The sequence below is a fragment of the Novosphingobium olei genome, assembly GCF_037076535.1.
In the GTDB taxonomy this organism is placed as follows: domain Bacteria; phylum Pseudomonadota; class Alphaproteobacteria; order Sphingomonadales; family Sphingomonadaceae; genus Novosphingobium; species Novosphingobium olei.
The window spans coordinates 2,149,351-2,206,156 of sequence record NZ_AP029021.1; the positions used below are offsets into that span (position 1 = coordinate 2,149,351).

52 protein-coding genes (2 of these 52 running past the window's edge) are annotated in these 56,806 nt (G+C 66.4%); 14 read left to right on the forward strand and 38 right to left on the reverse strand.

Annotated elements, in window-relative coordinates; genetic code table 11:
• From nuoG to AACH40_RS10195, 12 genes are all read right to left on the reverse strand, one after another.
• A protein-coding gene (gene nuoG, locus AACH40_RS10140; RefSeq protein WP_338642308.1) for an NADH-quinone oxidoreductase subunit NuoG crosses the window boundary here: on the reverse strand, positions 1-1,120 show its 5' portion. 890 nt of this gene lie to the left of the window's left edge; the window shows 1,120 of its 2,010 coding nt (coding positions 1-1,120); the start codon lies at positions 1,118-1,120; its stop codon lies beyond the left edge, outside the window.
• Position 1,121: 1 nt separating this feature from the next.
• Positions 1,122-1,814, reverse strand: coding sequence for a hypothetical protein (locus AACH40_RS10145; RefSeq protein WP_338642309.1), 693 nt, complete (start codon positions 1,812-1,814; stop codon positions 1,122-1,124).
• On the reverse strand, positions 1,811-3,106 hold the full coding sequence (gene nuoF / locus AACH40_RS10150) for an NADH-quinone oxidoreductase subunit NuoF (RefSeq protein WP_338642310.1): 1,296 nt from the start codon (positions 3,104-3,106) through the stop codon (positions 1,811-1,813). The genes AACH40_RS10145 and nuoF overlap by 4 nt, the downstream gene beginning before the upstream one ends.
• A 1-nt stretch (position 3,107) precedes the next feature.
• Complete coding sequence (locus AACH40_RS10155; RefSeq protein WP_338642311.1) at positions 3,108-3,776, reverse strand: NAD(P)H-dependent oxidoreductase subunit E; 669 nt, start codon at positions 3,774-3,776, stop codon at positions 3,108-3,110.
• A 6-nt stretch (positions 3,777-3,782) separates the two neighbouring features.
• Positions 3,783-3,980, reverse strand: a complete 198-nt coding sequence (locus AACH40_RS10160) for a hypothetical protein (RefSeq protein ID WP_338642312.1) — start codon at positions 3,978-3,980, stop codon at positions 3,783-3,785.
• Positions 3,977-4,330, reverse strand: a complete 354-nt coding sequence (locus AACH40_RS10165; RefSeq protein WP_338642313.1) for a nuclear transport factor 2 family protein — start codon at positions 4,328-4,330, stop codon at positions 3,977-3,979. The genes AACH40_RS10160 and AACH40_RS10165 overlap by 4 nt, the downstream gene beginning before the upstream one ends.
• A gap of 207 nt (positions 4,331-4,537) precedes the next feature.
• A complete protein-coding gene (locus tag AACH40_RS10170; RefSeq protein WP_338642314.1) occupies positions 4,538-5,749 on the reverse strand; it encodes an NADH-quinone oxidoreductase subunit D in 1,212 nt (403 codons plus the stop codon).
• Positions 5,746-6,585 carry an NADH-quinone oxidoreductase subunit C gene (locus tag AACH40_RS10175; RefSeq protein ID WP_169492939.1) on the reverse strand — a complete coding sequence of 280 codons (840 nt, stop codon included), beginning with the start codon at positions 6,583-6,585 and terminating at the stop codon, positions 5,746-5,748. The genes AACH40_RS10170 and AACH40_RS10175 overlap by 4 nt, the downstream gene beginning before the upstream one ends.
• Before the next feature lie 13 nt (positions 6,586-6,598).
• Complete coding sequence (locus AACH40_RS10180) at positions 6,599-7,159, reverse strand: NuoB/complex I 20 kDa subunit family protein (RefSeq protein WP_169492940.1); 561 nt, start codon at positions 7,157-7,159, stop codon at positions 6,599-6,601.
• The gene (locus AACH40_RS10185) at positions 7,156-7,542 is read right to left on the reverse strand and encodes an NADH-quinone oxidoreductase subunit A (RefSeq protein ID WP_169492941.1); all 387 of its coding nucleotides are present in this window, start codon (positions 7,540-7,542) and stop codon (positions 7,156-7,158) included. Before AACH40_RS10185 ends, AACH40_RS10180 begins: the two co-directional genes overlap by 4 nt.
• Before the next feature lie 279 nt (positions 7,543-7,821).
• Positions 7,822-9,252 carry a coniferyl aldehyde dehydrogenase gene (locus AACH40_RS10190; RefSeq protein WP_240959589.1) on the reverse strand — a complete coding sequence of 477 codons (1,431 nt, stop codon included), beginning with the start codon at positions 9,250-9,252 and terminating at the stop codon, positions 7,822-7,824.
• Between the two features lie 37 nt (positions 9,253-9,289).
• Positions 9,290-10,039, reverse strand: a complete 750-nt coding sequence (locus AACH40_RS10195; protein ID WP_338642315.1) for a prepilin peptidase — start codon at positions 10,037-10,039, stop codon at positions 9,290-9,292.
• Between the two features lie 170 nt (positions 10,040-10,209).
• Between AACH40_RS10195 and AACH40_RS10200 the strand changes: the two genes are divergently transcribed.
• Positions 10,210-11,403 carry an acetyl-CoA C-acyltransferase gene (locus AACH40_RS10200; protein ID WP_338642316.1) on the forward strand — a complete coding sequence of 398 codons (1,194 nt, stop codon included), beginning with the start codon at positions 10,210-10,212 and terminating at the stop codon, positions 11,401-11,403.
• A gap of 270 nt (positions 11,404-11,673) precedes the next feature.
• Here the strand turns inward: AACH40_RS10200 and AACH40_RS10205 are convergent, their stop codons facing one another.
• Positions 11,674-12,174, reverse strand: coding sequence for an SH3 domain-containing protein (locus AACH40_RS10205; protein ID WP_169492943.1), 501 nt, complete (start codon positions 12,172-12,174; stop codon positions 11,674-11,676).
• Positions 12,175-12,316: 142 nt separating this feature from the next.
• On the opposite strand from AACH40_RS10205, the gene AACH40_RS10210 reads away from it, so the two are divergent.
• Positions 12,317-13,345 (forward strand): D-glycerate dehydrogenase, encoded by a 1,029-nt coding sequence (locus AACH40_RS10210; protein ID WP_338642317.1) that lies wholly within the window; start codon positions 12,317-12,319, stop codon positions 13,343-13,345.
• 159 nt (positions 13,346-13,504) lie between these two features.
• Complete coding sequence (locus AACH40_RS10215; protein ID WP_338642318.1) at positions 13,505-14,821, forward strand: ammonium transporter; 1,317 nt, start codon at positions 13,505-13,507, stop codon at positions 14,819-14,821.
• A 253-nt stretch (positions 14,822-15,074) separates the two neighbouring features.
• Here AACH40_RS10215 and AACH40_RS10220 read toward each other — a convergent pair whose 3' ends face one another.
• From AACH40_RS10220 to AACH40_RS10245, 6 genes are all read right to left on the reverse strand, one after another.
• Positions 15,075-16,088: an aromatic ring-hydroxylating dioxygenase subunit alpha gene (locus AACH40_RS10220; RefSeq protein ID WP_338642319.1), complete on the reverse strand. Its 1,014-nt coding sequence runs from the start codon at positions 16,086-16,088 to the stop codon at positions 15,075-15,077.
• Between the two features lie 296 nt (positions 16,089-16,384).
• Positions 16,385-17,794, reverse strand: coding sequence for an NAD(P)H-dependent flavin oxidoreductase (locus AACH40_RS10225; RefSeq protein WP_338642320.1), 1,410 nt, complete (start codon positions 17,792-17,794; stop codon positions 16,385-16,387).
• Between the two features lie 215 nt (positions 17,795-18,009).
• A complete protein-coding gene (gene prfB / locus AACH40_RS10230; RefSeq protein ID WP_169492948.1) occupies positions 18,010-19,137 on the reverse strand; it encodes a peptide chain release factor 2 in 1,128 nt (375 codons plus the stop codon).
• A gap of 165 nt (positions 19,138-19,302) precedes the next feature.
• A complete protein-coding gene (locus AACH40_RS10235; RefSeq protein WP_338642321.1) occupies positions 19,303-19,866 on the reverse strand; it encodes a peroxiredoxin in 564 nt (187 codons plus the stop codon).
• Between the two features lie 70 nt (positions 19,867-19,936).
• Complete coding sequence (locus AACH40_RS10240) at positions 19,937-22,474, reverse strand: penicillin-binding protein 1A (protein WP_169492950.1); 2,538 nt, start codon at positions 22,472-22,474, stop codon at positions 19,937-19,939.
• Positions 22,475-22,546: 72 nt separating this feature from the next.
• Positions 22,547-22,957, reverse strand: coding sequence for a MerR family DNA-binding protein (locus AACH40_RS10245; RefSeq protein ID WP_338642322.1), 411 nt, complete (start codon positions 22,955-22,957; stop codon positions 22,547-22,549).
• A gap of 126 nt (positions 22,958-23,083) precedes the next feature.
• Between AACH40_RS10245 and AACH40_RS10250 the strand changes: the two genes are divergently transcribed.
• Positions 23,084-23,791, forward strand: a complete 708-nt coding sequence (locus AACH40_RS10250; RefSeq protein WP_338646037.1) for a glutaredoxin — start codon at positions 23,084-23,086, stop codon at positions 23,789-23,791.
• A 19-nt stretch (positions 23,792-23,810) separates the two neighbouring features.
• On the opposite strand, the gene AACH40_RS10255 is transcribed toward AACH40_RS10250, so the two are convergent.
• On the reverse strand, positions 23,811-24,695 hold the full coding sequence (locus tag AACH40_RS10255) for an N-acetylmuramoyl-L-alanine amidase (RefSeq protein ID WP_338642324.1): 885 nt from the start codon (positions 24,693-24,695) through the stop codon (positions 23,811-23,813).
• Between the two features lie 671 nt (positions 24,696-25,366).
• On the opposite strand from AACH40_RS10255, the gene AACH40_RS10260 reads away from it, so the two are divergent.
• Complete coding sequence (locus AACH40_RS10260; protein ID WP_338642325.1) at positions 25,367-28,252, forward strand: Rne/Rng family ribonuclease; 2,886 nt, start codon at positions 25,367-25,369, stop codon at positions 28,250-28,252.
• 71 nt (positions 28,253-28,323) lie between these two features.
• Here the strand turns inward: AACH40_RS10260 and AACH40_RS10265 are convergent, their stop codons facing one another.
• A complete protein-coding gene (locus AACH40_RS10265) occupies positions 28,324-28,950 on the reverse strand; it encodes a class I SAM-dependent methyltransferase (protein ID WP_338642327.1) in 627 nt (208 codons plus the stop codon).
• Positions 28,951-29,112: 162 nt separating this feature from the next.
• On the opposite strand from AACH40_RS10265, the gene AACH40_RS10270 reads away from it, so the two are divergent.
• From AACH40_RS10270 to zapE, 4 genes are all read left to right on the forward strand, one after another.
• Positions 29,113-29,283, forward strand: a complete 171-nt coding sequence (locus AACH40_RS10270) for a Flp family type IVb pilin (RefSeq protein ID WP_169492955.1) — start codon at positions 29,113-29,115, stop codon at positions 29,281-29,283.
• A gap of 154 nt (positions 29,284-29,437) precedes the next feature.
• Complete coding sequence (locus AACH40_RS10275) at positions 29,438-30,220, forward strand: succinate dehydrogenase iron-sulfur subunit (RefSeq protein ID WP_169492956.1); 783 nt, start codon at positions 29,438-29,440, stop codon at positions 30,218-30,220.
• Positions 30,221-30,259: 39 nt separating this feature from the next.
• On the forward strand, positions 30,260-30,727 hold the full coding sequence (locus AACH40_RS10280; RefSeq protein WP_338642328.1) for a PaaI family thioesterase: 468 nt from the start codon (positions 30,260-30,262) through the stop codon (positions 30,725-30,727).
• Complete coding sequence (gene zapE, locus AACH40_RS10285) at positions 30,727-31,860, forward strand: cell division protein ZapE (RefSeq protein ID WP_338642329.1); 1,134 nt, start codon at positions 30,727-30,729, stop codon at positions 31,858-31,860. Before AACH40_RS10280 ends, zapE begins: the two co-directional genes overlap by 1 nt.
• Positions 31,861-32,082: 222 nt before the next feature.
• Here zapE and AACH40_RS10290 read toward each other — a convergent pair whose 3' ends face one another.
• The 13 genes from AACH40_RS10290 to AACH40_RS10350 form a co-directional block, all read right to left on the reverse strand.
• Complete coding sequence (locus tag AACH40_RS10290) at positions 32,083-34,332, reverse strand: EAL domain-containing protein (RefSeq protein ID WP_338642330.1); 2,250 nt, start codon at positions 34,330-34,332, stop codon at positions 32,083-32,085.
• 115 nt (positions 34,333-34,447) lie between these two features.
• Complete coding sequence (locus AACH40_RS10295) at positions 34,448-36,337, reverse strand: XrtA/PEP-CTERM system amidotransferase (protein WP_338642331.1); 1,890 nt, start codon at positions 36,335-36,337, stop codon at positions 34,448-34,450.
• 9 nt (positions 36,338-36,346) lie between these two features.
• A complete protein-coding gene (xrtA, locus tag AACH40_RS10300) occupies positions 36,347-37,885 on the reverse strand; it encodes an exosortase A (protein WP_338642332.1) in 1,539 nt (512 codons plus the stop codon).
• The gene (locus AACH40_RS10305) at positions 37,882-39,084 is read right to left on the reverse strand and encodes a TIGR03087 family PEP-CTERM/XrtA system glycosyltransferase (RefSeq protein ID WP_338642333.1); all 1,203 of its coding nucleotides are present in this window, start codon (positions 39,082-39,084) and stop codon (positions 37,882-37,884) included. Before AACH40_RS10305 ends, xrtA begins: the two co-directional genes overlap by 4 nt.
• Complete coding sequence (locus tag AACH40_RS10310) at positions 39,081-40,127, reverse strand: FemAB family XrtA/PEP-CTERM system-associated protein (RefSeq protein WP_338642334.1); 1,047 nt, start codon at positions 40,125-40,127, stop codon at positions 39,081-39,083. The genes AACH40_RS10305 and AACH40_RS10310 overlap by 4 nt, the downstream gene beginning before the upstream one ends.
• Positions 40,128-40,131: 4 nt before the next feature.
• Entirely contained in the window at positions 40,132-40,977 is an 846-nt protein-coding gene (locus AACH40_RS10315) for an XrtA system polysaccharide deacetylase (protein ID WP_338646039.1), read from the reverse strand.
• A 40-nt stretch (positions 40,978-41,017) separates the two neighbouring features.
• Entirely contained in the window at positions 41,018-42,298 is a 1,281-nt protein-coding gene (locus AACH40_RS10320) for an XrtA/PEP-CTERM system-associated ATPase (protein ID WP_338642335.1), read from the reverse strand.
• Positions 42,299-42,314: 16 nt separating this feature from the next.
• Entirely contained in the window at positions 42,315-44,036 is a 1,722-nt protein-coding gene (locus AACH40_RS10325; protein ID WP_338642336.1) for a preprotein translocase subunit YajC, read from the reverse strand.
• A gap of 2 nt (positions 44,037-44,038) precedes the next feature.
• Positions 44,039-45,100, reverse strand: coding sequence for an AAA family ATPase (locus AACH40_RS10330; protein WP_338642337.1), 1,062 nt, complete (start codon positions 45,098-45,100; stop codon positions 44,039-44,041).
• A gap of 13 nt (positions 45,101-45,113) precedes the next feature.
• Positions 45,114-46,631, reverse strand: coding sequence for an XrtA system polysaccharide chain length determinant (locus AACH40_RS10335; protein WP_338642338.1), 1,518 nt, complete (start codon positions 46,629-46,631; stop codon positions 45,114-45,116).
• 22 nt (positions 46,632-46,653) lie between these two features.
• Positions 46,654-47,301, reverse strand: a complete 648-nt coding sequence (locus AACH40_RS10340; RefSeq protein WP_169492967.1) for an XrtA/PEP-CTERM system exopolysaccharide export protein — start codon at positions 47,299-47,301, stop codon at positions 46,654-46,656.
• Between the two features lie 210 nt (positions 47,302-47,511).
• Entirely contained in the window at positions 47,512-48,738 is a 1,227-nt protein-coding gene (locus tag AACH40_RS10345) for a pyridoxal-dependent decarboxylase, exosortase A system-associated (protein WP_338642339.1), read from the reverse strand.
• Positions 48,735-50,261, reverse strand: coding sequence for an acyl-CoA ligase (AMP-forming), exosortase A system-associated (locus AACH40_RS10350; RefSeq protein ID WP_338642340.1), 1,527 nt, complete (start codon positions 50,259-50,261; stop codon positions 48,735-48,737). Before AACH40_RS10350 ends, AACH40_RS10345 begins: the two co-directional genes overlap by 4 nt.
• 54 nt (positions 50,262-50,315) lie before the next feature.
• Between AACH40_RS10350 and AACH40_RS10355 the strand changes: the two genes are divergently transcribed.
• From AACH40_RS10355 to AACH40_RS10370, 4 genes are all read left to right on the forward strand, one after another.
• Positions 50,316-51,329: a GNAT family N-acetyltransferase gene (locus tag AACH40_RS10355; RefSeq protein ID WP_338642341.1), complete on the forward strand. Its 1,014-nt coding sequence runs from the start codon at positions 50,316-50,318 to the stop codon at positions 51,327-51,329.
• A gap of 39 nt (positions 51,330-51,368) precedes the next feature.
• Complete coding sequence (locus AACH40_RS10360; RefSeq protein WP_420874035.1) at positions 51,369-51,638, forward strand: acyl carrier protein; 270 nt, start codon at positions 51,369-51,371, stop codon at positions 51,636-51,638.
• Positions 51,639-51,708: 70 nt separating this feature from the next.
• A complete protein-coding gene (locus AACH40_RS10365) occupies positions 51,709-52,377 on the forward strand; it encodes a hypothetical protein (protein ID WP_338642342.1) in 669 nt (222 codons plus the stop codon).
• Positions 52,374-53,162, forward strand: coding sequence for a hydrolase 1, exosortase A system-associated (locus AACH40_RS10370; protein WP_338642343.1), 789 nt, complete (start codon positions 52,374-52,376; stop codon positions 53,160-53,162). The genes AACH40_RS10365 and AACH40_RS10370 overlap by 4 nt, the downstream gene beginning before the upstream one ends.
• 7 nt (positions 53,163-53,169) lie before the next feature.
• Here AACH40_RS10370 and trxB read toward each other — a convergent pair whose 3' ends face one another.
• Positions 53,170-54,144, reverse strand: coding sequence for a thioredoxin-disulfide reductase (gene trxB / locus AACH40_RS10375; protein WP_338642344.1), 975 nt, complete (start codon positions 54,142-54,144; stop codon positions 53,170-53,172).
• Between the two features lie 167 nt (positions 54,145-54,311).
• Here trxB and AACH40_RS10380 point away from each other — a divergent pair, with 167 nt between their 5' ends.
• Positions 54,312-55,052: a hypothetical protein gene (locus tag AACH40_RS10380; RefSeq protein WP_338642345.1), complete on the forward strand. Its 741-nt coding sequence runs from the start codon at positions 54,312-54,314 to the stop codon at positions 55,050-55,052.
• Between the two features lie 55 nt (positions 55,053-55,107).
• Here the strand turns inward: AACH40_RS10380 and AACH40_RS10385 are convergent, their stop codons facing one another.
• The 3 genes in view from AACH40_RS10385 to AACH40_RS10395 are tightly spaced (at most 15 nt apart) and all read right to left on the reverse strand, a layout consistent with a single transcriptional unit that may run on beyond the window.
• On the reverse strand, positions 55,108-55,542 hold the full coding sequence (locus AACH40_RS10385; protein WP_338642346.1) for a nuclear transport factor 2 family protein: 435 nt from the start codon (positions 55,540-55,542) through the stop codon (positions 55,108-55,110).
• A gap of 15 nt (positions 55,543-55,557) precedes the next feature.
• A complete protein-coding gene (locus tag AACH40_RS10390; protein WP_338642347.1) occupies positions 55,558-56,241 on the reverse strand; it encodes an SDR family oxidoreductase in 684 nt (227 codons plus the stop codon).
• A 3-nt stretch (positions 56,242-56,244) separates the two neighbouring features.
• On the reverse strand, positions 56,245-56,806 hold the 3' end of the coding sequence (locus AACH40_RS10395) for an aromatic ring-hydroxylating dioxygenase subunit alpha (RefSeq protein ID WP_338642348.1). Its footprint extends 779 nt past the window's final position; 562 of the gene's 1,341 nt are visible here — the last part of the coding sequence; the start codon falls outside the window, past its right edge — the gene reads right to left on this strand; its stop codon occupies positions 56,245-56,247.

Here is a 56,806-nt window from a genome sequence, read left to right on the forward strand (position 1 = left end):
CGCGGATCATCGAGCCGACAATCAGCACGGCATCGGCGTCCTCGATCCCGGCCAGGGTCGAATTGAAGTTTACCGCGGCGAGGTTCGACGCGTCGTAGGCCAGACCCGTCTGGCGGCCTTCGAGCAGGGTAGAGCCCAGAGCGCCCGCCAGCTTCTTGGCCGCGAACATCGTCTCGCAATCGACCAGGTCGCCCGCGACCACCGCGACCGACGATCCCGGATTGATCTTCGCCACCGCGTCGAACGCCTCGGCCCAGCTCGCGGCGACGAGCTTGCCGTCACGACGAAGCCACGGCTTGTCGAGCCGGCGGCGGGTCAGGCCATCGACCATGTAGCGGCCACGGTCCGACAGCCATTCCTCGTTCACGTCGTCGTTCACGCGCGGCAGGGCGCGCAGCACTTCGCGGCCGCGGCTGTCGAGCCGGATATTCGAACCAAGCGCGTCCGACACGTCGATGGCGAGCGTCTTCTTGAGCTCCCAAGGGCGCGCCTCGAACGCATAGGGCCGGCTGGTCAGCGCGCCGACCGGGCAAAGGTCGATCACGTTGGCCGACAGCTCGTGCTGCGCAGCCTTTTCGAGGTACGTGCTGATCTGCATGTTCTCGCCGCGATACAGCGCGCCGATTTCGTCCACGCCGGCGATCTCTTCCGAGAAGCGCACGCAGCGGGTGCAGTGGATGCAGCGGGTCATGATCGTCTTGATCAGCGGCCCCATGTACTTCTCGGTCACCGCGCGCTTGTGCTCGTGATAGCGCGAGGCGCCCCGGCCATAGGCGACCGACTGGTCCTGCAGGTCGCACTCGCCGCCCTGGTCGCAGATCGGGCAGTCGAGCGGGTGGTTGATGAGCAGGAACTCCATCACCCCTTCGCGCGCCTTCTTGACCATTTCGGAATCCGTGCGGATTTCCTGGCCCTCGGTCGCCGGAAGCGCGCAGCTTGCCTGCGGCTTGGGCGGCCCGGGCTTCACTTCGACCAGGCACATGCGGCAGTTGCCCGCGATGCTCAGCCGTTCGTGATAGCAGAAGCGGGGGATTTCCTTGCCGGCCAGCTCGCACGCCTGCAGGACCGTAGCGCCCTGCGGGACCTCGAGTTCGACGCCGTCTACTTTGACCTTGGGCATCTTATTTTCCACCTGCTGCAGCTGCTGGCGGCCAGTCGTTCACGCCCCGATAAAGGGCTTGGGCGACGTAGGACCGCACCGCTGCCGCGTCCATGCTGAATGTGTGACCAGACGCAAGACATGGTCCAAGGTTAGGCGCCAGCTTCGCCAGCGCCCGCTGCTCTTCGCTGCTTCTGGGCAATGTCCGGAGCAGCGCGTCGGCGAGCTCGGGCGCATCGGACACTACGCATTGCGCGAAGTCCTGTGCGACAATTTCTGACGCCTGCGACCGGGTCAGCTTCGCCGAAATCCACGCAGCGGGTAACTTCTTGGAGCCATGGTCCAATTGCGCGAAATTCGTCGGTGTCTTGTGATCTGCCAGATACAATTCTTCTGCGAGACTACCTCGCAGCTGCGCGAACCCCACCGACATGGCCGGGCGAAAATCGGTCATGCAGGTTTCGATCACTTTCAGGATTGCCTGTCCCACACGCACCTCGGTGTCGGACTGCGGAATCGAATCCAGCATCGTATGGACGTAGTTTGGACGCTTCTCCGTCGCGCAGGATGCCAAGCGTCGCAGCTCCAGCGCTCCTTGAACATAGGCCTTCGCATCGGGAATGCCGCGGACTTCCGCGCTACTGCTGGGGATTTGCCCAAATGCTGGCGTCGCAAGCGAAACTGCCAGACCAATGGAAACCGCAACGGCCTTCACTCCGCCGCCTCCCGCACGTCGCCCGCACGTTCGGCGATGCGGCGTTCGATTTCGGGGCGGAAGTGGCGGATCAGGCCCTGGATCGGCCAGGCGGCCGCGTCGCCCAGGGCGCAGATCGTGTGGCCTTCGACCTGCTTGGTGACTTCCTGCAGCATGTCGATCTCGGCCACGTCGGCGTCACCGGTGCGCAGGCGCTCCATCACGCGCCACATCCATCCGGTGCCTTCGCGGCAGGGCGTGCACTGGCCGCAGCTTTCATGCTTGTAGAAGTACGACAGGCGGCTGATCGCACGGACGATGTCGGTCGACTTGTCCATGACGATGACGGCGGCGGTGCCAAGGCCCGAGCCGACGGCCTTCAACCCATCGAAGTCCATGGCCACGTGGCGGATCTGCTCACCCGGCACCAGCGGCACCGAGGAACCGCCGGGGATCACCGCCAGCAGGTTGTCCCAGCCGCCGCGAATGCCGCCGCAGTGCTTCTCGATCAGCTCCTCGAACGAGATCGACATCGCCTCTTCGACGACGCAGGGCTTTTTCACGTGGCCGCTGATCTGGAAGAGCTTGGTGCCACGGTTGTTCTCGTTCCCGAAGGACGAGAACCAGCCCGCGCCGCGACGCAGGATGGTGGGGGCGACGGCGATCGATTCGACGTTGTTGACCGTGGTGGGGCAGCCATAAAGGCCCGCGCCGGCCGGGAACGGCGGCTTCAGGCGGGGCTGGCCCTTCTTGCCTTCAAGGCTTTCGATCATCGCGGTCTCTTCGCCGCAGATGTAGGCGCCCGCGCCGCGATGGACGAAGACGTCGAAGTCATAGCCCGAACCGCAGGCGTTCTTGCCCAGCAGGCCCGCCGCATAAGCCTCGTCACGCGCCGCGAACAGCGTCTCGGCTTCGCGGATATATTCGCCACGAATGTAGATGTAGGCCGCCCGCGCGCGCATCGCGAACCCGGCGACCAGCGCGCCTTCCAGCAGCTTGTGCGGATCATGCCGGATGATCTCGCGGTCCTTGCACGAACCGGGCTCGGATTCGTCGGCGTTGATCACCAGGAAGCTCGGACGCCCGTCCTTGCTTTCCTTGGGCATGAACGACCACTTCATGCCGGTGGGGAAGCCCGCACCGCCACGGCCGCGAAGGCCAGAATCCTTCACTTCCTGGATGATCGCGTCCTGCCCGCGTTCCAGCAGCGCCTTGGTATTGTCCCAATCGCCGCGCGCCTGCGCAGCCTTCAGGTTCCACGGCTGATAGCCGTAGACGTTGGTGAAGATGCGGTCCTTGTCCTGCAGGGACATCTTACCACTCCCCTCGGTAATCGTGGTTCTCGCTCACCATCGCGGTCAGGCTCGACAGTGCGCCGGCGGGCTCCACCGTGTGGCGGCCCGGCTCTTGCGTGCCCGTCTTCGGCTGGCGGCCGGCGGCAAGCTCGTCGAGGATGTGCGTCACCCGCTCGGCGGTGAGGTCCTCGTAATTGTCGTCATTGATCTGCACCATCGGGGCCGAGGCGCAGTTGCCCATGCATTCCACCTCGGTCAGCGTGAACAGGCCGTCGGGGGTGGTATGCCCCTTCTTCATGCCCTTCGCCTTGCATGCGGCCATGATGTCGTCGCTGCCGCGCAGCATGCACGGCGTGGTGCCGCAGACCTGCACGTGGAAGCGGCCGACAGGCTGGATGTTGTACATGGTGTAGAAGGTCGCGACTTCGAGCACGCGGATGATCGGCATGTCGAGCTGCGCGGCGACGTATTCCATCACCGGCAGCGGCAGCCACCCTTGCGTGTTCTCCTCCGCGCCGACCTGGCGCTGGGCCAGATCGAGCAGCGGCATCACCGCCGAGCGCTGGCGCCCTTCGGGATAGCGCGCGATGATCTCCTTGGCCTTGGCCGCATTGGCATCGGTCCAGGCAAAGTTGCCCCAGCGCGCGCGCAGCTCGGGGCTGTCGGGTTCGGGATGACGATCAGCCATAAGTCCTCAGCGCTCCCCTGCCCGCTTCATCCAGAAGTCCTGGCCGAACAGGAACAGCTCGAAACCGCCGATGGCAGCGATCATCATCGGCATCCAGTCGGGCGTATCGGCCTGGTTGGCGAGGGCCAGGAACCACACGGCGGCGAGCAGAAGCCCGGACACGCAGGCGAGGATCGAAAGCTGGCGGGTGGGATCTTGCTTCACCGGATGAACTCCACGCGAGAGCACTTGTCGCCCTCGAAAGAATAGACGGAGACGACCTCGAATGGCTCGATCAGCGGGGAACCGTCCGACGCCGGGCCGCGCGACACATGCTCGCGCAGCAGCACGATGTCCCCGACCTGCCAGGCATCGACGATCTCGGCATGGTTCTGCGGCCAGCGCGCGAACGCGGCAGCAAGGCCGGAACGCGTGCCTTCCTTGCCCTCACGCACCACATCCCCGCGATAGTTCGCCTCGCAGGCGTCGTCGGTCATGTAGGAGACGTAGGTGTCCACGTCCTGCGCATTGTAGGCGGCAATCATGGCCTTGGCGGTTTCGAGGTTACCGGACATTGGTAGGCCTCCGATACATGAAGAGTACCCATTGAAGCGTGCAAACGGCGGCAAAAACCGCGAATGCAGCCATGCCCCAGAGTGGCATGGGCTTCCGCAAAACAGAGGCCCCAAATGTAAGCCATGCCGGTACTCCGACCATCCAAAGCAGCCGTTTTGACCAGCCTGGTTGAGCGCTTTGGAAAGCCTGCCCGAAGCTAGTGAGCCTCAACGGTCGCACTCCCCGAACACCACGTCGATTGCGCCGAGGATTGCGGTCGCGTCGGGCAGCATGTGGCCCTTGGACATGAAGTCCATAGCCTGCAGGTGCGAAAACGCGGTCGGGCGGATCTTGCAGCGATACGGCTTGTTGCTGCCGTCGCTGACAAGATAGACGCCGAATTCGCCCTTGGGGCTTTCGGTGGCGACATAGACTTCGCCCGCCGGAACGTGGAAGCCTTCGGTGTAGAGCTTGAAGTGATGGATCAGCGATTCCATCGACTGCTTCATCTCAGCGCGCTTGGGCGGCACCACCTTGCGGTCGGTGCTGGCGATGGGCCCTTGCGGCATCTGCGCCAGGCACTGCTTCATGATCCGGGCCGACTGGCGCACTTCTTCCACGCGCACCATGAACCGGTCATAGCAGTCAGAGTTGGTCCCGACGGGAATGTCGAACTCCATCCGGTCATAGACGTCGTAGGGCTGACTCTTGCGCAGGTCCCACGGGATGCCGGCGGCGCGGATCATCGGGCCGGAGAAGCCCCAGGCCAGCGCGTCTTCCTTGCTCACGATCGCGATGTCGACGTTGCGCTGCTTGAAGATGCGGTTGTCGACGACAAGGCTCATCGCGTCTTCGAACAGCGGGAACAGGCGCGTGTCGATCCACTCGCCGATATCGACCAGCAGCTTTTCGGGCACGTCCTGGTGGACGCCGCCGGGGCGGAACCAGGCAGAGTGCATGCGCGCGCCGCTCGCGCGTTCGAAGAAGTTGAGGCAGTCCTCGCGGATTTCGAACAGCCACAGGTTCGGCGTCATCGCGCCGACGTCCATCACGTGCGACCCCATGTTGAGCATGTGGTTGCAGATGCGGGTCAGCTCGGCGAACAGCACGCGAAGGTACTGCGCGCGCAGCGGAACTTCGAGGTTGAGCAGCTTTTCGACCGCGAGGACGTAGCTGTGCTCCATCCCCAGCGGCGAGCAGTAGTCCAGCCGGTCGAAGTACGGCAGCGCCTGCAGGTAGGTCTTGTGCTCGATCAGCTTTTCGGTGCCGCGATGCAGCAGGCCGACGTGCGGATCGATGCGCTCGATGATCTCGCCATCAAGCTCCATCACCATGCGCAGCACGCCGTGCGCCGCCGGGTGCTGGGGCCCGAAGTTGATCGTGTAGTTGGTGATGACCTCGTCGCCGGTGGTGGGCGACTGTTCGAGCGAGAAGCTCATGCCTTGCCTCCCTTGTCGGCGTCGGGACGGCTCTCGGTCGGCGCGGGCGCTTCGGGAGCCTTGCCCCCGTCCTTGCCTTCCCCGTCCTTGGCCGCTTCGGCGTTCGCCTTGTCGCCAGCGCCGGTCTGGGCGGGCGTGTCGGTCGTCTTCGGCTTGTCCGCCTCGGCCGGCCCGCGCGTTACCGGCGCAGTTGCAACCGGCGCAGGCGCGGGCGGCGGCGGCACGGCCTTCTCATCGCCCGGCAGCACGTAGTCGGCGCCTTCCCACGGGCTCATGAAATCGAACTGGCGCAGGTCCTGCGCAAGCTCGACCGGCTCATAGACCACGCGCTTGTCTTCCTCGGAATAGCGCAGCTCGACATAGCCGGTCAGCGGGAAGTCCTTGCGGAAAGGGTGCCCTTCGAAACCGTAGTCGGTCAGGATGCGGCGCAGGTCGGTGTTGCCGGCGAACAGCACGCCGTACATGTCGTAGACTTCGCGCTCGTACCAGCCGGCGTTGGGCCACAGCGTGGTCACGGTCGGCACCGGGGTCGCCTCGTCGGTCGTCGTCTTGACGATCAAGCGCAGGTTGCGCGTCACCGAAAGCAGGCAATAGACCACGTCGAAGCGATCGAGCCGCGTCGGATAGTCGGCGCCGGCAATGTCCATCAGCTGCTGGAACTGGTGTTCGTCGCGAAGCTTGCGAAGCGCGTCCTCGACGCGTTCGCGCACCACGTTGATGACGATCTCGCCATATTCCTCGCGCGATGCGACGACCATGTCGCCCAGCGCACCGGTCAGTTCGTCGAGCACGCCTTCGAACGAGGCATAGCGCGGGGCGGAGTGAAGAACGGCCATGGCTCCCCTTCCCTCAGCGTTCCAGCGTGCCGGCGCGGCGGATCTTCCGCTGCAGCTGCATCACGCCATAGAGCAGCGCCTCGGCGGTCGGCGGGCAGCCGGGGACGTAGATGTCCACGGGCACGATGCGGTCGCAGCCGCGCACCACCGAATAGCTGTAGTGATAATAGCCGCCGCCATTGGCGCAGCTGCCCATCGAGATCACGTACTTGGGGTCCGACATCTGGTCGTAGACCTTGCGCAGCGCCGGAGCCATCTTGTTGCACAGCGTGCCGGCCACGATCATCACGTCCGACTGGCGCGGGGAAGCGCGCGGGGCAACGCCGAAGCGCTCCATGTCATAGCGCGGCATGTTCACGTGGATCATCTCGACCGCGCAGCAGGCAAGGCCGAAGGTCATCCACCACAGCGAGCCGGTGCGGGCCCACTGGAACAGCTCCTCGGTCGAGGTGACGAGGAAGCCCTTGTCGTTGACCTCGGCGTTGAGGCTGTCGAAGAACGACTGGTCGGGCGCCGTGACCGCACCCTGCGGCGTGGTGATCAGCGAAGAAGAAGTGGTGGCCATGTTGCTCATTCCCAGTCCAGCGCGCCCTTCTTCCAGGCGTAGATGAAGCCGATCACCAGTTCGCCCAGGAACACCATCATCGTCGTCCAGCCGGCCCAGCCGGTTTCCTTCAGGCTTACCGCCCAGGGAAACAGGAACGCCGCTTCAAGATCGAAGATGATGAACAGGATCGCGACGAGGTAGAACCGCACGTCGAACTGGCTGCGCGGATCCTCGAACGCGGGGAAGCCGCACTCGTATTCCGACAGCTTTTCGGCATTCGGATTGTGCGTGCCGGTCAACCGGGCAACGCCCATCGGCAGGAACACGAATGCCGTCGAAAGTGCGAGCGCGATCCCGAGGAAGATCAGGATCGGAAGGTATTCTGCCAGAAGGGCGGTTTGATCGACCAAGGGCCTGACTCGCGTTGCTGGTGTTCAGGGCAATTGTTTGGACCGCGCCCTAGTCCCGCCGTGCCTCACGCGCAAGTGGGGTGCGCCGCAATATGCGCTCAAACCCCTGCCCTTTTAACCATTGGTCCACATGATTACGGCCGCTGCCCGCGTGGGCAACGGCCGCAATCATGCCTCCTTCCGTGCACTGCCAACCGCCCCCTGGAGCCAGCCGCCCGCCCTGTGCCTGTCCAAGGGCCGCCCTTCTGCCGCCCGGAAAGCCCCCGTGCCCCGGCGCGCCTACTTCAGCTGCATCTTCAGCGTGCGCTGCGTTGCCGCGCCATAGGGCGGCTTCAGCCCGGCCATCTTGGCAAGGTCGAACTTCGGCTGGCGATAGACCGAACGCGCGTGGCTGAACGTCTTGAAGCCTTCCGGCCCGTGGTAGCTGCCCATGCCCGAAGGCCCCACACCGCCGAACGGCAGGTCGTCGGCCGATACGTGGAAGATCACGTCGTTGACGGTGACCCCGCCCGAAATCGTCCTGGTCAGCACCCGCTCGCGCTCGCCCTCGTCCTCGCCGAAGTAGTACAGGCCCAGCGGGCGGTCGTGCGCGTTGATGTAGTCGATCGCCTCGTCGATGCCGCGATAGGTCTTCACCGGCAGCACCGGGCCGAAGATCTCCTCCTGCATCACCTTCATGCCGTCGTTCACGCCGCGCAGGATGGTCAGCGGCATCTTGTTGCCGTTGGTCGTCTCGAAGTTCTCGTTGCCGGGGTTCACCACCACCGCCTCTGCCCCCTTGTCGAGCGCATCGTCGATCAGGCCCTGCAGCCGCTGGCGGTGCCGCGCATTGACGACCGAAGTATAGTCGTCGTTGTCGAGCAGCGTGGGATACATCGCGCTCACGCCTTCGCGCACCGCGTCGATCGCCTGGCCCTCCAGCTCCTCGGGCACCAGCATGTAGTCGGGCGCAAGGCAGATCTGCCCAGCGTTCATCATCTTGCCCAGGCCGATGCGCTCCGCGCTGCGCTTGATGTCGGCGCTGCGCGACAGGATCGTCGGGCTCTTGCCGCCCAGTTCCAGCGTCACCGGCACCAGGTTGTCGGCCGCCGCGTGCAGCACGTGCTTGCCGATGCCGGTCGCTCCGGTGAACAGCAGGTGGTCGAACGGCAGCGAACAGAACGCCTGCGCTACGTCCGCCCCGCCCAGCACGACCGCGACTTCCTCTTCCGCGAAGTACTTCGGGAACAGCTCGGCCATCAGGTCCGACGTGCGTTCGGTAAACTCGGACGGCTTGATCATCACCCGGTTGCCCGCGGCAAAGCTCTGGATCAGCGGCCCCATGGTCAGCTGCACCGGGAAGTTCCACGGCGCAACGACGCCGATCACGCCCTTGGGTTCGTAGCGGACCTCGGCCTTGGCACCCAGCAGACCCAGCGGGAAGTTGACGTGCCGCTTCTCGGGCTTCGACCACTTCTTCAGGTTCTTCTGGCAATAGCGCAGCAGGCTGACCGAAGGCATGATGTCGGTCATCATCGACTGTTCGTGGCTGCGGTGCCCGAAATCGGCGCTCATCGCCCGGGCAAAGTCCTCGCCGTGTTCCTTCATCAGCGTGAAGCAGCGCTCCAGCCGGTCGTTGCGCACCGAAAGCGCCTCGGGCCGGGCCGCGGTGAACGCCTTGCGCTGCCGGTCGAGAATGCCCTGCATCGCGTCCTTGCCCATCACGTCCATCGCTCGCTCCCCGTTTGTCTCTCAGACCGTTTTCGTTTCACACCCAGCCGCCCCACACGAACAGCGGCCAGGCCACAATGGCAAGGCAGGTTCCGAGCGGCAGGACGCTATCAGCAGATAGTTTACGCCCGGCCACAAAAAGCGCAAGGACCGCAACAAGGCCGATCAGGGTCCCGCCCAGAATTGTCAGGATCACCCCTTGCGGCCCCAGCCACACCCCGATCGCGCCCATCAGCGGCGGATCGCCCCCGCCCATCCCCTCGCGCCCGCGCACTCGGCGATAGGCAAAGGCCACCAGCCACAGCGCCGCAAAGCCCAGCGCGCCGCCCAGCAGCGCCAGCTCCAGCGGCAGCAGGTCGCCGATCGCATAGGCATGGGTGGCCGCCACGGTGACTCCGCTGGCGACAAGCAAGGCGGTCAGCATACGTGGTAACCACATGTGCCGGGCATCGAGCAGCGCCAGAAGCAGCAGTTGCCAGCCCAGCAGCATGGCCGCCAGCACCGTACCCTGCATCGCAAACGCCACCGCGCCCATCGCCACCAGCGCCGCGCCGATTTCGGCCCCCAGCTGCCACGCCCCGATCGGCGCACCGCAGCCACGGCACTTGCCGCGTTGCGCCAGCCACGAAAGCACGGGCACCAGTTCCCTTGCGCTCAATGTCTTGCCACAGCCGTCGCACGCCGATCGCCCGGTCACGACCGACCGTCCCGCGGGCAGCCGCACCAGCGTGGCGCCAAGGAACGAACCGACGATTGCGCCCAGCACCCCGGCCCCCGCGATCAGCACGGCCGTCCCTTGTGCCGAGGTAGCATCCACTCCCGCGATCACCCTGCCCGCCCCTTCACGACATCCGCCTGATCGCTCGCCCTGTCATTTGCAATTGTTGCGCCGCACCATTAGATCGCCAGACGATCGGCCACTCGGCCGTCGTTCTACCACACCAAGGAACCCGCGCCATGGCCCAGTTCTCCGCCGCCGATCCCGTCGTCATCCTCTCGTATGCGCGCACCCCGATGGGCGGCATGCAGGGTGTTTTCGCCGATGTCGCGGCGACCGATCTCGGCGCCACGGCGGTGAAGGCCGCGGTTGAACGCGCGGGCGTTGCCGGCGAAGACATCGAACGCATCTACATGGGCTGCGTGCTGCCCGCCGGCCTTGGCCAGGCACCGGCCCGCCAGGCCGCGATCAAGGCGGGCCTGCCCAAGTCGGTCGAAGCGACCACCGTCAACAAGGTCTGCGGTTCGGGCATGATGACCGTGATGATGGCTGCCGAAGCCATCGCCGCGGGCAGCGCCGACCTGATCGTGGCAGGCGGCATGGAATCGATGACCAACGCCCCCTACCTGCTCAAGAAGCACCGCTCGGGCGCACGCATCGGCCATGACACGGCCTATGACCACATGTTCCTCGATGGTCTGGAAGATGCCTACCAGGGCGGCGCCATGGGCACCTTCGCGCAGGCCACCGCCGACGAATACCAGCTTACCCGCACCCAGCAGGACGAATACGCCATCGCGTCGCTGTCGCGCGCGCAGGCAGCCATCGCCAATGGCGGCTTTGCCAGCGAAGTCGTGCCCGTCACGGTCAAGACGCGCAGCGGCGAAGTCGTGGTCGATACCGACGAACAGCCCGGCAAGGGCCGCCCCGACAAGATCCCTACGCTGAAGCCCGCCTTCGGCAAGGACGGCACGATCACCGCCGCCTCGTCCTCGTCGATCTCGGACGGCGCAGCCGCGCTGGTCCTGACGCGCGAAAGCACCGCCAAGGCCAAGGGCCTGACCCCGGTTGCCAAGGTCGTCGCGATCGATGCGCACGCGCAGGAACCGGCCAAGTTCACCACCGCGCCGGTCAGCGCCATCCAGAAGGTCCTCGCCAAGGCCGGCTGGAGCGTCGGCGATGTCGACCTGTTCGAAGTCAACGAAGCCTTCGCCTGCGTTGCCATGTTTGCGATGCACGATCTCGGCATCCCGCATGACAAGATCAACGTCCACGGCGGCGCCACCGCGCTCGGCCACCCGCTCGGCGCGTCGGGCGCACGCATCGTCACCACGCTGATCGGCGCGCTCAAGCACAAGGGCCTCAAGAAGGGCGTTGCCAGCCTGTGCATCGGCGGCGGCGAAGCCACCGCGATCGCGGTCGAACTGGTCTGATCCGGATGGCCGGCAATCGCTCGCAAGGGCGGTTGCCGGCACCTCGCCCGAAGCCGCTTGCCACGGGCCCGTCGCTGACGAAGAAATGCAGTGCTTCGACAAGCTCAGCACGGACGGTCAAGGGATGCGTGCGGTTTAGGAATGCAAACGATTAGCGCAATCCGCCTGCCCTGAGCAGTCTGTCAAAGGGCCGCCTCACAACTCCGCCCGCCCTGAGCCTGTCGAAGGGCTGACCTTCCCCCTTCCAGCACCCTGTGCGCGGATCGCGGCTCAGGGGTTGCCTGCGCCCCACACCTTGTCCGCTTCGATATAGCCCTTGCGGCCATCGATGTCGGCCTTGCACCAGCCGCTGTCGCAATCGTCCAGCTTGGCGACGACCCCGGGCGCGGCGCGCCACATCAGCTTGCCGGACCCATCCTTGTTTTCGCGGATCGCGGCTTCCCCGCCCTTGACGATGCCGGTGCGGGTGCGCGTCAGGAACTGCGCCAGCATCCAGCCGCGCGCGCCGTCCGGGTCCTGGATCAGGCGCCAGCCGCCCATCACGCGCAGCACCTTTAACGGCACGCCCGGCCGCACGTAGACCCAGCTGATCCGGTATTCGCGACCCGGACCCACGCGCAGGTTGGCCGGCTGCTTGCGCAGCGACACCCAGTAGGGAACGCCGCTGTCGTCCTCGGCACGGGCCGGAGCGCCCGCGGCAAGCGCCAGCGAAAGACCTGCGAAAAGAGGAAGCAGCGCACGGCGCTTGGACACGATCGAGAAGGCTTGCATGCGATTCCATCCGATACACCGCTGATCGATCATGACAATGCCCTGCGGCGGACTTGTTCCACGGTCTTCGCGATCGGGCACTTCGCAACACGCAGGTCGCGGCTTGACCGGGACTCGCCAAGCGGCTTAGCGAAGGTCCACGATGAGCCAGTCCGCCGCCCCCGCCGATTATCGCCCTGCCCGCCGCGTGGACAGCAAGCCGCGCGTCGTGGTGACCCGCCGTCTGCTGCCGGAAACGGAGGCGCGGATGGCCGAGCTGTTCGACGTGACGCTCAACACCACCGACAGCCCGATGGACCGCGCCGCGCTGGCCGCGGCGCTGGCCAGCGCCCACGTGCTGGTGCCCACCGTTACCGATACCATCGACGCCGAACTGATCGCCGCCGCCGGCCCGCAGTTCGGCCTGATCGCGAACTTCGGCGCCGGGACCGAACACATCGACCTTGCCGCCGCCCGTGCCCGGCGCATTCCCGTGACCAACACCCCTGGCGTGTTCACCGACGATACCGCCGACATGACGCTGGCGCTGATCATCTCGGTGATGCGCCGGCTCAACCACGGCGGCCGCGTACTGCGCGCGGGCAACTGGGAAGGCTGGGCGCCCTCCACGCTGCTGGGCCACCGCCTTGGGGGCAAGGTGCTCGGCATTGTCGGCATGGGCCGGATCGGTCAGGCGGTGGCCCACCGCGCCCGCGCCTTCGGGCTTGCCGTGGTCTACCACAACCGCCACCGCCTGCCCGAAGGGCTGGAGAACATGCTCGGCGCACGGTTCGAACCCGATCTCGACGCGTTGGTGGCAGAAGCCGATGTGCTGAGCCTGCACTGCCCGGCCAGCCCCGAAACCCACCACATGATCGATGCGCGGCGGATCGCGCTGATGAAGCCGCACGCCTACATCGTCAACACCGCGCGGGGCCGCCTGATCGAGGAAGAGGCGCTGATCGCCGCGCTGGTCGAAGGGCGCATCGGCGGCGCGGGGCTCGATGTGTTCGAGCATGAACCCTCGGTCGATCCGCGCCTGCTGTCGCACCACAATGTGGCGATCCTGCCGCACATGGGCAGCGCGACCTTCGAAGGGCGCATCGCCTCGGGCGAAAAGGTCATCGCCAACATCCGCTTCTGGGCCGATGGTCACCGCCCACCCGACCAGGTGCTCGAAGGCTGGGCCTGACGCGCCCAGAGACCGGCGGCGACCTGTCCCGATCACACACAACAATCGTGCGCGTAATACTTGCGGCACGCCAGATCGTTGCCTAGACCGCGCGACCAGAGAGGGTCGGCTGTCCGGTGTGCCTTGCCGCCACCGGGCAAGAGGGAGAACGTCATCACCATGCGCAAGGTTCTGGGCGCGGCACTGGCTGCCGCTTTGGTCGCGTTTCCGTTGCTGGCCCATGCGCAGACCGCCGGCCTGACCAGCGACGTCGACATCGCCGACAGCGGCGATACCGCCTGGATCCTCGTTTCGGCCGCGCTGGTGCTGATGATGGCGGCGCCCGGCCTCACCCTGTTCTACGGCGGGCTGGTGCGCGCCAAGGGCTTCCTGGCGGTGATGGTCCAGACCGGCGCGATCGCGGCGGTGGCCTCGATCATCTGGGTCGTCTGCGGATACACCCTGGCGTTCGGCGACGTCAGCAACGGCTGGCTGGGCGGCGGCAACGCCTGGATGCTGCTGAATCTGGGCAATGTGCGCAATGCGACAGACGTGCCCGAAAGCGCCTTCGCGCTGTTCCAGATGGCTTTCGCGCTGATCACGCCGGCGCTGATGGTCGGCGCCTGGGTCGATCGCGCCCGCTTCGGCTGGGTGGTCGGCTTTGCCGCGCTGTGGAGCCTGATCGTCTACGCCCCGGTGGCGCACTGGGTGTGGGGCGGCGGCTGGCTTGCCAGCAAGTTCGGCACGCTCGATTTCGCGGGCGGCATCGTGGTCCACACCACGGCGGGCGTTTCGGCGCTGGTCGTGGCGCTGCTGCTGGGCAAGCGCAACGGATTTCCCAAGACGCTGATGCTGCCGCACAGCCCGGCGCTGACCATGGCGGGCGCGGCGCTGCTGTGGGTCGGCTGGTTCGGCTTCAACGGCGGATCGGCGCTGGCCGCCAACGACGATGCGGCCGCCGCGATCATCAACACCCATCTGGCCGCCTGCACCGCCGCGCTGGCGTGGATCCTGGTCGAGCGGATCGCGGTGGGCAAGCCGACCTCGATCGGCTTTGCCACCGGCGCCATCGCGGGCCTGGCCACGGTGACCCCGGCCGCCGGGTTCATCGCGCCGGGCGCGGCCATCCTGCTGGGGCTGGCGTCGGTGGCGGTGTGCTACCCGATGATCCTGCTGGTGAAGTTCAAGCTGGAAATCGACGATTCGCTCGACGTCTTCGCCGTGCACGGCATGGGAGGGATCACCGGTTCGATCCTGCTGGCGGTCTTCATTTCGCCCAAGCTGGGCGGCACGGGCTATGCCGAAGGCATGTGGATGAGCCGGCAGCTGGTGGCCCAGCTGGTGGGCGTGGGCGTTGTCGCGCTGTGGAGCGCGGTGGCGACGGTGATCGCTTCGCTGATGGTGGCCATGGTGATCCCGATGCGGGTGACTGAGGACGAGGAACGCGAGGGGCTCGACATCATCAGCCACGGCGAGCGGGCCTGGGAATTCGACTGAGTCGCGGCCGGCCGAGCGAGGGCGAAGGACACCGAAGGGCGCCCTTCCAAATCCGCCAAGTTGACAAAGTTGACAGACTTCAAAGAGGAAAATCGCGATTTCGCCCGCCGACACAAAGCGCGACGGGCAAGCCGCTGATTAGACGGCATCTTTCCGGTGGCGGGCGCGATTTTAGGGCCGTGCCCGCCTGTAGGAAAGGGGTTGGAGGAGGTTGCGGATGCACCTTGCATACGCAACCCATGCCTGCGTACGGTTAAGCCGCGTCCGGGGCAGCCTCTTCACGGCGCATCTGCATCAGCTTGCGCCGCGCGCGGATCGCGGCGGCATCCGACGGCAGGATCACCGGACGCAGCGCCCAGAAATCCTCTCCCGCCATGGCTGCCTGCTGCGCGCGGATCATGGGTTCATCCTCTTCCAGGAAGACCTTGCGCGCCATCGCTTCGGCTTCGGCACCATGGCCGCGGGTGAAGAAGTAGTGCGTTTCCGTCTCGTTCTTCGGCGTCAGGATGTGCGGGTTGGCCATCGGCGGCACGACCGGCTGCGTGCGTCCGGTGCCTTCGTGCGCAAGGCCGATGAACAGCGCGAGCGAGGCCGGCGCGTGCCAGCGGATGTGGAGCCACTGATCGACCCGTGCGCCTTCCCCCAGCATCGGCACGGTCCAGGCGGGTGCGCGGCTGGAGTCCATGTCCCACTTGTTCCAGATCGCCCCGGTCTCGTCGGTTTCGACCGTCTGCTTGCCGCATTCGAACAGCGACCCGTTCACGCCGAAGGTTTCGACGTGGAGGAATTCGGCATGGCTGAGATCGAGCAGATTGTCGGAGATCAGTTCGTAGCCGACATCCATCACCAGCCAATCGCGCGCATCGTGTTCATCGTCGATGAACGCAAAGTCGGGGATCGTGGCGGGATCGGCCTTTTCGGCATCACCGGGCCAGAACCACAGGCCGCCGTGGCGTTCGATCAGAGGCAGCGTGCGCACCCGGGCTTCGGGCGGGACTTCGCGACCGAACGGATTGAACACGCAGGCGCCATCGGTGCCGAAGGTCAACCCGTGGTAGCCGCAGGCAACGGCATCGCCGACGCGCCTGCCCCGGCTCAAGGGCACGAAGCGGTGCGGGCATCGGTCGGCCATCATCACGTAGGCGCCATCGCTGGCCTTCAGGATCAACCAGGGTTCGCCCAGCAGCGTGCGCGGCAGGAAGCCGTCGTTCGGCACTTCCTGGCTCCAGGCGGCCATGTACCATGCGTTGCGGACAAATGCGGACATGCGATCACTCTCCTCCGATCACGGGGAGCGGGCGCGCAACTGTGCTTGTCGTATCAATCCTGCATGCCCGCACCCACCACGCGGGACCATCCCGCCTAAACGCTGTGGGGCCTGCAGCTGGCGCGCATCGTGCGGCGCCATCCCAGACCGGCCAGCCGCAGAAGCGCGGGTGCCGATCACCAGGCTGTGTCCGCCGAAGCGAACGGCACGACTTTTAAATTAGAATGGTGATTCCTGTCAATCGCCCGAAGGGCGCCGCCCCCTTCCCCGTACGGGAAGAGGGGGCAGCCGCACGCTCAATCGCCGGTCAGGATGCGGTCGACGAGCTGCTTCACCGTGGGGGTGAAGCCGTTGGAATAGAACGGATCCTGCTTGAAGCGGTAGGCGGCGTGGCCCGCGAACATCAGGTTTTCGTCGATGGGGCCACCGTGGGCGATGTCCTGCAAGGTCTTCTGAATGCAGAAGCTGCGCGGATCGGCGAGGCGTCCGGTGGTGTAATCGTCGTGGTCCTTCCACGACGAGAATCCGCAGTGCGACAGGCAGCCCATGCAATCGGCCTGATCCTTGCGGATTTCCTCGCGCTCGGCCGGGGTCACGAAGACGATCGTGTCGTCGGGCGTGCGCAGCGCATCGGTGAAGCCAGCGCCGTGCCAGGCGCGCGCGCGGCCGAGATCGGTGGGGGTGACCCAGAAGTTCTTGCCCTTCACCCCGACGTCGAGCTGGACGGTGTGTTCGCCCGCGCTGACCTTGGAATAGGGGATCTGGCGCTCCGAACGCGCTTCGAGGCTGCGCAGGAAGGGATTGCGCACCGCCGAGGAATAGAAGCCGGTCGGCGAGAAGCGATGGAGCAGGACGTCGCCCGGCTCCAGCGTGCGCAGGTGGTCCTTCCACGCCTGCGGGATCGGGCTTTCCTCGGTCAACAAGGGCCGCGTGCCGAACTGGAAGGCGATCTTGCCGAGTTCGGGATTGTCGATCCAGTCGTTCCATTCGCGCAGGAACCACACGCCGCCCGCCATCACGATCGGCACCTCGTCCGACACGCCTTCGGCGCGCATTACGTCGCGCAGCGCCTTGACGCGGGGATAGGGATCTTCGGGCTTCTTCGGGTCTTCGGCGTTCGACAGGCCGTTGTGCCCGCCGGCGAGCCACGGATCTTCATAGACCACGGCGGCAAGAAGCTCAGGCACCTTGCTGTAGGCGCGCTTCCAGAGCGCCCGGAACGCGCGTCCGGACGAGACGATCGGCAGGTAATGCACGTTGAAGCGCTGCGCGATTTCCGACAGCTTGTAGGGCATGCCCGCGCCGCAGGTGACGCCGGTGACGAGGCCGCGGGTCTTTTCCAGCACGCCTTCGAGCACGGCTTGCGCCCCGCCCATTTCCCACAGCACGTTGATGTTGATCGCGCCCTTGCCCGACGAAATGTCGTAGGCGCGCTTCACCTGTTCGACCGCGCCATCGATGGCATAGCGGATCAGCTGTTCGTGGCGTTCCTTGCGGGTGAGCTGGGCATAGACCTGCGGCACGATCTTGCCTTCGGCGTCGTAGCTATCGGCATTGACCGCGCTGACCGTGCCGATGCCGCCAGCGGCCGCCCAGGCGCCCGAGCTCATGTGGTTGGTCGCCGCGACGCCCTTGCCGCCTTCGACCAGCGGCCACACTTCGCGGCCACCATAGAGAATCGGACTCAAACCCTTGAAACCAGACATAGCCTTCTTTCAACCCTGCCCCGCTGTGCCCGATCCGAGCCACCGGGCACCGTAAACTTGCCAGCCAGCGGTCCCCGCCAGCAAGTCCGCTGATTGCCTGCCGCTTAGGAGCAATTGCGCGCAAACGAAAGAGGATGCCGCGCCCTTTGCCAAAAACTCGCCACATTTCGGCACGGCCCGGAAGGGCATGTCCGCCCTGCCGCGCCTGACAACCATCAATCGTCGTCCGAAACGTCGACCTTTTCGCCGGTGACCTTCTGCGAAAGCGCCGCGGCCATGAACGGATCGAGCGCGCCGTCGAGCACGTCGGTCGGGTTGGTCGAGACGACGCCGGTGCGCAGGTCCTTCACCTGCTGATAGGGCTGCAGCACGTAGGAGCGGATCTGGTGGCCCCAGCCGATCTCGGTCTTGGCCTGGTATTCCCCGCTGGCCGCCGCCTCGCGCTTGGCAAGCTCGGCTTCGTACAGCCGCGCCTTCAGCATGCCCATCGCGGTGGCGCGGTTCTTGTGCTGCGAACGGTCGATCTGGCTCGCCACGATGATGCCCGAAGGCACGTGGGTGATGCGCACCGCCGAATCGGTGGTGTTCACGTGCTGACCACCTGCACCCGATGCGCGGTAGGTGTCGATCTTCAGGTCGGCGGGGTTGATCTCGATTTCGATGTTGTCGTCGATTTCGGGATAGACCCAGACCGAGCTGAACGAGGTGTGGCGGCGGGCCGAGCTGTCATACGGGCTGATCCGCACGAGGCGGTGCACGCCGCTTTCGGTCTTGGCGTAGCCATAGGCGTTCTCGCCCTTGATCAGCAGCGTGGCGCTCTTGATCCCGGCCGCTTCGCCCGCGTGGTAATCGAGCAGTTCGACCTTGTAGCCGTGGCGTTCGGCCCAGCGCGTGTACATGCGCTGGAGCATTTCGGCCCAGTCCTGGCTTTCGGTGCCGCCCGCGCCCGCGTGGACTTCGAGGAAGGCGTTGTTGGCATCCGCCTCGCCCGCCAGCAGCGCCTGGATCTTGTCGTTGTCGGCCCGTTCGGCCAGCGCGGCGAGCGTGGAGAGACCTTCGGCGATGGTATCGTCATCGCCTTCCATCTCGCCCAGTTCGACGAACTCGATCGCATCGGCCATTTCCTGGCCGATCTGGTTGACCGCGCCGATCGCGGCTTCGAGGCGGCGACGCTCGCGCATCACTTCCTCGGCCTTCTTCGGATCGTCCCACAGCTTGGGATCCTCGACGCGCGCGTTCAGCTCGTCGAGACGGCGCACGGCGCGGTCCCAGTCGAGGAACTTGCGCACCAGCGCCAATGCGGCGTTGATGCGGTCGATGTGGGCCTGCCCTTCGGCACGCATGTCGTTGCACTCCGGCTCGAAAATTCGAAGGACGCCGCTTAGCGGAGCGGCGCGCCTTGTAAAGGGGGGTGGGTATACAGTGGGTCGGCTGGAAGCCGCCGGTGCCGCGTTATCTGCGTGACCCCGGACTTGATCCGGGGTCACGGGTGTCTGGCGGCGATCGGTTTAGCGCGCGGTCTTGAGCTTCTGGACGGCGGCGAGCGTCAGCTTGACGTGATCGCGATAGTCCATGTCGGAGTGCACCAGCACGACCTTGCCCTTGCGATCGATGACATAGCTGGTGCGCTTGGTGAGGCCGGTCGAGACGCCGCCCTGCTTGAGATCGACATCGTAGGCCGAGACGATCTGCGGCGTGGCGGCGGCGACGGCGAACTTGTCGCGGCAGGCTTCGGTCGAGAACTTCTGCAGGGTGGGCACGTCGTCGTTCGACATGCCGATGACCTGCGCGCCGGCCTTGGCGAACTGGGCGCTGGCTTCGGCGAAGGCATGGGCTTCGAGCGTGCAGCCTTGCGTGAACGCCTTGGGGTAGAAGTAGAGCACGACCGGGCCCTTCTTCAGCGCCTGGCGCAAGTGGAAGGCGAAGGGCTTGCCCTTGAGCGCGCCTTGCGCGGTGAAATCGGGCGCGGGCGCGCCCTGCGCCAGTTCGGCATTGGCAGTGGCGGGCGCGAGAAGCGCGAGCGCGGCTGCGGCGGGAGCGGCGAGCAAGGCCTTGGCAATGAAGCGGTTCATGGGCGCGACGCTATCACAGCGCGGGCGGCCGACAACACAATTCCAGCGGCCCCGCTCCAAGGGGCAGCAATCAGTAGATGCCGCCCTGCTCTTCCAGGAAATCGCCTTCGTCGGCCGGCGCTGCATCCTGCTGCACCGGCAGGCCGCGCGCGGCGCGGGCGCGCTTGATCGCTTCGATCACCGCTTCCTTGGCGGTGAGTTCTTCGGCGCGGACGGTGCGCTTGGGCTCGGTATCGGGCTTGAACGCTTCCCAGATCACGCTGGCCTTGCGCTCATCGTCCTGCGGCACGCCGGCAAAGACGCGCTTGCCCGAAACGCGGTCGATCTTGACCATGCGCACGCCGGCCGGAACGGTGAAGGGGGTATCGGACCAGCGCTTGCGCGTATCGAGCACGAACTGCTTGAAGATCGGCGCGGCCGTGCGACCGCCCTGGGCATAGCCGCCCAGGCTGCGCGGGGAATCGTAGCCCATGTAGAGGCCGGCGATGATGTCGGGCGAGCCGCCACAGAACCACACGTTCGTGGGACCCGTGGTGGTGCCGGTCTTGCCGAACAGCGGCAGCTTCAGGTCGGCCAGCACTTCGGCGGTGCCGCGCACGACCACGCCTTCGAGCATGTGGACGACCTGGTAAGCGGTGCGCGGGTCCATCACCTGCTTGCCCAGCGGCTTGAAGCGCGGCATCGGCCGCCCGTCCCAGCGGGGCATGTTGCAGCCCGAACATTCGCGGTTGTCCGCCTTCCACACGACCTTGCCGTTGCGGTCCTGCACGTAGTCCACCAGCGTCTGTTCGTGCTGGCGGCCATGGTTGGCGAGCGCGGCATAGGCGTTGACCATGCGCGCGACGGTGGTGTCGCCCGCACCCAGCGCCATCGACAGGAACGGCTGGTAATCGCCGATGCCCACGTTCTTGATGGTGCGCACGACCTTGTCCATGCCGGTATCGTTGGCGATGCGCACGGTCATCAGGTTGCGCGATTGTTCGAGGCCCCAGCGCATGGTGTGGGTGCCCCCTGCCCCGCGCATGTCGAAGTTGCGGAAGCACTTCTGGCCGAGCGCGGCGCCCTGGTAGACGCAGAAGGTGCCGTCGAGCACCGGCGAGGCCGGGGTCATGCCGTTGTCGAGCGCGGTGGCATAGACGAAGGGCTTGATCGTGGAGCCCGGCTGGCGCTGGGCCTGCGTGGCGCGGTTGAACGAGCCGAGGCGCGCATCGAACCCGCCCTGCATGGCGAGCACGCGGCCGCTCTGCGGATCTTCGACAACCATGCCGCCCGACACTTCGGGCACGGTGCGCACGGTCCAGCCCCCGCCCGACGGCGCGACGGCGATCACGTCGCCCGCCTTCATCGCATCGGGCATGCCATAGAGCGGCGCGGTCTTGCCGTCGCTGAAGCCGATCGTGCCCGACCCGCCACTGCGCGACAGCACGACGCCGACGCGCCAGTCCTGATAGTTGATCGAGATGTTGCTGGTGATCAGCTCGGTCTGCCACCTGTCACCCGCATCGATGGTGGCGATCGGGCCGTGCCAGGCGCGACCGGCGGAATAGCGCAACAGGCCGGTGCGCAGCGCGCTTTGCGCCGCGGTCTGGAGCTGGGTGTCGAGCGAAGTGCGCACCCAAAGACCGCCCGCATAGACCGAATTGGGGCCCTCTTCGGCATTTTCGCCGAACTTGTCGATCAGCTGGCGGCGCACTTCTTCGAGGAAGTAGCCGGCGTCGGCCGTGTAGTTTTCGCTGCGACGGGGGACGAGGCCGAGCGGCTGCGCCTTGGCCTCTTCGGCCTGCGCCGCGGTGGCCCAGCCGTTCTTGACCATCTGGTCGAGCACCCAGTTGCGGCGGGTGATCGCCTGTTCCTCGTACTTCTTGCGGCCATAGCGTTCGGGCGCCTTGGGCAGGATGGCGAGGAAGGCCGCTTCGTTGAGCTTGAGATCGCCAACGTCCTTGTCGAAATAGGCGCGCGCGGCGGCCTGCACGCCGAAGCTCTGGCGGCCGAGCGGTATTTCGTTGAGGTAGAGTTCGAGGATCTGCTGCTTGTTCAGCACGCCTTCGATGCGGCGGGCGAGCAGGATTTCCTTGAGCTTGCGGCTGACCGAGTATTCATCACCGACGAGGATGTTCTTGGCGACCTGCTGGGTGATCGTCGAACCGCCGCGCGCGCGCTGGCCCGAGCCGTACTTGGTGACATAATCGACCACCGCGCCGGCAAAGCCGAACACATCGACGCCGCCATGGGTCCAGAACGTCTTGTCCTCGGCCGAGAGGAAGGCGTTGATCAGCGGTTCGGGAAAATCGACGAAGCGCAATTGGACGCGGCGTTCGCGGGCATAGCTCGAGACGATCTCGCCGTCGTTTCCGCGCACCATGGTGGGCAGGGGCGGCTGGTAGGTGAGCAGCTTGTCGGCCGAGGGCAGCGTGCGGATCACCGTGACCCAGAGCAGCGCATAGGCCAGCACCAGCGCGGCGAGGAGATAGCCTGCGCGGCGCACCCACTTGCTGGAGCGCCAGACATCGGCGACGCGGGCGAGGCCCGGCGAGCGCAGCAGGCCAACGCCACGGCGGATACGGAAGCGCTGCGCGCCGGGCTCGTTCTCGGGCAAATCGTCGGCCATCTTGCGCGCCCCTCTAGCACGCCGCTTTGCGCAAACGCCAGCGGGGCTGCGCAGGTAATGGCCTAGCAGCGGTCAAGCGGCGGAGCGACTTGCCTGATCGAAGGCCGAAAGGATCGGGCAGGCCCCCTGCCCGCCCCGACCGCAATCGTCGGCAAGGCGCTGCAGCGCATCGCGCGCGGCCTGCATTTCCGCGATCCGCGCATCGAGTTCGGCGATGCGCGAGCGTGCCAGCTGGCGGGCGCGGGCGCGGTCGTCGACCGAATCAAGGTCGAGCAGTTCGGCGATCTGTTCGAGCGTGAAGCCCGCCCCTTGCGCCTGGCGGATGAAGCGCAGGCGCCGCACGTCGTCATCGCCATAAGTGCGGAAACCGCCGCCCGCAGGCAGCGGCGGTTCCGCCAGCAATCCGCGCCGCTGGTAATAGCGCACCGTTTCGACGCCGACCGCGCCGGAACGGGCAAGGCCCGCGATCGTCATCTGCTTCATCGGGCCACCCCTTGACTCCGCACCATGGTACGGACCCTAGATAGGGTGGGTCACGATACAAGCAACGAGGAGCGAGGCCCCGTGTCCATCCCTGCCAAGACCGGTTCGACCGCCGAGCTTTACCGCATGGTCATGCCCAGCCACACGTGCCCCTATGGCCTGAAGGCGCTCGCCCTGCTGAAGCGCAAGGGCTTTGCGGTGGAGGACCACCATCTGGCCACCCGCGACCAGACCGACGCATTCAAGGCGGAGCATGGCGTGGCAACGACGCCGCAGGTGTTCATCGATGGCAAGCGGATCGGCGGATACGATGACCTGCGCAGCCATTTCGGCATCGCCGTGCCGGTAGCCGGGGCAACCAGCTATCGTCCGGTCGCGGCGCTGTTCGCGATGACCGCGCTGATCGCGCTGGCGGCGAGCAAGGCGGCGCTGGGCGCAGCGTTCACCGCGCTGGCGCTGCAATGGTTCGGCGGGGTCAGCATGGCGACGCTGGCGCTGCTGAAGCTGCAGGATGTCGAGCGGTTTTCGACGATGTTCCTCAACTACGACCTGCTGGCGAAGCGCTGGGTGCGCTATGGCTATGTCTACCCTTTCGCCGAGGCGCTGGCCGGCGTGCTGATGATCGCGGGCGTGCTGCCATGGCTGTCGATCCCGCTGGCGCTGTTCATCGGCACGGTGGGCGCGGTTTCGGTGTTCAAGGCGGTTTACATCGACCGGCGCGAGTTGAAGTGCGCGTGCGTCGGCGGATCGTCGAACGTGCCGCTGGGGTTCGTTTCACTGGTCGAAAACCTGGGCATGATCGCCATGGCGCTGTGGATGACGACGCACCTGTAAGGGTGCCGCGTTGCGCGGGTCAGGGGGCCGCTTCTCGCCGGGCGAGCGCGATCGTGGCAGCGCGCGCGATGGTTTCGCCGAAGCGCGCGCGCCAGGCGGGATCGGCCATGCGCGCGGCATCGTCGGCATTGCTGATGTAGCCTGCTTCGACGAGCGCGGACGGCAGATCGAGCGACTTCAGCACGACGAAGGCCGCCTGGCGGCGCGGGTCTGCGTGGAAGGCGATGCGGCCCTGCCCTTCGCGCACGACGAGATCGGCGAAAGCGACGCTTCTTTCGCGCATCTCGCGCTGCGACAGATCGACCAGGATCGAGGACACCGCACTGGAAGCACTGGCATCGGCCACAGGTCCGTCGGCGCGGTTCTCCCGCCGGGCCAGCGCATCGGCCAGCGCATCGCTGCCGCGATCGGACAGGGTGTAGACCGTGGCGCCGCCCGCCTGATCGTTGCCCGCGGCATCCGCATGGACCGAAACGAACAGGTCCGCCCCCAGCCTGCGGGCGAGATCGGCGCGTTCATCGAGCACGAGGAAGCGGTCGGCATCGCGGGTGAGCGCCACGCGCAGGCGGCCTTCGCGCAGCAGGGCATCGCGCACCGCGCGGGCGAGCAGCAGCGTGACGTCCTTTTCGCGGGTGCCGTTGGCGCCGCTTGCGCCCGGATCGTGCCCGCCGTGGCCGGCATCGATCACCACCAGCGGACGGCTGCTATCGGCCGGGCCTTCGATCGGCGGCAGGCCGAGCCGCGCGCCGGCATCGGGCAGCGCAAGGTGGATCACATAGGATTGGGCGCGCGCAACCTGACGCACCTTCCACACGCCGACGCCCACGACGACCAGCAGCGACAGCGGCAGGGCAAGCCCCAGCGCCAGTGCCGCCTGCCTGACAAAGATCGCGCGCCCTTCCATCCATCGCCGCTATGCAACGGCACGGCCGAACCGGTCCAGCGTGTTCTTGCTTGGCCGGGTGCGCATCGGGTGTCGATCTGGTGCAGGCAGGACGACACCGCCAAACCTCCGAGGCCCCGCGAAATTGCGTCATCTATCCGCAATGCAATTTAATTGCCGCTTTGCAATTGCAGTGCTAGCACCCCAAGTATCGCAAGCAGGCAGGCACCAGATTGGTGTACCAGGCCCGCCCCAAGGTTCCGCAGGAATGTGCTGGCAAAGCGCAAGGAGCCGCAAGGGGACAGGGCAAAGTGGCACCCGGCCGCCGACTTGCGAGAGAAGAATTGCGGGGGAACTTTCAAGCGCATTCGCGCCAACCCCCGCGCCAGAGGTTGATGCCGTGATGATGAGCCGAGTTGACGTCCAGCGCAAAGGTCCCCTCGCGGGACCGGCCGCTCGGGCGCTGATCGGCAAGCGCGCACTATCGCCGATCGTCATTACCGCAGACACGAACCTGCCGCCGCCGGGCGGCTCGCGCATGGACGATCCGTCCGCGCTTGCATCCGGCACCACCGCATTCGCGAAGCGACAGCGCCGGCCCGAAGCCGGCGCGCACGCCATTCGCGCCACTACAACGATCCGCGCCAAGTTCCCGGGCTTTGTCCCGCGGCGGCGCGGCTGGAGAATCCATAATGACCACGCGCATGCTGATCGATGCGCGCCACCAGGAAGAAACCCGGGTGGCGGTGCTCAAGGGCAACCGTATTGAAGAATTCGACTTTGAATCTGCGGATCACAAGCAGATCAAGGGCAACATCTACCTCGCCAAGGTTACGCGCGTAGAGCCGTCGCTGCAGGCGGCGTTCGTCGATTTCGGCGGCAATCGCCATGGCTTCCTGGCCTTCAGCGAAATCCACCCCGACTACTACCAGATCCCCAAGGAAGACCGCGAGGCGCTGCTGGCCGAAGAAGCCGCGCACGCCGAGGAAGAGGCCGCGCTGCGCGCTGCCGAGGACGCCGAGGACGACGAGTACGAAGGCGAGGATTTTGGGGGCGAGGAAGGCTACGACGCATCGGACGAAGGTGACTTCTCCGGCGGCGTGACCGAAGTCGACACATCCGAGAAGGACCATGTCGCCACGATCGAAGGCGGCGTGGTCGAGAACGGCTTCGACGATGACGGCGATGCCGATCATGCCGACGATGGCGCCGAGGCATCGGACGAAGGCAACGAAGAGGGCGGCCAGCGCCGTCCCCGCCGTGGCCGTCGCCAAGGCCGTGCGCAGGGCAAGGAAGCCGACGAACTGCGCGCCAAGCGCATGGCGCTGCGCCGCCGCTACAAGATTCAGGACGTGATCCAGCGCCGGCAGGTGCTGCTGGTGCAGGTCGTCAAGGAAGAGCGCGGCAACAAGGGCGCGGCGCTGACCACCTACCTCAGCCTCGCCGGCCGCTACTGCGTGCTGATGCCCAACAGCAGTCACGGCGGCGGCATCAGCCGCAAGATCAATTCGGCCGCGGACCGCAAGCGGCTCAAGACGATCATTTCCGAGCTGGAACTGCCCCGTTCGATGAGCTGCATCGTCCGCACCGCCGGGCTGCAGCGCACCAAGCCCGAGATCAAGCGCGACTTCGACTACCTCGCCCGCCTGTGGGACGAGATCCGCGAGCGCACGCTGAAGTCGAGCGCCCCGGCGCTGATCCATTCGGACAGCGATCTCGTTAAGCGCGCGATCCGCGACATCTACAACCGCGAGATCGAGGAAGTCGTAGTCGAAGGCGAGCACGGCTATCGCGCCGCCAAGGACTTCATGAAGCTGCTGATGCCGAGCCACGCCAAGCGGGTGAAGCAGTATGCCGACCCGGTGCCGCTGTTCCAGCGCTATGGCGCCGAGGACCAGCTGACGGCGATGTACGATCCGGTGGTGCAGCTCAAGAGCGGCGGCTACCTCGTGATCAACCCGACCGAGGCGCTGGTCTCGATCGACATCAACTCGGGCCGTTCCACCAAGGAGCACGGCATCGAGCAGACGGCGGTTGCCACCAACCTCGAAGCCGCGCGCGAAATCGCCCGCCAGCTGCGCCTGCGCGACATGGCGGGCCTCGTGGTCATCGACTTCATCGACATGGAATACGGATCGAACATCCGTAAGGTCGAAAAGGCGATGAAGGACGCGCTCAAGAACGACCGCGCCCGCATCCAGGTCGGCCGCATCTCGGGCTTCGGCCTGATGGAGATGAGCCGCCAGCGCCTGCGCACCGGCGTGCTGGAAGCGACGACCCGTGCCTGCCCGCACTGCGATGGTTCGGGCCTGGTCCGCACCGCATCGTCCGCCGGCCTTTCGGCGCTGCGCCTGATCGAGGACGAAGCCGCCAAGGGCAAGGGCACCGTCGTCACGCTCTATGCTTCACAGGAAGCGGCGATCTACGTGCTCAACGCCAAGCGCACCGATCTTGCCGAGATCGAGGACCGCTATGGCGTTTCGGTCGAGGTGATCCCCGAAGGCGAGAACGAAGGCGCGAAGATGCGCGTTGCCTCGCGCGGGCCCCGGAACGAATTCGTGCCGAAGTTCGCGCCGATCGTGGAGCTGGTCGAGGACCAGGACGACGAGATCGAAGACGATTACGACACCGAGGACGAAGCCACCGAAGACCGCAGCGAAGGCCGCCGCGAGCGCGAGCCGCGCGATGGTGGCCGCGAAAGTCGCGATGGCGATGAAGGCGGCCGCCGCAAGCGCCGCAAGCGTCGGCGCGGTCGCGGCCGCGATCGCCGCGAGGACGAAGGCGCCGAAGGTAGCGAGAACGCTGAAGGCGAAGCCGTCGAGACCGAGACCGACGAAGCCGAAGGCGCCGGCGAAGGTCGGGACGCGAGCGAAGGCGAAGCCGGCAATGGCGAGGAGCGCGGCGGTCGCCGCCGTCGCCGTCGCAGCCGTCGCCGCCGTGGCGGTCGCGACAACGAGGGCAACGAGACCGAAGGCAACGAAGCCGAGACCGAAGCCGGTGAAGGCGATGCCGTGACTGCGGACGCGCCCGTCGCCGAAGCGCCGGCGGTCGAGGCGCCTGCCCTCGAGGCCGAGCCGGTCGCCGAAGAAGCCCCGGCCAAGCCCAAACGCACCCGCCGCAAGAAGGCCGACGCTGCCGCCGAAGCAGCTCCGGTCGTGACCGAGGAGGTGCCGGCAGAAGCGGCACCGGTCGCGGCAGCGCCTTCCGAAGTGGCCGCTGCCGAAGCGGCTGTCGAGGAAGCGCCTGCCAAGCCCAAGCGCACCCGTCGCAAGAAGGCCGACGTCGCAGCAGAGGCCGCTCCGGCCGAAGCCGTGACCGAAGTGGTGGCCGAGCCTGCGCCGGTGGCCGAAGAGGCCCCGGCCAAGCCCAAGCGCACGCGCCGCAAGAAGGCCGACGCGGCCGTCGAAGCCGAAGCCGTCCCAGCAGCGGATGTCGCTCCGGTCGAAGCCGAACCGGCCCCGGCAGCGGAGACGGCGCCTTCGACACAGACCGTGGAAGCCAACGGGGGCGAGACCACCGAAGGCGAGGAAGGCGGCACGCCGCGTCGCGGTTGGTGGCAGCGGACGTTCGGCGCCTGATCCAGCGCGCCTGACCGGATGGAAACGGCCCCGCTGGTCTACGGACCGGCGGGGCTTTTTCGTGTCAGCGGTCAGTCCGCGCGGACTGCCTCGCCCCACTCCATCCAGCCGGCAAAGCGCGGGGTCTTGTCGATGTAGCGCCGCCCGCCGGGTGCGACGGTGAATCCCGCCTGCTCGATCCCGGCGATGACGGGACGTGTCAGGTGGCAACCCCCGGCGATGCGCTTCCACACCGGCTCGATCCGCCGCTGCCAGCGAGCGACGCCGGGATCGGGCGCCGCGCCATGTTCGGCAAAGAGCAGACGCCCACCGGGCCGCAACACCCGGCGCAGTTCGCCCAGCACACGGGCCGGGCTGTGCACCGAGCAAAGCGTGTAGGTGCACACCACCGTATCGAAGCTTGCATCGGCAAAGGGAATCGCCTCGCCCTCGCCTTGGCGCAAGTCGGCCTGCCAGCCCTTGCGCGCGGCTTCACCCCGCGCCTGGTCAAGACCCAGTGGCGAGGGATCGAGCCCGGCGAAACTGGTGATCGCCTCGGCGCGATAGAAACGCTGGTTGAGCCCGCCCCCGCAGCCAAGTTCGAACACGGCGCCTTGTGCCTTGGGCACCACCTGTGCGCGCAAATCCATGATGCCGGGCGCCGAACAGGCGCACCGGATCAGCCGCGGCACCACGACCCTGTCCCAGAAACCGCCCATGCCCCTCATCCCCTTTGCTTTCCACACGAGGATGCGCCCCTTGTCGTGAGGCGCAAGCCCTTGTCGAAACGGAGGGTGTAAACAAACCAAAGTTATAAATTATTCATAGTTTAAATCTAGAGAACGCTGCAGGGGTCCAACGATATGGAAGAAGGACGATCCATGCAGACCATTCGCACTCTGATGAGCGATACCCGCGGCGCCACGGCGATCGAGTACGGCCTTATCGCAGCGCTGATCGCGGTGGCGGCGATCACGGCGATGAGCTCGCTGGGCAGCTCGCTTTCTGGCACGTTCAACAAAGTGGCGACGACGGTGAACACCGGCGCCTGACCGCGCCGACGCAGGGCGCGCCGGGGTGATGGTCAGGCCCCCAGCGCCCTGCGCTTGCGCAAGGGCACAGACTTGCCACCTGCCCTCCTGAGCACTTGCCCTGCCCTGCGCATTCGCTAAGGACGATTCGAATAGCGCATCGGGGAAACAGTAGATGGCAACCTTCACGCTTCCGAAGAATTCTAAGATCACCGGCAAGTCGCGCCACCACGCCGCGGCCACCAATGGTCGCATCCGGAAGTTCAAGGTCTATCGCTACGACCCGGACAGCGGCGAAAACCCGCGCTACGACACGTTCGAGATCGATCTTGAGCAGTGCGGGCCAATGGTGCTCGACGCGCTGATCAAGATGAAGGGCGAACAGGACCCGACGCTGACGTTCCGCCGTTCCTGCCGCGAAGGCATCTGCGGTTCGTGCGCGATGAACATGAACGGCCGCAACGGCCTTGCCTGCACCACCGCGATCGAAGACCTGAACGGCGAGATCCGCATCACGCCGCTGCCGCACATGGAAGTGATCAAGGACCTGGTCCCCGATTTCACACACTTCTACGCGCAATACGCCTCGATCCGCCCGTGGCTGCAGACCGTCAGCCCCACGCCTTCGGGCAAGGAGCGCCTGCAGAGCCCCGAACAGCGCGAGAAGCTCGACGGCCTGTACGAATGCATCCTGTGCGCCTGCTGCTCGACCTCTTGCCCGAGCTACTGGTGGAACAGCGACAAGTTCCTCGGCCCGGCGATCCTGCTCCAGGCCTATCGCTGGCTGGCTGACAGCCGCGACGAGATGACCGGCGAGCGGCTCGACGAGCTGGAAGATCCCTTCCGCCTCTATCGCTGCCACACGATCATGAACTGCGCCAACGTCTGCCCCAAGGGCCTGTCGCCGGCGCGCGCGATCGCCGAGATCAAGAAGATGCAGGCCGAACGCGCGATCTGATCGCGTCCGGCCTGACCATCCATACTTGATCGTTTCGCCATGACCGAGATGATGACCGGTTTCCGGGTCGAGCCCAGCCCCGAGCATGAGGGCTGGCTGACCTGGGACCTGGCCGATCCGACCCGCTACAACGCCAACGCCATCGGCAAGCTGGTCGCCCGGCTGGAAGACGGGCCGGATGGCAAGCGCCGGGCGCGGCTGCGGATGTTTCCCGAGCGCAAGCATTCCAACCTGCTGGACGCGGTACACGGTGGTGCGACGCTGTCACTGATCGACATCGCGCTATTCACCGGCATGCGGCTGATCCTCGACGGCAATGCGGCGGGATCGGTAACGCTGGACCTTTCGACCCAGTTCATCGGTGCCGGCAGGCTCGACCAGCCGCTCGACGCGGTGGTCGAAGTGCTGCGCGAAACCAAGCGACTGGTTTTCCTGCGCGGGCTGGTCGAACAGGGCGAGGAAACGATCGCCGCGTTCAACGGCACGATCCGCAAACCATCACGCTGATGGGCAGTGTTGCCGCCCGCTATGCCGCGCTGGTGGCCGCCGGCGAACTGAAGCCCGATCCCGAACAGGCAGCCGCGGCGCAGAAGCTCGACGCGTTGCAGCGCGAGCTTGAGAGCCCGCCCCCCTCGCCCGGCCTGTTGGGCAAGCTGCTCGGTCGCAAGGCGCCCGAAAGCCCCCGCGGAATCTACATGTGGGGCGATGTGGGACGCGGCAAGTCCATGCTGATGGACCTGTTCCACGACAACCTGGAAGTTCCGGCCAAGCGCCGCGCACACTTCCACGAATTCATGCTCGACGTCCACGCCCGGCTGCGCGAGGAGCGCAAGAAGGAAAGCGGCGATCCGATCCTGCCGGTGGCAGCGGGCATCGCGGCGGAGACGCGCGTGCTGTGCTTCGACGAGATGGTCGTGAACAACAGCGCAGATGCCATGATCATGAGCCGGTTGTTCACCGCGCTGATCGTTGACCACGGCGTGGTGGTGGTGACGACATCGAACCGCGTCCCGGCGAACCTTTACAAGGACGGGCTCAACCGCGAGCACTTCCTGCCGTTCATCGCGCTGGTCGAACAGCGGCTCGACGTGCTGACGCTCAACGGGCCGGTGGATTACCGCATGGAGCGGATGCGTGGCGTGGGCACGTGGCATGTACCAATCGGGCCCGAATCGACCGAGGCGGTGCGCGAGGCGTTCTTCCGGCTGACCGACTATCCGCCCGAAGACAGCGCCAACGTGCCCAGCGCGGAGATCGACGTCGGCACAGGCCGGACGATGCACGTTCCCAAGAGCCTGAAGGGCGTTGCGGTGTTCAGCTTCAAGCGGCTGTGCACCGAAGCGCGCGGCGCGGCCGACTACCTTGCGATCGCGCGAAAGTACCACACGGTGATCGTCGTCGCGATCCCGCGCCTGGGCGCCGAACTGCGCAACGAGACGATGCGTTTCATCACGCTGATCGACGCGCTGTACGAACACAAGGTCAAGCTGATCGCCACGGCGGCGGCAGATCCCGTTAACCTTTATGATTCGCGGGGCAAAGGCGATGACGAAGGCCGGTTCGCCTTCGACCGCACCGTCAGCCGGTTGATGGAGATGCAGAGCCAGGAGTACCTGGCGCTGGGCCACGGCGAGGACTGAACGCCCGCCCTGCTGGAAGTTGCCACCAAACGGCGGAAATCCAACAAAAAAAGCCCGGGTTCGACACCCGGGCTTTTTGCTTTTGGTTGCCTGAGGCAAGCAAGAGATCCCGCAGGATCAGCTCACTTGAATGCCCAGGACCAGAAATCGAACTTGCGCATAAATGCCTCCATCCACGGTGACGGAAGCGTAAATATCATTACCCGCTTTGGTTAACAAGACCTAAACGTCGGAAATTGCTCGGCGCCTTCCCTGCTCGTAATCGCTGAGGAAAACCGCGAATGGCTGCGGCCTTCCGAGGTAGTATCCCTGGGCATGGTCACAACCGAGATCGCGGAGCATCGCGAAAGTAGCAGCGTCCTCGATTCCCTCGGCAACGACCGACTGGCGCAGCGCATGGGCAAGGCCGATCGTGCTGGTGATGATCGCCCGGTCGCGTTCGCTGTCGAGCAGGCGCGAGACGAAGCGACGGTCCAGCTTGAGTTCGTCACTTGGCAGGTCGGCGAGATAGGCAAGGCTGGCCTCGCCCGTGCCGAAGTCGTCGATCGACAGCCGGAAGCCCATCTCGCGCAGCTTGGTGAGGTTGTGACACGCCGCCGGCCGATTGCGCACGCTTGAGGTTTCGGTAACCTCGATGGTGAGCAGCGAAGGCTCGATGCGGCGTCGGCGAACGATCTCGGCGAAGTTCGTGACAAGGTCCGCCTTGTCGACCATCTGCGCTGAGAGGTTGATGCTCATCTGGAACCGTGGCCCCAGAGCATTGAGCGCAAGTGCCGCGCTGATGGCTTCCTCGAGCACCCAGTACGTCAATGTGTCGATGCGCCCGGCGCGTTCTGCCTGCAGGATGAAGGCATCGGGCGCGATCGGCCCGCGTGTGGGATGGTTCCAGCGAATCAGCGCCTCGGCACCGCTGACGCGGCCCTCGAGAAAATCCCACTGCGGCTGGAAGGCGAGCCAGATCTCGCCGTTCCGCAGGCCTTCTTCAATCCGGGCGTGAAGCGACAGTTCCCACGGCGCTTCGACCAGGCGCTGCGATTCGAACAGCTCGATCGAGCGGCCATTGGCCAGCGCCTCGTTGGCGCTGGCGAGCGCGGAATTGACGCGGGTGGAGGCATCGACTCCTTCATTCCGGTCGAGGCCGAAGTGGATGTTGGTGTCGAAGGTATGCTCGCCGATCTGTAGCGGCGCCGAGAACAGCGCGCGCAAGCCTTCGAGATGGTTGAGCTGCATTTCGAGCGGGCGCGCTTCCTCGGTCCAGGCGAAGTGGCCACTTTCGCCATGATAGATTTCGTTCGCGCCCGAACCGACCGAAAGGCGGCGGGCGATCTGGCGCGCGACCTCGCCGTGCAGCTCAATGGGCAGCGTCGCCAGGATCTCTTCGTAGCGGGCCACGACGACGACGACGACATCTCGCCCGATCTCGATCGGTTGGGACGACAACGCTGCAAGGTTTGGCAGGCCCGAAAGTGACGTATGCTGGATACGCCGGGTACGTTTCTGCCAACCGCGAATAGCAGCGTAAATGAGCAAGAACGCCATGGATCCATCCGGATCGCATACGATCCCGAAAGTCCGCAACTGCATCGGCAGTACCAGCACAGTACCGACGATCGCCAAATAAAGTAGGATCCTGAACCGCTGCCTTTGAATGCGACGGATGAGGAGAATGGCCAATGCAAGCATCACAACCATCGGCACGAAGCTGAGGTTGAGCGACAGCGGCTTTCGCAGCGCTTCCGCCGCAGTAATGTCGACGGCGATGGGCTGTACCACCTGACTGCCGAAAAATCCGATCATGGCCCCTTGGTCGGAAGTGACGACAACCACGCGGCCTGCCAGGATACCCTGTGGCAGGCGGTTGCTTCTGAGCTCCCGACCCGAAATCTTGGGAATCGTCGCGGGATCGATCGAGAAATCGGGATAATATTCCGATTGTGCCCCTGAATGTCGTCCGGCCATGACCGTGCTGACGGTTGGGTAATCCTGGCCGTTCAACCTGACGCTGTAGGGCGCCGAGATAGCTTTGTACGTGAAATTGGTATTCCAGGCTGACACCGCAATTTGCGAATCCGGCACAAGACGCTTGGGCGGCAAATGGAAACTGTCGGGATCGAATTGGTCCGGCTTCTGCGAACGCACGACATACGTGAAATCTCGGCCATAGGATGCGATCGCCCGACCGAGCATGGCATCATCAGATGCATTGACCCCATAGGAAACTTTCGCGTCGAAAAAGACACTTCGCGGCATTTCCCTGCGGATGCGAGCCAAAAGGGCAGCTGCATCGCCGGTCGTAGGATCGGCCCCTTCGTCCATGGTCACGATTACAACCCGGTCCGACGCGGGCGACGCGAGGATCGGCGCTACCTTGTTCCAGTAGAACGAGCTGAACGGAGCCCAGAACGCCATGCGGCCGAGCGCCAAGCATATCAGCAGGGCTATGCCCAAGGGAGAACGCAGGAACTGGCGCATCGACCGTCGCGAAAAGAGGGCTTACGCGATCGGAATAGTCCGAATTGGTTGATATTGCCTTACCTGGTTACCCTGGGGTCAACCATCGATAGCAAACGATTTCAGCTACCTGGCTTCAGACGAGGCCCGCAAGAGATCGATCGAGCATGACAAATTGCCATAGCAAGCGGCTGTTGTCCGCCGTTCCGGAGATATGCGCATCAGCCAGTCTGCGCAACTGCCCGGCATCGAACCAGCCGGTGCGGGCAAGCGTGGCGCTGTCGGCGATGGCCCTTGCCTGACCGGCGAGCGGGCCCCGCAGCCATTGTGCGATGGGCGTGACGAAGCCCATCTTGGGGCGGAACAGCACCTCGTCGGGCAGGCTGCGGCGCATGACCTGCTTCATCAGGTACTTGCCGGTGCCGCGCCGCACGCGCAACGCTTCGGGCAGGCGGGCGCCGAATTCGACGAGGCGGTGATCGAGCAGCGGCTCGCGCGCTTCGAGGGCGACCGCCATGCTGGTGCGATCGACCTTGGTGAGGATGTCGCCGGGCAGGTAGAACTTGAGATCGGCATATTGCGCGCGATCGAGCCCGCTGCGGGCGGGCGCCCGGCGCATCGTTTCCACAAAGGGCTGCTCGGCCCGGTAATCGCCGCGCAAGCGCAAGAAATCGGCCGAGTAGAGCGCCTGGCGCTGTTCCACCTGCGTGACCGCGAGCGCGCGGGCGTAACCTTCGTCGCCATCGCGGGCGAGGCTGAGCAAGGTGGCCTTGGCCCGCAGCGGGCGCGGGGCGAAGTCCAGCCGGGGATAGAGCGCGCCGAGCGTGCCGAACAGCGGTTGGCGCAAGCCTTGGGGCAGCAGGCGGCGGACCTGTTCCTCGCCATGGTGGAACACCTGGCGGCGGTATCCGGCAAAGGCTTCGTCCGCGCCATCGCCCGACAGCGCGACGGTGACGTGGCGCCGGGCAAGCTCGCAGACGCGGAACGTGGGCAGCGCCGAGGCATCGGCGAAGGGTTCGTCGAACATGCCTGCCAGGCGGTCGATCAGCGCGTAGTCATCTGCGCCCACCGTCGCGGCGTGGTGTTCGGTCGCAAAGCGCTGCGCGATCGTTTCGGCGTAGCTGCTTTCATCGAGTGCGGCGACGTCGAACCCGATTGAGCAGGTCTTGACCGGACTGGTGCTCGCCTCGGCCATCAGCGCGACGACGCTCGAGCTGTCGACACCGCCCGAAAGGAAAGCCCCAAGCGGCACATCGGCGTCCATGCGCGAGCTGACCGCTTCGCGCAGGCGGTGGAGCAGGTGGACGCCAAGGTCCGCCTCGCTGCCACGCTCGCGGTCGGCGAACGAGATGTCCCACCATTGCACCGGCGGCGGGGCCACGCGATCGTGCCACAGCAGGCGGTAATGGCCGGCGGCAAGCTTTTCGACGCCTTTCAGGATCGAGCGATGGTCGGGGACGTAGCCCCAGGCGAGATAGTCCTCGATCGCCAACGGGTCTATCTCACGCCGCAGCGAAGGGTGCGCCAGCAGCGCCTTGAGTTCGGAGCCGAAGATCACGCTGCCATCGGCCAGCGTTGCGGTAAACAGCGGCTTCACGCCGAGCCGGTCGCGGGCAAGGAGCAGCGTACGTTCGCGCAGATCGTAAAGCGCGAAGGCGAACATGCCATGGAGCCTTGGCAGGCAATCGACGCCCCAGCGCTGCCAGGCGGCGAGGATCACCTCGCTGTCGCCATCGGTGTGGAACTGCACGCCTTCGGCGGCGAGTTCGCGGCGCAGCTCGCGGTAGTTGTAGATCTCGCCATTGAACACAAGCATCGCCGCGCCGTCGGCCGAGGCCATAGGCTGGGGCGAGCCGGCAAGGTCGATGATCGCGAGGCGGCGATGGCCGAGTCCGACGCCGGGTGCAGTCCAGACCCCGTCGCCGTCCGGCCCCCGATGCGCGATGGCATCGCACATGGCGCGCACGCGCGTCGGGTCGACGGGCTTGAGGCCCTCGGTGTGGAAGATGCCTGCTATGCCGCACATGCGAGCCGCCTAGCGCGCCTGGCCGATGCGGTCTATCCATGCCGCCGGATCGCCGATCGCGGCTTCGAAAGCGTGGATGGACGCGCCCGATACTTCGCGCTCGCTCGACAGGATCAGCACCGAGGTTGGCCGGGCGCGCAGCAGCAGCCGATCGCGGATGTTGGCGAGCTTGAGCCGGGCGTTGCTGCCGGTCAGGACATCGCCACTGCGATAACGGGTAACGGCAAGGCGGTGGACCGGCCCCGGCGCCTGCAACAGGTCCACCCGCGCATCGGCGAAGGCGGGCCCTTCCCCTTCCCACGCCCAAACGCTGCCGAGCGGCAGGGCGCCCTGCCCGAAGCCGCCAGCCTCGCGCCCTTCGGACTGCGTGGCATAGAGCGCGAAGGAGACATCGACGACATGGCCGGCCCTGTCGGCATAGCGACCGAACAGGCGATGGTCGGCACCGGTATGGAGTGGCTGCCATGGCGCTTCGGGAACGATGGAGACCTGCTTCCAGCCCGGCACCTGAGGCAAGGCGATGCGCTGCGGAAGCTGCGCCTCGATGCGGGTAGCGGCCGCGGCCCATGCGAAGATCGTGACGAGGATGGCGGCTGCGCCCGCGAGCGCCAGCGGGCCGGCGACCCTTGCCCGACCGAGCTTGGTCAGCACGGGTAAAGCTTCGAGCGCGGCGGCATCGATGAAGGGATCGTCGACCGGCCGATCGAAGAAGCGCCAGCCGAGCGCCATGGCACAGGCCATGACCACCGCGAAGAACACCCAACCGTAAAAGATATGATCGAAACCGGCGGCGAACTGGATGCCGAAGATCCCGGCAAGCCAGATCGTGCCCCAGGCGCGCACGCCGTTCGCCAGCACCGGGATGACCAGCGACAGCGCCATGAAAGCGGCGCGTCGCGGCCAGGACCGGAAGCAGACATTGGACACCAGCGTGCCATACGCGATCATCGCGATCAGGAACTTCACCCCCGAGCACGCCTCTGCCACTTCGAAGTAACCGGCTGGCGTGCTGATGAACACGCCATCGAGCACGGCCGGTTCCCCCGCCACGCGCAGCAGCAGCATGGCGAGGCGCGCGGTGATCTGCTGGAGCGTGGGGATCAGTTCGTCGCCGAAGGGCACGAGGAAGAGCAGGTAGCCGAGCGGGAACAGCAGCCCGGCGGTAACGCGCGGTCCCAGCAGCAACGGCACCATGCACTGCGCCATGACGACGACGCCGAGCTGGCGGGCGAGCGAGAAGCCCGAGAAATCGCCCAGCATCCACAAAAGCGCACCGCCGGCAAAGGGCAGCAGGGCCGGCCACCAGCCCTGTGGCGTCAACTCGCGCAACTGCGGCCAGCGCTGGCTCACCAGCCAGGCGAGGATCGCAGGTACGAGCAGGACGTGGTTGTAGGTCGAGGAATCCCACCACTGCCCGGCCATGTCCGCCCAATCGCGGAAGAAAACGGCGACGAGCGCGCACCAGGCGAGCGCGAGCAGGCCGAGCGGGCGCCGCCAGTCCTGCGGCAGGCGCAGGAGAAGACGCGGCAACGGAGCGGTGGCGCTCATACCGCGAGCCCCAGCATCGCTGGCAAAGGCGCAAGCACGCTGTCCCATGCATGGTGTGCGAGGACGAAATCGCGCGCGGCGCATCCCATGGCGCGGCGGGCTTGCGCCTGCCCCAGCAGGGCGAGTGCGCGCGTGCCGAAAGCGTGGGCGCCATCGGCCACGGCAAAGTGTTCGCCATCACGCGCGGCAATGCCGGTGGCAGCGCCGCTGGTCAGCAGCACGGGCCGCGCCATGGCCATGGCTTCGAGCACCTTGTTCTGCACGCCCCGGGCAATGGCCAACGGCGCGACCACCAGATCGGCGCCGGCGAGCCAGGGACGCACATCGGGCACCGCGCCGGTGACCAGCACCCCGGGCAAGGCGCCGAGCGCTTGCACGGCTGCGGTCGGCGCGCGGCCCACGATGGCAAAGCGGGCGCTGGGGTACAGCGCGCGGACGCGGGGAAAGACCTGGCGCGCGAACAGCGTCACCGCCTCGACATTGGGCGGGTAGTCCATCTGCCCGGTGAACACGAGATGCGGACCGCCATCGGCTAGTTCGGGGGTGGAAGCGATGCCCGAGGGATCAAACGCGGCCGCATCGATGCCATTGCCGAGCGCCGCGAGCGCGATCCCGTCGTGTGACCGAAGCCGCGCCGAGAAGAGGTCGCGCTCCTCGGCGCTGACGAACAGCGACAGATCGGCGCGACGGGCGGCGCTTTCCTCCAGCCCGCGCAGCAGGCGGTCCTCGCGAGCATAGAGCCAGCGCCGGGGTTGGCCCGCCGCGGCGGCATAGGCTTCGTACTTGGCGGAATCGACGTCGACGAAGTCCATCACCACGCGCCCCGCGAAGTCGTCCGGCACGTAGGGCGCCATCTGCCCGGAAAAGACGAAGATCGCCGAGATCGGGCGCGTGTTGATCGTATCGCGGACCCAGGCGTGGAGCGAAGGGGCATCGAACGCGGCGACGCTGACCGGCTGGCGACGAGCGAGCGCGACGATCCCCGCCCGACCAATGGGTGGACGGGCGGCGCAGTGGTGGCTGGCACAGAGCGCCTCGATCGCGGGAAGCGCGGCCTTGTCGGCCTCGTCCTCGATCAGGCAGCCGAAGTGGACCGTGGCTGCCTCCGCGATGCGCCGCAGCAGGTGCGAGGAGCGAATGCGATCGCCGCGATCGGGCGGGAACGGCACGCGGTGGGCGAGGAACAGGACTTCGCTCATGCCAGCCCCCGCGCGATCCACGGACCTAGGCGATTGGCAATGCCCAGCGGCAGGCGCTGCCACGCGGCGATGCGGGCACGATAGCGCGGGCTGAGCGGATTGATGTCGCGCGGGGCCATGCCGTCCGCCGTCCAGTGTGCATAGGCGAGCGGTTCGGGCAGGAAGCCCCAGTTGCGCTTGAAGTGGTAGGCGCCGGTATCGACCTTCGATCGGCCGAAATCGAACCGGTCGCACCCGCGCTGGCGGGCATGGTTCATCAGGGCGTAGTACATGACATCGTTGGCGCGCAGGGTCCGCGCCGCGCGCGTGCCACCACCCCAGTAGGGGAGCACCGCCCCGCGATGGTAGAGGCTGAGCACGCTGGCGACGGGCGCGCCGTCATGGAGCACGGTGAGGATGTCGGCGTCGCTGCCAAAGGCATCAAGCACGGCGTCGAACAGCGCGCGCGGGAACACCGGCGTGCCGAGATTGCGCACGGATTCGGCGTAGACGGCATAGTGCATGGCGCGATCCTGCGCCGAGTGGCCAACGCGCACTTCGAGCGGATGGGCGAGCCCTTTGCGCACCTCGGCGCGCTGCTTGCGCGGAATCGCCAGCAGTTGCGCTTCGTCATCGGCGGCGAGCGGGGCGACGAAGCCGGCGTGGCTGTCGGTCTTCACATGCCAGCCACGCGCCTGCGGCATGGGGCCGCCGCGCAGTTCGATGGTCGGGACGTTGCGCCGCACGGCAAGTTCGCAGGCAGCGGCATAGAGAGGCTCGGCAGCAGCGGCGTCGCCGAGCATCCCGCCGCCCACGGCAAACCCGGTCGAAACGAGCGCGCGGCCGAAAAGCGGCGAATGGACGACGTGGAAGGGCAGCATGGCGACGATGCCGCCACCCCGTTCCGCCACGAGCGCAACCGCTTCGTGCCCGCAGGCGCGCATCACGGCGGATTGCCAGGCGGGCGTGTGGAAGGCGCTGGCCTGCGCATCGGCGGCGACGAAGGCGGCAAGCGCCGGTGCGTCCGCATCGCTGGCCAAGCGCACCGTGACGGGCGCGGTCATGCCCTCACCCCAATCGCGCCGCTTCGGCGCGCGCGACCTCGTCCATGCGGCCCCACGCGAAGTCCCCCAGCAGGCGGCGCAGCTTGCCCGCCATGGCATCGAGGTTGGTGTAGTGGCGCAGGCGCGAGCGCAGCGGCGCATCGTTGCGGCGCGGCTGGCCGGGGTCGATCTCCCACGGATGGAAATAGAACGCGGCGGGGCGGTGATCGCGCGAGTTGACCCGCGCCACCGCCCAGCGCGAGACGGCGTAGGGCAACAGGCGGAAGAACCCGCCGCCGCCCGCCGCCATGCGCCGACCGGCAACTTCGGCGGTGGTCACCGGAATTTCGATCAGCGGCGCGCCTTCCACGGGACGAAAGGCGAAGCGTGGGGCTTCGCGCCAGCCGTAGTGATCGTGGACGATCGGCGCGACGCTGGAGGAATAGGCATAGCCGTGTTCGGCCAGCACCTCGTGCGCCCAAGGGGTGCGCGCGTCGATCGAGAAGCTCGGCGCGCGGTAGCCGGTGACGCGCGTGCCGGAGGCATCCTCCAGCACAGCGCGGGCGCGGGCGATGTCCTGGGCGAAGGCGTCGCGCCCCAGCGTGAACACGCGGGCGTGGTCCCAGCCATGGCTGGCGATTTCGTGCCCCTGTCCGGCGATGCGTCGCATCATCGCAGGGTGGCGTTCGGCCACCCAGCCGAGCGTGAAGAAGGTGGCCTTGGCGCCCGCATCGGCAAACAGCTGCAGGATCGCGTCGCAATTGCGCTCTACGCGCCGTTCGAGCCCGTCCCAGTCGCTGCGGGCGATGGTCCTTTCGAACGCGCCGACCTGGAACCAGTCCTCGACGTCGACCGACAGGCCGTTGACCAGACCGGAGGCAGTTGCGGGCACGGGAATGTCTCGCTCGCGATCAGGCGGCAGCGCGGTGGTGGCCGTCGCTTTCGATCCATTCGATCAGCATGGCAAGGACATGGCGCAGCGCCTGTTCCTGTTCGCTGGTGCGGTCTTCCATCGCCTCGATCCGGCTGGCGAGACCGGCGATCCGCTCGGCGATCTGGGCGAGGACGTCGCTGTCCTCCACCGCCTGACGCGCAGCAGCAGTGGCGACCGCCTCGACATCGACCGGATCGGGTTGGGGCGCGGGCTCTGGCACGACGGCGTGGCGCTGGTCGGACAGTTCGATCACGGCCTGCTGCAGCTCGGCGATCTGTTCATCGCGCATGCGCAGTTCGCGCTCGAAAGTTTCGGGATCGATTCCGGCGATGACCGGCGCAGTGGCAACCGGCTCGGGCGCAGCAGCGCGAAGGACCGGCGCGACGCCGGGTTGCGCCGGCGCCGGCGTAGGCTGGACCGGCCGGGCCAGAGCCGAGCCGAAGCCACCGTCCTGATCGAGATCGGCGAGCACGTCCTGCAGCATCGCAGCATCGAGCCGGGTGCGCTGTTCAACCGCGCCCATCAGCAGCAGGCGGTTGACGATCTGGTTGATCCGGCGCGGGATGCCGCCGCTCGCCTTGGCGAGTTCGGCATAAACGCGCTGGTCGAAGGCCGGATTGCCGCGCCAGCCCACGCAGGCGAGCCGGTGTTCGACATACGGGCCGACTTCGGAAGGCTCCATCGCATCAAGGTGGTACGAGGCGATCACGCGCTGGCGCAGCTGCTCCAGTTCCGGCGTGCCCGAAAGCAGCGCGCGGAATTCGGGCTGGCCGAGCAGCAGGATCTGCAGCAGCGGATGCGCGCCCAGCTGGAAGTTCGACAGCATGCGCAGTTCCTCGAGCGCGGTGACCGCGAGGTTCTGCGATTCATCGACCACCAGCAGGCACCGCCGCCCGGCGCGCGCTTCGTCATGCAGGAAGGCTTCGAGGCGGGCGAGCGCGCTCGCCTTGTCATGCCCGGCGACTTCGAGACCGAAGGCGCGCGCGGCCATGTGAACCAGTTCCTCGCCATCAAGCTTGCTGGTGACGATCTGCGCGGCGCTGAGGCGCTGGCGATCGACCGTGGCCATCAGGTGCGCGGCGAGGGTCGACTTGCCCGAACCGACTTCACCGGTGATGACGATGAAGCCCTCCCCCTGCGCCAGGCCGTAGCCGAGGTAGGACAACGCCTTGCGGTGCGTCAGGCTCTCGAAATAGAACTGCGGATCGGGCGTGAGCTGGAACGGCCTTCCCGTCAGCTGGTAGAAGTCGTCGTACATGGCGCCGCTCGCTCCGTCAGAAATTGTAGCGCAGGCCCAATTGGCCCGACAGGATAAGCTGATCCTCAATCACATTATAGTTAACAGCATCCAAACCCAAGGCTGCTGAAGCCACAAGACGATCGGTCAGCTGGCGGTAGTACGACGCCGAAGCGCCGACCGCGTTCGAATCGCCCAGGCGGTTCTGCCGATTGCGGAACCAGGCGCTGTAGACGTTGACCCCGAAGTTGGAGCGCGCGTCGATCGGACCGCCAAGGCCCATGGTCACGTACCAGTTTTCGGACACGGTGCCATTGACGATGCCGAGCACGGTGCCCGGCGCGCCGATGAAGCGGCGGTTGGCGTATCCCGCACCCAAGGTGAACTGCAGGCGCTGCAAGGTCAGCACATAGCTTGCGTTCACGCCGCGACCACGGAAGGCGGCGGACGAAAGCGAGCCGAACGGACCGTTGAGGCAGGTGCCTCCGGTCGCGCCGAAGCCGCAGCCCGTCAGCCCCCCGCCCACCGGATCGAGGCTGCCGTTGAAATCGGTCGGCAGGCTCTGCAACTGGTTGCCAAGGCTCGATCCGAAGCCCGAAATGCCGTCGTAGACCGACACCTGCAGCGCGTGGCGCGGGTTGGGATTGTAGCTGAACGAGCCGTAATAGGTCGTGCTGTCGTACCGCCGGCCGATGAAGGCCGAAAGCGAGGTGCGCCGGCTCGGCCGCCAGATTACGCCCACGTCCCAGGTCAGCCCTTCGCTGTCATAGGCGATCTGGCGGGGTTTCGACTTGTCGACCAGGTAATGCCCGTTGCTGCCTAGCACGGGATTGCCATCGGCATCGCGGACCGCATCGCGCGAGGAGACTTGCGCATGTTCCCAGCCCACATCGCCGACCAGAGCGAGGCTGAGCGTGACCGGCAAGGTGACCTGCACGCCTGCGCGCAACGAACGGATGCGCTGGTCGAGGTTCGAGATATCTTCCTGCGTGAAGCCGCCGCTGGCCGTCACGCCGACCGGCAGGACCTCGCCCGGACGGACGCCGGCCGAAACCTGGGCGTTCTGGGTAAACGAGTGATCGAAGATGTCGGTGCGCGGCCCGTTGGGGACCAGTTGCAGCGCATCCTTGTTGTCCACCTTGGTATACCCGGCAGTGTAGCCTGCATTGACCTTCACATCGCCGATCCGCGCCGAATAGGTCGGCCCGCCGTAGACGGCATAGACCTGCGTCACCGAATCGGTGAAGCGCCCGCCGTTGACCAGCGCACTGCCGGTGGAATCGACACGCGTGCGCGATGCCAGCGCGCCAGCCTCGATCCGCAGCGTGCGCGGGATCAGGTCGCGCCGGATGCGGGCAAGACCCGAGATGGAATCGCCATCGTTGAAGTTGCCCTTCTCGACGAAGCGGCGCTCGTACCGCACCGAAAGCGAGCCCTGCGTATAGCGTCCTCCGAACTGCATGTCGGCACCCGCCGCCAGCGCGGTGTAGGTGACGGTATCGTCTCCCGGGCGCAGCTCCTTGATGAGGTTCTGCCGGACTTCGATGTAGGGCTGGATGCGCGTGCGGGTGATGCCGCCGCCCGCGCGCTTCACCGTCGGCCCGTCGCCGCCGGTGGGAGCCTCGGGATCGTCCTGTCCGGCCGAGGGCATGCTCGAAGCGGAGGTCGAACCGCCGATGCTCTGGCCAAGCGCGGGCGTCGTCGCCAGCGCGGGAAGCGCCGTAAACAGTAGCAGGCCAAGGTTCCGGGCGGCGCGCACGATCAGTCCTTGTAACCGTAATAGGTGCCGAAACGGCGACCGGTGGGAGAAAAGCGCGTGCCGTTGAGCAGCAGCTTGATGTCTTCGCACCCGGCCAGGATGTTGACGGCATCGCGCAGCGCCGCCTCCCCGGTGCGATCGGCGCGAACGACCATCAGCGCCTGGCCGACGTGCATGGCCAGTTCCGAAGCGGGCGACGCGGCGAGCGCGGGCGGGCTGTCGAAGATGACGATGCGGCTGGGCGCCTGCGCCGTCAGCCGGTCAAGCACGCGCTGCGTCCGCGCCGAGGCGAGATATTCGGTGTCCTGCCCGCTGGGATTGCCCGCCGGCAGCACGAACAGCCCCGGCACATCGGTCGCCAGGATGCAATCCTCGACCGCGATGGCCGGATCGACCAGCGCGTCCATCAGGCCCGATCCGCCGGGCAGCCCCAGAGTCGATAGCACGCTCGGCTTGGCGAAATCGGCATCGACGAGCAGGACTTCGTTGTCCTTTTCGGATGCGATCGACAGCGCCAGATTGACCGCGGTGAAGGTCTTGCCCTCGCCCGGATGGGCCGAACAGATAAGGATGCGCTCGCCGTGATCGGGCCCGCGTCCCTTGCGCGATTCCGCCGCGGTCAGCAGCAACTGGCGCTTCACGATGCGAAATTCCTCGAGCAGCGAGGTGACCGGGCCCTCGGGCTCGATCAGGCAGAGATCGCGCAGCCGCTTGCGGTCGACCTGATGGATCACCCGGCGGAACACCTGCTTGGCCGGAATGCCCTCGATCGGCGGGGCGAACGGTGCCCGCTCGGGCTCGGGCTCGGGCTGGGGCCCGGACGCGGGTTCGGGAGCGGCTGCGACCGGCTCCCTGGTCGGTTCGGGCTGGGGCACGGTTTCGGTCAATGTGCCCGTTACCGGCGTGACGAGGGGCGCAACCGGCGGCACCGCTCCGCCAAGCGGCGGTGTTGGCGGCAGCGAAAACGGGTCAAGCCCGAAGCGGCCCGCCGCGCGCTCGATCAGCGAGGGGCGGCCCTTCGATGCGGCCTTGGCGGCGGAGATTTCGTCGCGATCTTCGGTCATGGTGTCCATCCCGTCATGCCACCATGCCGCGTTTCATGTATTCGAGCGCCAGCAGTACCACGAGCACGGCGGCAAGGCCGACCGTCCCCCCGGCAAACCACTTGAGGTGCTTCCAGTATTCGCTGCGCTGTTCGCGCGTCATGCCGAGCGAGATCGACCCGACCACGGGAAGGCCGGTCGCGCGTTCCAGTTGGCCCGTGGTCGAATAGCTCGACTGCAGCTGGGCCATCGCGAAAGCGACGCCGCATCCGGCAGCAAGGCCCACCACCAGCACCAGCATCAGCAGCAACGGCCGATCGGGCGCGGAGGGGCTGCGCGGCGTGGTCGGCGGATCGATCACTTCGAACTTCACCGCATTGCGCTCGCTTTCGACCTGGCCGCGCAGGCGCAGCTGTTCGCGATCGCGCAGCAGTTTGTCATACTGTTCCTTGAGCACGTCATAGTCGCGGTTGATGCGCGCAGCTTCGGCCGCGACGGCCGGTTCGCTGTACTGTTGCGTGGAAAGCTGGGCGATGTCCTGCTGCAGCGATGCCTTGCGCGATTGCAGCGCAACGATGCTCGCCTGCCGGTCGGCCTTGATCGACTGGAGCGAGACATAGGCCGGGTTCGGCGTGCCGGCCGGCCCGCCCTCGCCGGCTGCCAGCTTGGCAAGGCCGGCGATCTGGCTCTTGAGCGCCTGCACATCGGGGTGGCTGTCGGTGAGGCCGCGCGCGCGCATCCCGGCAAGCTCGGACTGCGCCTGCGCCAGCGCGCCCTTCGCCCCGCCGGCCGCACCCGGGACCATGATCGTCGGCGGCGTGCCCGAAAGCTGGCCGTTCACTGCGGCGAGCGCGCTTTGCGCCGCGAGCAGGTCGGAATCGACACCGCGCAGTTCGCTGCGAGCACCTTCGATCCGGGCGGTCACGCCGCCGCTGCCGGGCATCAGGCCGGCGTTCTTGGCCTCGAAGGCCTGGCGGCGCTGTTCGGCGGCTTCGAGATCCTTCTGCCGGTCCTGCAGCTGCTGGTCCATGAAGGCGATGGTATCGGTCATCTCGCCGCGCCCGCCAGCAAGGTTCTCCTCGCGGAAGATGTCGATCATCTTCTGCACGATGTCCTGCGCCAGCTTGGCATTCTCGACATCGGAATAGCCGCGGCTGCCCGACGAGGCGGTGATCTCGAACAGGTTGTCCTGCTGGCTGACCACCTTGATCGCCTTGGCAAGGCCGGCAACCGTCGATTCCATCTGCTTGTCAGAGGTGACCTTGTCGCCCAGCCGCGTCGCGCGGACCACCTTTTCGAGGTTGACCGAGCTGGTCAGCGTCTGGCGCACGCGTTCGATATCGCGCTTGCGATCGCCGCCGATGCCGATCTGGTCGGACAGCACGTCGTCGATCTGGACGAAGATGCGCGCCTTGGATTCATAGCTGTTGGGCACCATGGCGACCGCGAGCCAGCCCACGAGGCACACCACCCACGCGATCCCCAGCGCCAGCCAGCGCCGGTTCCAGATCCCGTAGAGCGCGATGCGCACTTCCTCGTAGATGTTGGTCATGCCGGTGGGGATCCCCGCGCGCTCAGAAGTTGCTTTCCGGGATGATGATGACATCGCCCGGCATCAGCATCACGTTGGCCTTGCTCTCGCCCTTCTTGAGCAGGTCGCCGATGCGCAGGTTGTATTCCTTCTGCTTGCCCGTGGTCTTGTCGAACCGCACCAGCCGGGCGCGGTTGCCGGCGGCATATTCGGACAGGCCGCCCACCGCGATCATCGCATCGAGCAGCGTCATGTTGGCGCGATAGGGAATCGAGGACGGCTTCTCGGTCGCGCCGACGATCCGCACCTGCTGGCTGAACGTGCCGGCGAACTTGTTGACGATGACCGAGACGATCGGCTCCTGGATGTACTGCGACAGCTGGAGCTTGATATCCTCGGCCAGCATAGACGGGGTCTTGCCCACCGCCGGCATGTCGTTGATCAGCGGCGTGGTGATGCGCCCGTCTGGCCGCACCTGCACGCTGGCGCCCAGTTCGGGGTTGCGCCAGACGAAGATGGTCAGCTCGTCGAGCGGGCCGATCACGTATTCCTCGCCCGGGCCTTCCTGCAACGCCACGAACGAGGCGGGCGGCAACTGCTGCGCAGGCTTCGCGGCAGCGCATCCGGAGAGCGCCATGCCGGCCAGCGCAGTGCCGGCAAGGAGGAAACTGGGGCGCAACACGGTCCGCATGCAAGATCCTTCGGAACTTCCGCACGGCCAGTTCCACGACTGTCCCATGACCCGGGACCATCTGCGGAATTGCGACCGTGCTCCCCCGGGGAATTACCGCCGAGTGGTGAAGATTGCGTTAGCCTTGTTCGCAAACCCCCAAGTGACAAGGGGTTTGCAGGGGCAGTCCCGATTTGGCACGTCGCACACGGTAATGGTTAATCATTTGTTTCAGATGAGAACTTCCGCCGCTGGCCCTTGCCCCAGGAAATGGACCGGACTGGCACTGGCGCCATAAGCTCCGGCACAGAACACGGCGACCAGATCACCCTCCTCGGCCCGCGGAAAACCGCCCTTCTCGGCAAGTCGGTCAAGCGGTGTGCACAGGCATCCGACCACGCTCGCCTCTTCTTCCACCGGCGCATCGAAGCGCGTGGCGATGGCGCTGGGATAGTTGCGCCTGACGACGGTGCCGAAGTTGCCGCTGGCCGCCAGCTGGTGATGCAGGCCGCCATCGGTGACGAGAAATATTTCGCCGTGGCTTTGCTTCCGATCGATCACCCGGGTCAGGTAAACCCCTGATTCGCCGACGAGAAACCGGCCCAGCTCGATGCAGAAAGCGGTATCGCGCAAAACCGCGGGCATATCGGCGAAGCGCTCGGCCAGGGCATTGCCGACGGCGGCAAGGTCCAGGGGCTTGTCGCCGGGGAAATAGGGGATGCCGAAGCCGCCGCCGAGATTGCATTTCGGCACGGTCACGCCCGCCTCTTCGGCAAGCCGTGCAGCGAGGGCAAGGGTCTGCGCCTGCGTCTCGATGATCGCGGCGGCGTCCAGCGCCTGGCTTCCGGCGAAGATGTGGAACCCGCGCCAGTCGGCCCCGGCATCGACCAGCCGACGCGCCAGCGCGGGCACCTTGTCCGCATCGATGCCGAACGGCTTGGCCCCGCCGCCCATCTTCATGCCCGATCCCTTGAGATCGAAATCGGGATTGACGCGAATGGCAAGGCGCGGCGTCACGCCGATCTTCCCGGCAATCTCCAGCGCGCGCTCGGCCTCGCGCACCGATTCAAGATTAAGCGTCACGCCCTTGGCAATGGCCAGTTCCAGCTCGGCATCGCGCTTGCCGGGGCCGGCGAAGCTGACCTTGGCAGGATCGATCCCGGCCGCCTCGACCAAAGCGAGCTCCCCGCCAGAGGCGACGTCGAAGCCGTCGACCAGCCCGGCCATGTGCGCCAGCAGCGGGGCGAAAGGGTTGGCCTTGACCGCATAGTGGATCGCCAGCCGGTCGGGCATCGCCGCGCGCAGGGCGGCGACGCGCGCATCGAGCCGTTCGCGGGCATAGACGAACAGGGGGGTGCGGCCCGCCTCGGCGACCAGATCGCTCGCCTTGCGACCGGCAATGGCGAGTTCGCCGTCGATCGCGACAAATCCTTCGGGGATGGGACCGAGCGGTTTCATGCCTCGAGCCCTTGCGCGAGTTCGGCGGCGAGCGCAACGCGATCGAGCTTGCCGTTGGGGCTGACCGGCATGACATCGCGCCAGTGGACGTGGCGCGGCACCATGAAATTGGGCAGCGAACGCGCCAGCGCCGTGGTGAGCGCCGGCGTATCGGCCTCGCCCGTGGCCCGCGCGACGAGGTGGATCGCTTGGCCCAGCTGCGGATCGGGCAGGCCCAGCGCCACCGCCTCTGCCACCAGCCCGGTCGCGACGGCGGCTTCCTCCACCTCCTGCGGGCTGACCCGGTTGCCACTGGTCTTGATCATCGCGTCGCGTCGACCGACGAAGTGCAGCAGCCCCTGCACATCGCGCCGCACACGGTCGCCCGACCACACCGCCATGCCGCCCATTACCGAGAACGCGGGCGCAGGCCTGAAACGCTCGGCAGTGCGCTCCGCATCCTGCCAGTAGCCCCGGGCAACGAGCGGCCCGGCATGGACCAGTTCGCCCTCCTCGTCCGGGCCCGCCGCGCGTCCGTCGTCGGTCACGACCAGGATTTCCGCAAAGGGAATGGCCGTGCCGATCGAGGTCGGGTGCGCATCGACCAGCGCGGGATCGAGGAAGGTCGACCGGAAGGCTTCGGTCAGGCCGTACATCGGGTAGAGATCGGCCTGCGGGAACGTGCGGCGCAAGGCCGCGACCAGCAAGGGAGTCAGCGCGCCGCCGCTGTTGGTCAGCCGCCGCAGCTTCGCCGCGATCTCGAGGGGCCACGGGAGTTCGACCAGGTGCAGCCACAGCGGCGGGACCGCGGCGATGGTCGTGATGCCGTGCCGATCCACCGCCTTCATCACGTCGCGCGGCATCAGGTAGTCGAGCGGGACCACACTGCCGCCGGCATGCCAGGTCGAAAGCAGCTGGTTCTGGCCGTAGTCGAAGGCGAACGGCAGGACCGCGAGCACGCGATCCGACGGCGCGATCTTGAGATAATGGGCAACGCTGGCCGCCCCCAGCCATAGATTGGCGTTGGACAGCATCACCCCCTTGGGGCGCCCGGTCGATCCGCTGGTATAGAGGATAGCGGCCAGCGCATCATCCTCAGCATCTGACGGAGGAAGCGGGGTCAGGTCCCTGATTTCAGACCAGATCGCCGCTTCATCGCAAAGCGACGTATGGTTCGCGTCGCCCGGCTCCAGGCTGGTCAGGCGGCCTGCATTTGCAATGAGCAGGCGCGCACCGCTATCGGCCAGAATGTGCGCGACTTGCGCGCGCTTGAGCAGCGGATTGATCGGCACGTGCACCAGCCCGGCACGGACGGCGGCGAGCGGCACGAGGCACGTGAGCTCGCCCTTGCCCGCCCAGGTTGCAATGCGTTCACCCTTCGCTGATACCTTGCCGCGCAGCCAGGCGGCGAGCTGTCCGACGCGGGCATCGAGCTCTGCGTAAGTGAGCGTGCCCGAACGAAGCACCAGCGCGGGCGCGCCAGCCTCGCCGCGCAGGGGCAGATGGTCGAGCGGGCGAACGATGGCGTCGGGTTCAGCGGTCACGCGGGGATTACCTTGGTGGCTCTGGTCAGTCGCAGGCAAAGGCGGAAGGGCAATTTGGCGATCCGGGTCTATCACGTCGATCTGCGCGAAGCGCAAGCCGATCCGGCGCTCGCCGCGCTGTTCGCGAGATCGGACACGAGCGCGCCGTTCGACCGGCTGGACTGGCTTCGCCTGCTGGCCGAGACGTGCTTTGCGCAAGGCCGGTGCTTCCTCGCCGTGGCGCGCGAAGGCGATCGGATCGTGGCCCTGCCCTTGCGCGAAACGGCGTTCGGGTTCGCGCAACTGGGCAACTGGTACAGCTTCTTCATCCGCCCGCTCGGGCGCGATGTGGACTTGCTGTCCGCACTCGCCGCCAGCTTGCACCGGCCGCTGCGGCTTTACCCTATGCTGCAGGAGGACGCCGAAGCGATGGCCGGGGCGCTGCGATCGCAGGGCTGGCTCGGCAACATCGAAGTGTGTGATTTCAACTATTATTGCGACATAACCTCATCCTGTTTCGAGGATTGGTGGCGCGCACGCCCCGGTGCGTTGCGTGCCACGGTGCGCCGAAAGGGGCGCGACGGTGCGGTCGATCTTCAGGTGCTTTCGCAATTCAGCGATGACGCGTGGGACGCGTACGAAACAGTCTATCAGCGCAGCTGGAAGCCCGCCGAAGGCAACCCCGCGTTCCTGCGCCGCTTTGCCGAAGCGGAAGGCGCTGCTGGTGCACTCCGGCTGGGCATCGCGCGGATCGATGGCGAACCCGTCGCCGCGCAGTTCTGGACGATCGAGGGCGGCACTGCATGGATCCACAAGCTGGCCCACGACGAACGGCACAAGGCCCGCTCCCCGGGCACGTTACTTGCTCAAGCAATGTTTTCCCATGCGATCGACGTCGACAAGGTATCGCGGATCGACTTCGGAACCGGCGCGGATGCCTACAAGCGGGACTGGATGGATGCGGTCCGCCCACTATACAGGATTGAATTTCATAGACTATCTTCGCCATCCAGCTGGCCCCGCCTCGCACGGCTGGCTCTGCGCGGATGGATCAAGCGCCCCCTTGTTTTGCCGGGTTCCACTGGTTAGAGGCCGGAAAAACAGCGATTTCGTGCGGGAGCAGTGAGGGTGAGCGCTTTGGCCAGTGACGATACCGACGACCGGCTGCGTGCCATCCTGCGCGACGTGCTTGGGCTGAATGCCGATACCGTCGCCAGCTTCGACGCCGATACCGCGCTGTTCGGCGCCATCCCCGAACTCGATTCGATGGCGGTGGCCGGCCTGCTGACCGAGATCGAGGATCGCTTCGGCATCGTCATCGACGACGACGACATCGATGGCGAGGTGCTGGAAACCTACGGCAACCTTCTCGCCTTCACTGCGGCGCGCCTCGGCTAGAAGCGTCCCGAAACCGGACCATTGCGCTGACGACACTGCGGGCGCTTTGCGCTATCGCAGGTGCCTCGTCATGGAATTCTGCGCGACCTGGACCTGCCCCGGCCCCGACGGCCCCATCCATGAGCATGCGGCCGCCTTCGATCGGGGCCGCGAACGCCGCGTGCTGATCGTGCCTGCGCTGTTCGAGGAGCAGAACCGCACCCGTCGGCTGCTGGTCGAAACCATGCGGCGGCTCGATGCGGCGGGGCTCGACAGCTTCCTGCCAGACCTGCCCGGCTGCAACGAAAGTCCGCAGGATTTCGCGCACCAGAGCCTTCATGCCTGGCGCCGGGCGATGGCCGATGCGACCGCACAGTTCGCCGCCACGCAAGTCCTCGCCGTGCGCGGCGGGGCGCTGGTCTTCCCCGCGCACCTGCCCGGCCACGTGCTCGAACCGGTCAAGGGCGCATCACTGCTCCGCCACCTGCTGCGCGCGCGCGTGATCTCAGGGCGCGAGGCGGGCGAGCAGCTTACGATTGAGGGCCTGCTCGATCAGGGCCGCGAGCAGGGCCTGATCCTTGCCGGCTATCGCTTCAACCCGGCGATGATCGCCGGGCTGGAAGGCGCCCTTCCCGCGCATGAAGGCCAGCGCACGATCCTGCTGTCCGAGCTGGGCGGCGGCGCGGCGCTATGGACACGCGCCGAACCCGGCGAGGATGCTGCGCAGGCTGCTGCACTTGCCCGGATCGTTGCGGCATGATGCGCCGGCATCTGGGCTTTGCCTGCGAAGGGGCACAGCTTGTCGGCACGCTCGACACGCCGAGCGCAGCCGGGACAACGGGGCTGCTGGTGGTTTCGGGCGGCAATGAAATCCGCAGCGGCGCCTTTGCCGGCATGGCGCGGCTGACCGCGCAGCTGGCGCGCGAGGAAGGCGTGCCCTGCTTCCGCTTCGACCGGCGCGGCGTGGGCGAAAGCGAGGGCGAGAACCACGGCTACCGCTCGAGCGCGCCCGACATCGCCGCAGCGCTCGCCGCGTTCCGGCAGGCAGCGCCGCATCTCAGGCGGGTGGTCGGCTTCGGCATCTGCGACGCCGCCAGCGCGCTGGCACTGTTTGGCGGCGATGCCGGACTGGACGGGCTGATCCTCGCCAACCCGTGGACGCGCGACGATGCCGAAGAGGCTGCTGGCGCGCTGCCGGCAGGCGCACTGTGGCGGCGTTATCTTAGCAAGCTGGCCCGCCCGAGCGAATGGCGGCGGCTGCTGAGCGGGGGCGTCAGCATTGCCAGCATGGCGCGCGACGTGGGCGGCGCCGCAAGGGCACCGCGCGCCTCAGCGCTGGTGCGCGAGATGGACGAAGCCTTGTCGCGCTTTGCCGGGCCGGTCTCGATCCTGCTGGCCGAAGGCGACCGAACCGCCCAGCTGTTCGAGGCGGCTTGGCCACGCACGGACCAACGCATCGCCCGGCACGCCAGCGCCGGACACGCCTTTGACAGCGAACCGGCGCGCGATTGGCTGATCGCGCGCCTGCGGGAAGCCCTGGCCTAGGGGCCAGTTATTCGGCCGCTTCGGCCTGGTGCGCGGCGAAGTCGAGCTCGGCCAGGAAACGCTCGGCATCGAGCGCGGCCATACAGCCCGTGCCGGCGGCGGTCACCGCCTGGCGATAGGTGTGGTCCATCACGTCGCCACAGGCGAACACGCCGGGGATCGCGGTCGTTGGCGTGCCCGGCTGGACGACGATATAGCCGCTCTCGTCCAGCTCGAGCTTGCCCTTGAACAGTTCGGTCGCCGGCGCATGGCCGATGGCGACGAACGCACCGTCGGTCGCGAGCGACGACTTTTCGCCGGTTACGGTGTCGACTAGCTCGACTGCCTGCAGGCCGCCACCGCCAAGGTCGCCCGAAAAGCTCTCGACCGCCTTGTTCCACAGCACCTTGACGTTGGGATGCGCGAACAGGCGATCCTGCAGGATCTTCTCGGCGCGCAGGCTGTCGCGGCGATGGATCAGCGTGACGTCGGGTGAGTGGTTGGTGAGGTAGAGCGCCTCTTCCACCGCGGTGTTGCCGCCGCCGATGACCACGACCTTCTTGCCGCGATAGAAGAAGCCGTCGCACGTGGCGCAGGCCGAAACGCCCTTGCCCGAAAATTCGACTTCGCCCGGAACGCCAAGCCACTTGGCCTGTGCGCCGGTGGCGATGACCAGGACATCACCTTCGTACACATCGCCGCTGTCGCCGATGGCGCGGAAGGGCGAACCATCCAGGCTGACTTCCAGGATCGTGTCCCACATCATCCGCGTGCCGACGTGCTCCGCCTGGGCTTGCATTTCCTGCATGAGCCACGGGCCCTGGATCACGTCGCGGAAGCCCGGGTAATTCTCGACATCGGTGGTGATGGTCAGCTGGCCACCGGGCTGCAGACCCTGCACCACGATCGGCTGCATGCCCGCGCGCGCGCCATAGATCGCGGCGGAAAGGCCGGCGGGGCCGGAACCGATGATGAGCATGCGGGTCTTGTGCGTCGTCGCCATGAAGGGTCCTCCAGTCGAGGGCCGAGATAGAATCTGCGCGGGCAGATTACGAGTCCGGCGCCGCAGTTTTCCCTTGTTTGATCCCAAGCAATGTTTGTGTCGGAATCTTTCTGCATTGCTAATGCGAGTTTATCGCATTAGCCGGCGTGCGGGGCGATGGGGGGAACATGAACATTTTGAATTCGATCGTGCGCGGTGCGCTCACCCTGTCGCTGGCGCTGCCTTCGGCGGTGGCCTTCGCCGCGCCGGGAACGGGTGATGAGGTCTATGGCGCGACGACCGAGGCCGGGAAGGTAGAGCTGGAAACGCGCTATGGCCGGCTTCTGGGCGGCGCCGATGCCGGCGAAGACGCGCTCAAGCTCGAAGCCGCCTACTCGCCCTCCTCGCGCCTGCGCCTGGGTGCGCAAGTCGAGCTCGAACGCGAACCTTCGGGCCCGCGCAAGGCCGAAGCGATGAGCTTCGAGGCGATCTACGGCCTCGGCCGCGTCGCAGGCATCGATGTCGCCGTCTATGGCGAATATGAAGTCGGCCTGCTGCACGAAACGCCCGATGCGCTCGAAGGCAAGATCCTGCTGCAGCGCAAGGCCGGCCCGTTCGACGCGCGGCTCAACCTGATCTTCCAGAAGGCGCTGGCCACGGGCGAGCGCGTGCAACTGGGCTATGCCGCGTCGGCCGACTACGCCGTGGCGGGCGACGAAGTCCGGCTGGGCCTGGCCGCGTTCGGCGAACTTGGCGATTTCCGCCGGTTCGCGCCGCATGCCGAACATTTCCTCGGCCCGGTGGTCAAGGGTGAGGTCGAAGGCCTGGGGCCCGAGATCGCGATCGAAGCCGGCTATCTCTTCGCCATCGACAAGGCGCGCGACGATACCCGGGGCCAGCTGCGGCTGCTGCTCGAAGTGGAGTTCTGAAAAAGGAACGGGCGGCCGCTTACCGCAGCCGCCCATTCTGATTGGAGAAGAAGCCTTATTCCGCGAACACGATCCTGTAGGCGCGGTAGGTGAACTTCCAGGCGCCGTCGATCCGGCGCAGCCGATCGTCGTAGCGGCCATTGTTGTAGACGCGTTTTCCCGTCTGGGGGTCGTCGTAGATCTCTATGGTATAAGCAACGGCCGTGGCCTCGTCGCCATCCACCTCGATCGATCCGGGCTGCATGAAGTAGATCATTGGCCGGGTCATGTTGTCGAGGCCATAGGCCTTCATCGATTCGACCCAGCCGGCGACGATCGTCTCGCGGCCCGTGAACACCCCCAGATCAGGGTATTCGGGCAGTTCCCATTGCGCGTCCTCGGCCCAGATCGAGCCCCACAGCGCGGCGTCCTTCGTCATCACGCCGTGCGCGTGCGTATCCATCAGTTCGCGGATCGCGGTGCGGTCCTCGATCGGGCCGGTAAACGGCATGGCTTTGCTCCTCCCTTACCAGGCGTGCGGTTCGCCGTTCCACTTGAGGAAATCACCCGAAGTTTCGAGCGTCCAGTCGGCGGCCACCTTGCGAATGCCGGCAGCGGATTCGGCGGGCGTGATGTCGGCGCCGGCGCCGCCCATGTCGGTCTGCACCCAGCCAGGATGCACCAGCCCGACAATGACGCCCCTGTCCTTGAGATCGATCGCCACCGAGCGCATCAGCCGGTTGAGCGCAGCCTTCGACGCGGCATAGGCGTAGAACCCGCCATAGGGCCAGGTCGACGCGCCGAGCTGGCTGGTGATGTTGATCACCTTGGCACCCTTGTCCATGCGCGGCAGGAACGCCTGCAGCACGCGCAAGGGGCCCTGCACCATCACGTTGAACGTATCGTTCCACGCCTGCCAGTCCGCCGTCTCCAGCTCCTTCTCGGACGAAGGCCCGGTCACGCCGGCGACATTGTAGAGCACGTCGATGGGATCGCTGCCGCTGGCGGCGGCGGCGGCCTTCACCGAAGCATCTTCGGCCACGTCCATCGCATGGATCGTCAGCTTGCCGTTCGATGCGGCGGCAAGATCGTTGAGCTGGTCGCTGGCCGAGCGCGCCAGCGCGATCACATTGTCCCCCGCTTCGACGTGCTGGCGCGCGATCTCCAGCCCGATGCCGCGCGCGGCGCCGGTGATTGCTACGGTTGCCATGACTTATCTTCTCCCTTCGAGCCAGTCGTTGAGCACTTCGTGGAAGAAGCGCACACGGGTTTCCTGTGCCGGCAGGTAGGCGTCTTCATAGCCCTTCGAATGCATGCCGGCCTGCATACCTTCGGCCAGCTCCATGTCCTGGTAAACTATCTGTCCTGCGAGTTCGGGGATGCCGCGCCCGCCATCGAAATCGCGATGCTCGCAGGTTTCCACCTCGCGCAGCGGCTTTTCGCCGGCCATGATCGATTGACAGGTCTCTTGCCCTTCCACCGGGAATGCCATGCACCACAGGTCGAAGAAGCACTTCTCCGGGTCCTCGGGGTGCGGTTCGCTGCGGAAGAAGATTAGGTTGTCGGGCAGGAAGCTGATCGTCACGTTCGGGAAGATCACCGTGTGCGGGCTGTCGGTGATCTGTTCATCGTCCATGTCCTTGTAGTGGACATAGCCCCGCTCCTGCCACAGCCGGCGCTTGGCGGCTTTCAGGTCGAGCCAGCCCTGCATCGCCATGTCCTCGTACGAGGCATAGCTCGACGGATCGATATCCCATTGCTGCAGGATCGCCTCG

Bases quoted from the DNA above. Each gene is read 5' to 3' on its own strand.
- nuoF (WP_338642310.1), bottom strand. From the start codon at position 3,106: ATGTCCCTGCAGGACAAGGACCGCATCTTCACCAACGTCTACGGCTAT.
- AACH40_RS10155 (WP_338642311.1), bottom strand. From the start codon at position 3,776: ATGGCTGATCGTCATCCCGAACCCGACAGCCCCGAGCTGCGCGCGCGC.
- AACH40_RS10165 (WP_338642313.1), bottom strand. From the start codon at position 4,330: ATGTCCGGTAACCTCGAAACCGCCAAGGCCATGATTGCCGCCTACAAT.
- AACH40_RS10170 (WP_338642314.1), bottom strand. From the start codon at position 5,749: ATGAGCTTCTCGCTCGAACAGTCGCCCACCACCGGCGACGAGGTCATC.
- AACH40_RS10175 (WP_169492939.1), bottom strand. From the start codon at position 6,585: ATGGCCGTTCTTCACTCCGCCCCGCGCTATGCCTCGTTCGAAGGCGTG.
- AACH40_RS10180 (WP_169492940.1), bottom strand. From the start codon at position 7,159: ATGAGCAACATGGCCACCACTTCTTCTTCGCTGATCACCACGCCGCAG.
- AACH40_RS10190 (WP_240959589.1), bottom strand. From the start codon at position 9,252: ATGGACGTGATGGGCAAGGACGCGATGCAGGGCATTCTCGACCGGCAG.
- AACH40_RS10200 (WP_338642316.1), top strand. From the start codon at position 10,210: ATGGCCCAGTTCTCCGCCGCCGATCCCGTCGTCATCCTCTCGTATGCG.
- AACH40_RS10205 (WP_169492943.1), bottom strand. From the start codon at position 12,174: ATGCAAGCCTTCTCGATCGTGTCCAAGCGCCGTGCGCTGCTTCCTCTT.
- AACH40_RS10210 (WP_338642317.1), top strand. From the start codon at position 12,317: ATGAGCCAGTCCGCCGCCCCCGCCGATTATCGCCCTGCCCGCCGCGTG.
- AACH40_RS10215 (WP_338642318.1), top strand. From the start codon at position 13,505: ATGCGCAAGGTTCTGGGCGCGGCACTGGCTGCCGCTTTGGTCGCGTTT.
- AACH40_RS10220 (WP_338642319.1), bottom strand. From the start codon at position 16,088: ATGTCCGCATTTGTCCGCAACGCATGGTACATGGCCGCCTGGAGCCAG.
- AACH40_RS10225 (WP_338642320.1), bottom strand. From the start codon at position 17,794: ATGTCTGGTTTCAAGGGTTTGAGTCCGATTCTCTATGGTGGCCGCGAA.
- prfB (WP_169492948.1), bottom strand. From the start codon at position 19,137: ATGCGTGCCGAAGGGCAGGCCCACATCGACCGCATCAACGCCGCATTG.
- AACH40_RS10235 (WP_338642321.1), bottom strand. From the start codon at position 19,866: ATGAACCGCTTCATTGCCAAGGCCTTGCTCGCCGCTCCCGCCGCAGCC.
- AACH40_RS10240 (WP_169492950.1), bottom strand. From the start codon at position 22,474: ATGGCCGACGATTTGCCCGAGAACGAGCCCGGCGCGCAGCGCTTCCGT.
- AACH40_RS10245 (WP_338642322.1), bottom strand. From the start codon at position 22,957: ATGAAGCAGATGACGATCGCGGGCCTTGCCCGTTCCGGCGCGGTCGGC.
- AACH40_RS10250 (WP_338646037.1), top strand. From the start codon at position 23,084: ATGGTCATGCCCAGCCACACGTGCCCCTATGGCCTGAAGGCGCTCGCC.
- AACH40_RS10255 (WP_338642324.1), bottom strand. From the start codon at position 24,695: ATGGAAGGGCGCGCGATCTTTGTCAGGCAGGCGGCACTGGCGCTGGGG.
- AACH40_RS10260 (WP_338642325.1), top strand. From the start codon at position 25,367: ATGACCACGCGCATGCTGATCGATGCGCGCCACCAGGAAGAAACCCGG.
- AACH40_RS10265 (WP_338642327.1), bottom strand. From the start codon at position 28,950: ATGGGCGGTTTCTGGGACAGGGTCGTGGTGCCGCGGCTGATCCGGTGC.
- AACH40_RS10270 (WP_169492955.1), top strand. From the start codon at position 29,113: ATGCAGACCATTCGCACTCTGATGAGCGATACCCGCGGCGCCACGGCG.
- AACH40_RS10275 (WP_169492956.1), top strand. From the start codon at position 29,438: ATGGCAACCTTCACGCTTCCGAAGAATTCTAAGATCACCGGCAAGTCG.
- AACH40_RS10280 (WP_338642328.1), top strand. From the start codon at position 30,260: ATGACCGAGATGATGACCGGTTTCCGGGTCGAGCCCAGCCCCGAGCAT.
- zapE (WP_338642329.1), top strand. From the start codon at position 30,727: ATGGGCAGTGTTGCCGCCCGCTATGCCGCGCTGGTGGCCGCCGGCGAA.
- AACH40_RS10290 (WP_338642330.1), bottom strand. From the start codon at position 34,332: ATGCGCCAGTTCCTGCGTTCTCCCTTGGGCATAGCCCTGCTGATATGC.
- AACH40_RS10295 (WP_338642331.1), bottom strand. From the start codon at position 36,337: ATGTGCGGCATAGCAGGCATCTTCCACACCGAGGGCCTCAAGCCCGTC.
- xrtA (WP_338642332.1), bottom strand. From the start codon at position 37,885: ATGAGCGCCACCGCTCCGTTGCCGCGTCTTCTCCTGCGCCTGCCGCAG.
- AACH40_RS10305 (WP_338642333.1), bottom strand. From the start codon at position 39,084: ATGAGCGAAGTCCTGTTCCTCGCCCACCGCGTGCCGTTCCCGCCCGAT.
- AACH40_RS10310 (WP_338642334.1), bottom strand. From the start codon at position 40,127: ATGACCGCGCCCGTCACGGTGCGCTTGGCCAGCGATGCGGACGCACCG.
- AACH40_RS10320 (WP_338642335.1), bottom strand. From the start codon at position 42,298: ATGTACGACGACTTCTACCAGCTGACGGGAAGGCCGTTCCAGCTCACG.
- AACH40_RS10330 (WP_338642337.1), bottom strand. From the start codon at position 45,100: ATGACCGAAGATCGCGACGAAATCTCCGCCGCCAAGGCCGCATCGAAG.
- AACH40_RS10335 (WP_338642338.1), bottom strand. From the start codon at position 46,631: ATGACCAACATCTACGAGGAAGTGCGCATCGCGCTCTACGGGATCTGG.
- AACH40_RS10340 (WP_169492967.1), bottom strand. From the start codon at position 47,301: ATGCGGACCGTGTTGCGCCCCAGTTTCCTCCTTGCCGGCACTGCGCTG.
- AACH40_RS10345 (WP_338642339.1), bottom strand. From the start codon at position 48,738: ATGAAACCGCTCGGTCCCATCCCCGAAGGATTTGTCGCGATCGACGGC.
- AACH40_RS10365 (WP_338642342.1), top strand. From the start codon at position 51,709: ATGGAATTCTGCGCGACCTGGACCTGCCCCGGCCCCGACGGCCCCATC.
- AACH40_RS10370 (WP_338642343.1), top strand. From the start codon at position 52,374: ATGATGCGCCGGCATCTGGGCTTTGCCTGCGAAGGGGCACAGCTTGTC.
- trxB (WP_338642344.1), bottom strand. From the start codon at position 54,144: ATGGCGACGACGCACAAGACCCGCATGCTCATCATCGGTTCCGGCCCC.
- AACH40_RS10380 (WP_338642345.1), top strand. From the start codon at position 54,312: ATGAACATTTTGAATTCGATCGTGCGCGGTGCGCTCACCCTGTCGCTG.
- AACH40_RS10385 (WP_338642346.1), bottom strand. From the start codon at position 55,542: ATGCCGTTTACCGGCCCGATCGAGGACCGCACCGCGATCCGCGAACTG.
- AACH40_RS10390 (WP_338642347.1), bottom strand. From the start codon at position 56,241: ATGGCAACCGTAGCAATCACCGGCGCCGCGCGCGGCATCGGGCTGGAG.